Origin of the sequence: Streptomyces sp. CC228A, from assembly GCF_021390935.1 — a bacterium.
Taxonomy (GTDB): Bacteria; Actinomycetota; Actinomycetes; order Streptomycetales; family Streptomycetaceae; genus Streptomyces.
Genome location: NZ_JAJPUI010000001.1, coordinates 968,972 through 1,026,642 on the forward strand (window position 1 = coordinate 968,972; position 57,671 = coordinate 1,026,642).

Annotated in this window: 43 protein-coding genes and 8 pseudogenes (2 of these 51 running past the window's edge); 22 read left to right on the top strand and 29 right to left on the bottom strand. The window is 73.8% G+C overall.

The features are described from left to right. The 3 genes and pseudogenes from L6E17_RS04295 to L6E17_RS04305 all read right to left on the bottom strand — a co-directional run. Positions 1–1,817, bottom strand: the 5' portion of a protein-coding gene (locus L6E17_RS04295; protein WP_236239390.1) for a glycoside hydrolase family 65 protein. Its footprint begins 616 nt before the window's first position; only the first 1,817 of its 2,433 coding nucleotides appear in the window; it begins with the start codon at positions 1,815–1,817; its stop codon lies beyond the left edge, outside the window. A gap of 293 nt (positions 1,818–2,110) precedes the next feature. Continuing rightward, positions 2,111–2,841 (bottom strand): annotated as a pseudogene (locus L6E17_RS04300) (HAD family hydrolase); the annotation flags it as partial. Positions 2,842–3,108: 267 nt separating this feature from the next. Further along, positions 3,109–4,005: a S41 family peptidase gene (locus tag L6E17_RS04305; RefSeq protein ID WP_236239391.1), complete on the bottom strand. Its 897-nt coding sequence runs from the start codon at positions 4,003–4,005 to the stop codon at positions 3,109–3,111. 141 nt (positions 4,006–4,146) lie between these two features. Here L6E17_RS04305 and L6E17_RS04310 point away from each other — a divergent pair, with 141 nt between their 5' ends. Then, the gene (locus L6E17_RS04310) at positions 4,147–5,679 is read left to right on the top strand and encodes a sodium-dependent transporter (protein ID WP_236239392.1); all 1,533 of its coding nucleotides are present in this window, start codon (positions 4,147–4,149) and stop codon (positions 5,677–5,679) included. Further along, complete coding sequence (locus L6E17_RS04315; protein WP_236239393.1) at positions 5,679–5,816, top strand: methionine/alanine import family NSS transporter small subunit; 138 nt, start codon at positions 5,679–5,681, stop codon at positions 5,814–5,816. The genes L6E17_RS04310 and L6E17_RS04315 overlap by 1 nt, the downstream gene beginning before the upstream one ends. Positions 5,817–5,874: 58 nt before the next feature. Here the strand turns inward: L6E17_RS04315 and bla are convergent. The 6 genes and pseudogenes from bla to L6E17_RS04345 form a co-directional block, all read right to left on the bottom strand. Continuing rightward, positions 5,875–6,851: pseudogene (bla, locus tag L6E17_RS04320) on the bottom strand (class A beta-lactamase). A 33-nt stretch (positions 6,852–6,884) separates the two neighbouring features. Then, positions 6,885–7,875 (bottom strand): annotated as a pseudogene (locus tag L6E17_RS04325) (ABC transporter ATP-binding protein). Next, a pseudogene (locus L6E17_RS04330) lies at positions 7,872–8,881 on the bottom strand (ABC transporter ATP-binding protein). The pseudogenes L6E17_RS04325 and L6E17_RS04330 overlap by 4 nt, the downstream one beginning before the upstream one ends. Continuing rightward, positions 8,881–9,867, bottom strand: coding sequence for an ABC transporter permease (locus L6E17_RS04335; RefSeq protein ID WP_236239394.1), 987 nt, complete (start codon positions 9,865–9,867; stop codon positions 8,881–8,883). The pseudogene L6E17_RS04330 and the gene L6E17_RS04335 overlap by 1 nt, the downstream one beginning before the upstream one ends. Beyond that, entirely contained in the window at positions 9,864–10,871 is a 1,008-nt protein-coding gene (locus tag L6E17_RS04340) for an ABC transporter permease (protein ID WP_374108984.1), read from the bottom strand. Before L6E17_RS04340 ends, L6E17_RS04335 begins: the two co-directional genes overlap by 4 nt. A gap of 383 nt (positions 10,872–11,254) precedes the next feature. Beyond that, positions 11,255–13,015, bottom strand: a complete 1,761-nt coding sequence (locus L6E17_RS04345; RefSeq protein WP_236239395.1) for an ABC transporter substrate-binding protein — start codon at positions 13,013–13,015, stop codon at positions 11,255–11,257. A gap of 177 nt (positions 13,016–13,192) precedes the next feature. Here L6E17_RS04345 and L6E17_RS04350 point away from each other — a divergent pair, with 177 nt between their 5' ends. Further along, positions 13,193–14,458: an alpha/beta fold hydrolase gene (locus L6E17_RS04350; RefSeq protein ID WP_236239396.1), complete on the top strand. Its 1,266-nt coding sequence runs from the start codon at positions 13,193–13,195 to the stop codon at positions 14,456–14,458. A gap of 480 nt (positions 14,459–14,938) precedes the next feature. On the opposite strand, the gene argG is transcribed toward L6E17_RS04350, so the two are convergent. From argG to L6E17_RS04365, 3 genes and pseudogenes are all read right to left on the bottom strand, one after another. Continuing rightward, the gene (gene argG, locus L6E17_RS04355; protein ID WP_236239397.1) at positions 14,939–16,384 is read right to left on the bottom strand and encodes an argininosuccinate synthase; all 1,446 of its coding nucleotides are present in this window, start codon (positions 16,382–16,384) and stop codon (positions 14,939–14,941) included. 117 nt (positions 16,385–16,501) lie between these two features. After that, positions 16,502–17,329 (bottom strand): AfsR/SARP family transcriptional regulator, encoded by an 828-nt coding sequence (locus L6E17_RS04360; RefSeq protein WP_236239398.1) that lies wholly within the window; start codon positions 17,327–17,329, stop codon positions 16,502–16,504. A gap of 618 nt (positions 17,330–17,947) precedes the next feature. After that, positions 17,948–18,836: pseudogene (locus tag L6E17_RS04365) on the bottom strand (response regulator transcription factor). A gap of 234 nt (positions 18,837–19,070) precedes the next feature. Between L6E17_RS04365 and L6E17_RS04370 the strand changes: the two are divergent. Next, complete coding sequence (locus L6E17_RS04370; protein ID WP_236239399.1) at positions 19,071–20,744, top strand: AMP-binding protein; 1,674 nt, start codon at positions 19,071–19,073, stop codon at positions 20,742–20,744. A 44-nt stretch (positions 20,745–20,788) separates the two neighbouring features. Further along, complete coding sequence (locus L6E17_RS04375; protein ID WP_236239654.1) at positions 20,789–22,459, top strand: AMP-binding protein; 1,671 nt, start codon at positions 20,789–20,791, stop codon at positions 22,457–22,459. A 298-nt stretch (positions 22,460–22,757) separates the two neighbouring features. Here the strand turns inward: L6E17_RS04375 and L6E17_RS04380 are convergent, their stop codons facing one another. Together L6E17_RS04380 and L6E17_RS04385 are read right to left on the bottom strand one after the other, a co-directional pair. Next, a complete protein-coding gene (locus L6E17_RS04380; protein WP_236239655.1) occupies positions 22,758–23,276 on the bottom strand; it encodes a GNAT family N-acetyltransferase in 519 nt (172 codons plus the stop codon). 14 nt (positions 23,277–23,290) lie between these two features. Continuing rightward, positions 23,291–24,064 carry a hypothetical protein gene (locus tag L6E17_RS04385; RefSeq protein WP_236239400.1) on the bottom strand — a complete coding sequence of 258 codons (774 nt, stop codon included), beginning with the start codon at positions 24,062–24,064 and terminating at the stop codon, positions 23,291–23,293. A gap of 355 nt (positions 24,065–24,419) precedes the next feature. On the opposite strand from L6E17_RS04385, the gene gcl reads away from it, so the two are divergent. From gcl to L6E17_RS04405, 3 genes are all read left to right on the top strand, one after another. Then, complete coding sequence (gene gcl / locus L6E17_RS04390; RefSeq protein WP_236239401.1) at positions 24,420–26,204, top strand: glyoxylate carboligase; 1,785 nt, start codon at positions 24,420–24,422, stop codon at positions 26,202–26,204. A 168-nt stretch (positions 26,205–26,372) separates the two neighbouring features. After that, on the top strand, positions 26,373–26,543 hold the full coding sequence (locus tag L6E17_RS04395) for a hypothetical protein (protein WP_236239402.1): 171 nt from the start codon (positions 26,373–26,375) through the stop codon (positions 26,541–26,543). Positions 26,544–26,959: 416 nt separating this feature from the next. Then, positions 26,960–27,982, top strand: a complete 1,023-nt coding sequence (locus tag L6E17_RS04405; RefSeq protein ID WP_236239403.1) for a hypothetical protein — start codon at positions 26,960–26,962, stop codon at positions 27,980–27,982. 100 nt (positions 27,983–28,082) lie between these two features. On the opposite strand, the gene L6E17_RS04410 is transcribed toward L6E17_RS04405, so the two are convergent. The 7 genes from L6E17_RS04410 to L6E17_RS04440 form a co-directional block, all read right to left on the bottom strand. Then, a complete protein-coding gene (locus L6E17_RS04410) occupies positions 28,083–28,274 on the bottom strand; it encodes a hypothetical protein (RefSeq protein WP_236239404.1) in 192 nt (63 codons plus the stop codon). Between the two features lie 207 nt (positions 28,275–28,481). Beyond that, positions 28,482–28,697, bottom strand: coding sequence for a hypothetical protein (locus tag L6E17_RS04415; protein WP_236239405.1), 216 nt, complete (start codon positions 28,695–28,697; stop codon positions 28,482–28,484). Then, the gene (locus tag L6E17_RS04420) at positions 28,694–28,858 is read right to left on the bottom strand and encodes a hypothetical protein (protein ID WP_236239406.1); all 165 of its coding nucleotides are present in this window, start codon (positions 28,856–28,858) and stop codon (positions 28,694–28,696) included. The genes L6E17_RS04415 and L6E17_RS04420 overlap by 4 nt, the downstream gene beginning before the upstream one ends. Positions 28,859–28,968: 110 nt before the next feature. Then, positions 28,969–30,219 (bottom strand): helix-turn-helix domain-containing protein, encoded by a 1,251-nt coding sequence (locus L6E17_RS04425; protein WP_236239407.1) that lies wholly within the window; start codon positions 30,217–30,219, stop codon positions 28,969–28,971. A 728-nt stretch (positions 30,220–30,947) separates the two neighbouring features. After that, on the bottom strand, positions 30,948–32,405 hold the full coding sequence (locus L6E17_RS04430; protein WP_236239408.1) for a catalase: 1,458 nt from the start codon (positions 32,403–32,405) through the stop codon (positions 30,948–30,950). A 260-nt stretch (positions 32,406–32,665) separates the two neighbouring features. Further along, entirely contained in the window at positions 32,666–33,562 is an 897-nt protein-coding gene (locus L6E17_RS04435) for a 2-hydroxy-3-oxopropionate reductase (RefSeq protein ID WP_236239409.1), read from the bottom strand. 35 nt (positions 33,563–33,597) lie between these two features. Continuing rightward, positions 33,598–34,455 (bottom strand): TIM barrel protein, encoded by an 858-nt coding sequence (locus tag L6E17_RS04440; RefSeq protein WP_236239410.1) that lies wholly within the window; start codon positions 34,453–34,455, stop codon positions 33,598–33,600. 129 nt (positions 34,456–34,584) lie between these two features. On the opposite strand from L6E17_RS04440, the gene L6E17_RS04445 reads away from it, so the two are divergent. The 7 genes from L6E17_RS04445 to L6E17_RS04475 all read left to right on the top strand — a co-directional run bounded on the left by L6E17_RS04445 (position 34,585) and on the right by L6E17_RS04475 (position 40,681). Then, positions 34,585–34,839, top strand: coding sequence for a hypothetical protein (locus tag L6E17_RS04445; protein ID WP_236239411.1), 255 nt, complete (start codon positions 34,585–34,587; stop codon positions 34,837–34,839). After that, complete coding sequence (locus L6E17_RS04450) at positions 34,836–35,225, top strand: helix-turn-helix domain-containing protein (RefSeq protein ID WP_236239412.1); 390 nt, start codon at positions 34,836–34,838, stop codon at positions 35,223–35,225. Before L6E17_RS04445 ends, L6E17_RS04450 begins: the two co-directional genes overlap by 4 nt. A gap of 318 nt (positions 35,226–35,543) precedes the next feature. After that, the gene (uraD, locus tag L6E17_RS04455; RefSeq protein ID WP_236239413.1) at positions 35,544–36,065 is read left to right on the top strand and encodes a 2-oxo-4-hydroxy-4-carboxy-5-ureidoimidazoline decarboxylase; all 522 of its coding nucleotides are present in this window, start codon (positions 35,544–35,546) and stop codon (positions 36,063–36,065) included. Then, on the top strand, positions 36,062–36,451 hold the full coding sequence (gene uraH / locus L6E17_RS04460; RefSeq protein ID WP_236239414.1) for a hydroxyisourate hydrolase: 390 nt from the start codon (positions 36,062–36,064) through the stop codon (positions 36,449–36,451). The genes uraD and uraH overlap by 4 nt, the downstream gene beginning before the upstream one ends. A gap of 8 nt (positions 36,452–36,459) precedes the next feature. Then, the gene (pucL, locus tag L6E17_RS04465; protein ID WP_236239415.1) at positions 36,460–37,383 is read left to right on the top strand and encodes a factor-independent urate hydroxylase; all 924 of its coding nucleotides are present in this window, start codon (positions 36,460–36,462) and stop codon (positions 37,381–37,383) included. A 210-nt stretch (positions 37,384–37,593) separates the two neighbouring features. Further along, on the top strand, positions 37,594–38,982 hold the full coding sequence (locus tag L6E17_RS04470) for an 8-oxoguanine deaminase (RefSeq protein WP_236239416.1): 1,389 nt from the start codon (positions 37,594–37,596) through the stop codon (positions 38,980–38,982). Positions 38,983–39,358: 376 nt separating this feature from the next. Next, complete coding sequence (locus tag L6E17_RS04475) at positions 39,359–40,681, top strand: nucleobase:cation symporter-2 family protein (protein ID WP_236239656.1); 1,323 nt, start codon at positions 39,359–39,361, stop codon at positions 40,679–40,681. Positions 40,682–40,744: 63 nt separating this feature from the next. On the opposite strand, the gene L6E17_RS04480 is transcribed toward L6E17_RS04475, so the two are convergent. The 4 genes from L6E17_RS04480 to L6E17_RS04495 form a co-directional block, all read right to left on the bottom strand. After that, complete coding sequence (locus L6E17_RS04480) at positions 40,745–41,335, bottom strand: 3'-5' exoribonuclease domain-containing protein (RefSeq protein ID WP_236239417.1); 591 nt, start codon at positions 41,333–41,335, stop codon at positions 40,745–40,747. 232 nt (positions 41,336–41,567) lie between these two features. After that, positions 41,568–42,116: a hypothetical protein gene (locus tag L6E17_RS04485; RefSeq protein ID WP_236239418.1), complete on the bottom strand. Its 549-nt coding sequence runs from the start codon at positions 42,114–42,116 to the stop codon at positions 41,568–41,570. Between the two features lie 260 nt (positions 42,117–42,376). After that, complete coding sequence (gene aceB / locus L6E17_RS04490; protein ID WP_236239419.1) at positions 42,377–43,999, bottom strand: malate synthase A; 1,623 nt, start codon at positions 43,997–43,999, stop codon at positions 42,377–42,379. 248 nt (positions 44,000–44,247) lie between these two features. Beyond that, entirely contained in the window at positions 44,248–44,829 is a 582-nt protein-coding gene (locus tag L6E17_RS04495; protein WP_236239657.1) for an NTP transferase domain-containing protein, read from the bottom strand. 716 nt (positions 44,830–45,545) lie between these two features. On the opposite strand from L6E17_RS04495, the pseudogene L6E17_RS04500 reads away from it, so the two are divergent. Beyond that, positions 45,546–47,533 (top strand): annotated as a pseudogene (locus L6E17_RS04500) (serine/threonine-protein kinase). Between the two features lie 491 nt (positions 47,534–48,024). On the opposite strand, the gene L6E17_RS04505 reads toward L6E17_RS04500, so the two are convergent. Further along, positions 48,025–48,672 carry a response regulator transcription factor gene (locus L6E17_RS04505; protein WP_236239420.1) on the bottom strand — a complete coding sequence of 216 codons (648 nt, stop codon included), beginning with the start codon at positions 48,670–48,672 and terminating at the stop codon, positions 48,025–48,027. After that, positions 48,669–49,880, bottom strand: coding sequence for a sensor histidine kinase (locus tag L6E17_RS04510; RefSeq protein WP_236239421.1), 1,212 nt, complete (start codon positions 49,878–49,880; stop codon positions 48,669–48,671). Before L6E17_RS04510 ends, L6E17_RS04505 begins: the two co-directional genes overlap by 4 nt. A gap of 111 nt (positions 49,881–49,991) precedes the next feature. Here L6E17_RS04510 and L6E17_RS04515 point away from each other — a divergent pair. Continuing rightward, positions 49,992–51,094, top strand: a pseudogene (locus L6E17_RS04515) (ABC transporter permease). Then, positions 51,091–51,765, top strand: a complete 675-nt coding sequence (locus L6E17_RS04520) for an ABC transporter ATP-binding protein (protein ID WP_236239422.1) — start codon at positions 51,091–51,093, stop codon at positions 51,763–51,765. The pseudogene L6E17_RS04515 and the gene L6E17_RS04520 overlap by 4 nt, the downstream one beginning before the upstream one ends. Positions 51,766–52,493: 728 nt before the next feature. Here the strand turns inward: L6E17_RS04520 and L6E17_RS04525 are convergent. After that, the gene (locus tag L6E17_RS04525; RefSeq protein WP_236239423.1) at positions 52,494–53,300 is read right to left on the bottom strand and encodes an IclR family transcriptional regulator; all 807 of its coding nucleotides are present in this window, start codon (positions 53,298–53,300) and stop codon (positions 52,494–52,496) included. 338 nt (positions 53,301–53,638) lie between these two features. Here L6E17_RS04525 and allB point away from each other — a divergent pair, with 338 nt between their 5' ends. From allB to L6E17_RS04540, 3 genes are all read left to right on the top strand, one after another. Beyond that, on the top strand, positions 53,639–54,979 hold the full coding sequence (gene allB, locus L6E17_RS04530) for an allantoinase AllB (protein WP_236239658.1): 1,341 nt from the start codon (positions 53,639–53,641) through the stop codon (positions 54,977–54,979). 5 nt (positions 54,980–54,984) lie between these two features. Continuing rightward, complete coding sequence (alc, locus tag L6E17_RS04535; RefSeq protein ID WP_236239424.1) at positions 54,985–56,109, top strand: allantoicase; 1,125 nt, start codon at positions 54,985–54,987, stop codon at positions 56,107–56,109. Between the two features lie 559 nt (positions 56,110–56,668). Beyond that, entirely contained in the window at positions 56,669–57,292 is a 624-nt protein-coding gene (locus tag L6E17_RS04540; protein ID WP_236239425.1) for a dihydrofolate reductase family protein, read from the top strand. Between the two features lie 2 nt (positions 57,293–57,294). Here L6E17_RS04540 and L6E17_RS04545 read toward each other — a convergent pair whose 3' ends face one another. After that, a complete protein-coding gene (locus L6E17_RS04545; protein ID WP_236239426.1) occupies positions 57,295–57,522 on the bottom strand; it encodes a hypothetical protein in 228 nt (75 codons plus the stop codon). A gap of 145 nt (positions 57,523–57,667) precedes the next feature. On the opposite strand from L6E17_RS04545, the pseudogene L6E17_RS04550 reads away from it, so the two are divergent. Continuing rightward, positions 57,668–57,671 (top strand): annotated as a pseudogene (locus L6E17_RS04550) (sensor histidine kinase); it runs 1,291 nt beyond the window's last position.

A 57,671-nucleotide genomic window follows, 5' to 3' on the forward strand; every position in this document is an offset into this window, starting at 1 on the left:
CGCCGGATGTCGCCGTACTTCCGCCGCAGCGCGTCCCAGTCCAGCTCCGCCAGCTCGCCGTAGCCGTGGAACTGGCTGATCACCCCCGAGTGGAACGGCACGTACAGCCCGCGTGACACGTCCTCCCACAGGGCCAGCTCGCCGTCGCGCAGCCCGATCCGCTCCACCAGCTCTCGGCGCCGCGGCTCCGGCAGCCCTTCCAGCAGCTCCAGGGCCCGCGCCAGCACCCAGGCCGCCGTCACGTTCGTGTAGGCGTTGTCGTCCAGCCCCGGGCGCTGCGCCCCCGGGTAGGCGTCGTGGTACTCGTCGGGGCCCATCACGCCCCGGATCCGGTACCGGTCGAAGACCTCGTCGTACGCCGCGGAGTCCGCCCAGAACCGGGCGATCTCCAGCAGCATCTCCGCGCCCTTGGTGTGCAGGAACTCGTCGTCCCCCGACGCCTCCCAGTAGCGCCACACGTTGTACGCGATGGCCGAGTTCACGTGGTGCTGGAGGTGCGAGTGGTCCGGCAGCCAGCGCCCCGACCTCGGGTTCAGATGCAGCTGCTGGGTCTCCTCCCGCCCGTCGCTGCCGCTCTGCCACGGGTACAGCGCCCCCGCCCGGCCCGCGTCCTGCGCCGAGAACCGCGCCCGCTCCAGCCGCCGGTGGCGGTAGGTCAGCAGCGCCCGGGACACCTCGGGGAAGTGCAGGTTCAGGTACGGCAGCACGAAGAGCTCGTCCCAGAACACGTGCCCCCGGTACGCCTCCCCGTGCAGGCCCCGCGCCGGTACGCCCACGTCCAGGTCCGCGGTGTTCGGCGACAGGGTCTGCAGCACGTGGAACAGGTGCAGCCGCAGGATGCGGCCCGCCTCGTCCGGCACCTCCAGCTCGGCACGGCGCCACAACTGCTGCCAGCGCGCCCGGTGCGAGGCCAGCAGTCCGTCGAACCCCGCCGCACGGCCGACCCGGTCCACCGCCGCGTGCAGCGGATCCGAGATCGCCGGGTCCCGGGAGGTGTGCAGCGCCACGACCTTGTCGACGGTGACGGTGGCCCCCGGCAGCATCCGCAGCCGGAACCGCTGCGTCACCCGCCGGTCGCCGTGGCGCACCGCCCGCTCCGACAGCTCGACGGCCGCCTCCTCCTGCACGGTGGTGCGGGCCGCCATCCCGATCCGGATCCCGGACGCCGACGTACGGCACCCCAGCCACACCCGGTGCCCGGCCGCCTCACCGGTCTCCACGTGCTCCAGGTGCCGCGAGGACAGCTGCCGGTAGCGGGCCACGCCCGTGTTGGCGACCGAGCCGTCCAGTTCCGCCTCCACCTCCAGCACGCCGGCCCAGTTCTCCGCCGTGAACTCGGTCCGCAGCGCCGCCAGGTGCATGTCCCCCATATGGACCAGTCGCTGCTGGCGCACCGCCAGCCGCCGCCCGCCGTCGTCCTCGTACCGGGTGCGCCGCTCCAGGGTGCCGCCGCGCAGGTCCAGGGAGAGCGCGTGGTCGGTCAGGAAGTCGTGCGCGGGCGTCAGCCACGGCCCCGGCTCCGGCCACCCGCCCCCGGCGGCCCCGGGTTCGTGCCCGTCGACCACCCGGTAGCGCACCGGCAGCCAGTTGGGCAGGTTCACCATGTCCTCGTTCTCGACCCGGCGGCCCGCCACCTCCGACACCAGCCGGTTGTAGCAGCCCGCCGCGTAGGTGCCCGGGTAGTGGACGCCGTCGGCCGCGCACTCCGGGATCGCGCCGCGCGTCGCGAAGTAGCCGTTTCCGAGCGTGCACAGCGACTCCCGCAGGCTCTCCCACTCGCCCGCGTAGCCCTCGAACTCCCACGTCCAGCCGTTCATCCGGCCCACCCCTCACCCGTTCGGCCGACCCCGTCCGCGCGCGCCCCGGCCCACCCCTCACCCGTTCGGCCGACCCCGTCGGCGCGCGCCCCGGCCCACCCCTCACCCGTTCGGCCGACCCCGTCGGCGCGCGCCCCGGCCGCCCCCGCCCGCCCGGCCCCTGCCCCGCTCCCGCACCCCTCCGCGGCAGCGGCCGCGTCTCCGCCCGCGCCCCCGTCCTCGCCCGCGCCCCCGGTCTCGTCCCCGGTCTCGTCCCCGGTCTCGTCCTCGGCTTCGTCCTCGGCCTCGTCGTCCAGCAGCTCCGCCAGGTCCCGTACGACCACGTCCGCGCCGTGCCGGGCGAGCGCGGCCGCCGTGCCGGGCCCGGCCGCCCGGTCCACACCCACCACCAGGCCGAACCCCCCGCGCCGCCCTGCCTCCACCCCCGCCAGGGCGTCCTCGACCACCGCGCACCGCCCCGGCGGCTCGCCCAGCCGGCGGGCCGCCTCCAGGAACAGCGCAGGGTCCGGCTTGCCGGGCAGCCCCAGCCGCGCCGCCTCCGCCCCGTCCACGACCGTGTCGAAGAGGTCCCGTACACCTGCCCGTTCCAGCAGCTCCCGGGCGTGCCGCGACGCGGACGCGGCCGCCAGCGGCACCCCGGCGCCCCGCAGCGCGCGCAGCAGCCGCACCGTGCCCGGGTAGGCGTCGACGCCGTCCTCCCGCAGCCGCCGGGTGAACCGCTCCTCCTTGTCGGCCGCCACCGCCGCCACGGCCGGCCCGTCCGCGTCCAGCCCCGCGCCGCGAGGAACGCCGCAGCCCCGTCCAGCCGCGACCGGCCGTCCACATGGCGCAGGTAGTCGCCGACCGGGTCGAACGGAGGCTGCGGGGCGCCCGGCAGCCCCGCCAGATAGGCGTCGAACGCCTCCTGCCACGCCGCGGCGTGCAGCCGCGTCGAGTCCGTGACGACACCGTCCGTGTCGCACACGACGGCACGCACGGCCCGCAGCACGGGAACCACCGGGCTGCGAGCCGTGCGTGCCGTCATGGGGCGTCTCCTCCCGTCGTCCGCCGTGCGCGGCCCGGCGGACCGGGCGGCTCCACAGCGGCGTACGCAACGCGTGCACCGTCCATCATGGCGGCGGCGCGCCTCCGCCGCCGCCCGGGAGCCCGCCGCGCGGGCAGGGCCCCCGTCCAGTGAAGCAGCGTCCGCCGCGCCCCGCGCGGGCCGTTCGGCCCCCTCCCGCCCCCGCGCGGGAGGAAGACCCCGGCGCCCCGCCGGGCGCGGTCCCGGCCGGCGCGCCGGCACCGCGGCTCAGCCCGCGGCGACCCGCTCCCGGGCTGCCGCGAGGGCCGTGTCGAGGGCCCGGTCCGCCGCCGTCTCCACATCGGGCGCCACGCCCGTGCCCTCCCAGTTCGTGCCGGTCACCGTGCTCACCGTCCGGGCCCTGGGCACCGTCACCGTGATGTGGGCGGTCACCGGGTGACGCACCGTGGGGTGGGCGCCCCCGCGGGTCCGCTCGCCCACCACGACCGCCCGCCCGTGCGCCTGCAGGGTGTACGCCACGTCCTCGCCGCCCGAGAAGGTGGTCCCGCTGGTCAGCACGTACACCGGCCGGTCCAGGTAGCGCGGCCCCGGCAGGTGCGCCGCGGTCCAGTACTGGCGGGTCGCGCCCGTCGGGCGGTCGTGGATGTCGTTCAGGTGCACCTGGTCGTCCGGGAAGAAGTAGCTGCACCACGTCGCCGCGCCCTCCGGGGAGCCGCCCCGGCACTGCCGCAGGTCCAGCACCAGGGCGCGGGTGCCCGACGCCAGCGTCATGGCCGCCCCGATGTGCGCGGCGCCCTCTCCGGCGTCGGCGATCCGCGTGACCGTCACCACGCCGACGTTCCCCTCCAGATGGGCGAACCCCCGCACCCCCTGGTTCTCGCCGCGGGTGACCGCGAGGAAGGCGGCCCGGCCCTCGTCCTCGTCGGCCGGCGCCGTCGACTGCGGCGCGTCGCTCCACAGCAGCCGCAGGTGCCGGTCCGGGCAGGCCTTCTGCAGGTCGGCGGTGACGGCCTCGCAGAACTCCGGCCCGTCCAGCCCCTCGTAGGCCCCGGAGGCCAGGCCGCCCTTCAGGGCGGCGGTGATTCCGGGGACGCGGTCGGGGAAGACGTATCCCGACGAGATCCGCTCCAGCGCCGCTTCGATGATCGTTCGGTAGTCAGACACGACCGTCGATCCTATGTTCGGCCCGCTGCGCGGTGCCACGGCTTTCCCGCCGTGCCGGCGGGGCCGTCCCGGGTTACCGTGCCGTCAGGTCAGTTCCGCGGCGTACCCGCACCCGGCGTACCCGACCCCAAGGACACCCCCATGACCCAGCAGCCACGCGAGCAGTGGGCCTCGCGCACCGGATTCCTGCTGGCCGCGATCGGCTCGGCCATCGGACTCGGCAACATCTGGCGCTTCCCCGCCGTCGCCTACGAGAACGGCGGCGGCGCCTTCCTCCTGCCGTACCTGGTCGCACTCCTCACCGCCGGCATCCCGCTGCTGATCATGGAGTACGCGATCGGCCGCAAGTACCGCATGTCCCCGCCGGCGGCGCTGCGCGCCATGGCCCGCCCCGCCGAAGTGCTCGGCTGGTGGCAGGTCGCGGTGAGCTTCGTGATCGCCACCTACTACGCGCTCATCCTCGCCTGGGCCGTCCGGTACGTGGGGTTCTCCGTCGGCCGCCAGTGGGGCGCCGACCCCGAGGACTTCCTCTTCGGCTCCTTCCTCCAGGTGGCCGCAGCGCCGGGCGCCCCCTCCGGCTACGTCCCCGGCGTGCTGTGGCCGCTCATCGCCGTGTGGGCCGTGGTCCTCGTCATCCTCGCCTTCGGCATCCGGCGCGGCATCGAACGGGCCAACAAGGTCTTCATCCCCCTGCTCGTCGTCTTCTTCGCCGCCCTCGTGGTCCGCTCCCTGACGCTCGACGGCGCGAGCCGGGGCCTCGACGCGCTGTTCTCCCCCGACTGGTCCCAGCTCGGCAGCGGCACCGTGTGGGTCGCCGCGTACGGACAGATCTTCTTCTCGCTGTCCATCGGCTTCGGCATCATGGTCACCTACGCCTCGTACCTGCGCCGCCGCGCCGACCTCACCGGCTCCGCGATGGTCGCCGGCTTCGCCAACAGCTCCTTCGAGATCCTCGCCGGCATCGGGGTCTTCGCGACCCTGGGATTCATGGCCGCCAACGCCGGAGTCCCCGTCGGCGAGGTCGCCAGCTCCGGCCTCGGCCTCGCGTTCGTCGCCTTCCCGGCCGTCATCAACGAGATGCCGCTCGGCAGCCTCTTCGGCGTCGTCTTCTTCGTGTCGCTGGTGATCGCCGGCCTGTCGTCGCTGATCTCGATCGTGCAGGTCGTCGTCTCCGCCGTGCAGGACCGCACCGGGCTGGGCCGCATGCCCGCCGTGTTCGGCGTCGGCGGCCTCGTCGCCCTCGTGTCGATCCTGCTGTACCCGACCGACAGCGGGCTCTACCTGCTCGACTCCGCCGACCACTTCATCAACCAGTACGGCATCGCCCTCGCCGCACTGATCTCCCTCATCGTCATCGCCTGGGTGCTGCGCGCCCTGCCGATGCTCCAGGCGAACGCGGACGAGACCTCCGCCATCCGCCTCGGCCACTGGTGGCGGATCTGCCTCGGCGTCATCACGCCGCTGGTCCTCGGCTGGATGATGGTCGACAGCCTGCGCGCCGAGTTCGACGAGAACTACGAGGGCTACTCGACCGGGTTCCTGCTCGCCACGGGCTGGAGCGTCGCCGCCGGCGCCCTCGTCGTCGGGATCCTCCTCACCCTCGTCCACTGGAGGAAGGGCGGCGAGGACATCGACCTCGACATGGAAGCCACCGCCGACCGGAAGGAGACGTGATGTCCACAGGCGCCGTCATCATGATGATCGTGGCCATGGCGATCGTCTGGGGCGGTCTCGTCGCCGCCATCCTGCGGCTGCGGGCGCACCCCGACGAGCCGGAGCCGTGGCCGCAGGGCGTCGAGAAGGCGGAGTGACGCGGCCGGGCCGGCTCCCGCGGGGGAACCGGCCCGGCGTACGGCGGTCGCCACGGGCTCAGTCCAGCGCGGCCGCCACGATCCTGGCCGCCTCCGCGACCAGCGGGTCGTCGGGCCGCGCGGCCTGCTCCGGCTTCGTCGTCAGGACCGCCAGCACGACGGGCGGACGGCCGGGAGGCCAGGTGACCCCCGCGTCGTTGTTGGTGCCGTAGGCCCCGCCGCCCGTCTTGTCGCCCAGCACCCAGTCCGCCGGCAGGCCCTTGCGGAAGCGCTCGGTGCTGGTCGTGTTGCCGAGCAGCCACCCCGTCAGCCGCTCCCGGTCCCGCGGCTCCAGCAGCCCGCCGAGGACCAGCCGGCCGTACGTCCGGGCGATGGCGTACGGCGTGGTCGTGTCGGTCTCCCGCCACGGCTCGGCGGAGTTCAGCTCAGGCTCCCACCGGTCCAGCCGGGTCACCCCGTCACCCGCTGACCGGCAGAACCGCGTGACGGCGGTGGGCCCGCCCAGCTCCCGCAGCAGCAGGTTCGCCGCGGTGTTGTCGCTGTGGCGGATGGCGGCGTCGCACAGCTCCTCCACGGTCATCCCCGCACCGACGCGGTCCTTGGTGATCGGGGACCAGCCGGTCTCCAGGTCCTCCGCGCCGTAGGGGATCCGCCGGGCCAGGAACTCCCCGTCCCGGTCCAGGTCCCGCAGCACGGCGGCCGCGGCGAGCGGCTTGAACAGCGAGCACATCGGGAAGCGCTCGCCCTGCCGGTACGCCACCACCCGGCGCGTACCGGTGTCGTAGGCGAACACGCCCAGCCGCGCGCCGTGCTCCCGCTCCAGCCCCCGCAGCCGCCGACGGCGCGGGGCGCGCGGGCGGCGGCCTGCGCGGTGCCGGACGGGACCGCGGCGGCGGTCAGCGCGGCGGCGGCTCCCGCGGTCAGTAACGCGCGGCGGCCGGGACGTGCACGATCACGGACGAGATCCACGGTGTGTGCCTCTCTGTCGACGGGCGGACACCCGCCAAGACGTCCCAGCCGCCACGCTGGTTGCATCCTGCACCGGTGGTACCGGGGCGCGCTGTCGCCCTACTTCTCCTGTTCCGGGAAGTGGCAGGCGACCTGGCGCTGCTCGCCCGCCGCGAGGGCCCGCAGCGGCGGTGCCTCCGCCCGGCACAGCGGCTGCGCCTTCGGGCAGCGCGGGTGGAACGTGCAGCCCGGCGGGGAGCGGCCGGGCTCGGGGGTCGCCCGGCAGCGTGATCCGCCGCCGGGCCCTCTCCGCCGCCGGATCGGGCAGCGGCACGGCGGACAGCAGCGCCCGCGTGTACGGGTGCGCGGGCGCCCCGTACACCCGCTCCCTGGCGCCGATCTCCACGATGCGGCCCAGGTACATCACCGCGACCCGGTCGCAGACCCGCCGTACGACGGACAGGTCGTGCGCGATGAACAGGTACGCCAGTCCCAGTTCGCGCTGGAGCCGCTCCATCAGGTTGACGATCTGCGCCTGCACGGACACGTCCAGCGCGGACACCGGCTCGTCGGCCACCACGAGCCGGGGCCCGGTCGCCAGGGCCCGGGCGATGCCGATGCGCTGGGCCTGGCCCCCGGAGAACTCGTGCGGGTAGCGGTCGAGGTGCTCGGGGATCAGTCCCACCAGCTCCATCAGCTCCGCGGCCCGCGCCCGCGCCGCGGCGGCGGAAGCGCCCTGCACCAGCAGCGGGTCGGAGATGATCCCGGCCACCGTCTGGCGGGGGTTCAGGGAGGAGTGCGGGTCCTGGAACACCATCTGGAGGTCCTTGCGCAGCGGCTTCAGCTCCCGCTGCGACAGCCGCCCGATGTCCCGCCCGCGGAAGGTGACGGTGCCGCCGGTCGGCTCCAGCAGCCGCACGACCACCCGCCCGGTGGTCGACTTGCCGCACCCGGACTCGCCGACGAGCCCGAGCGTCTCCCCGGCGCCCAGCGTGAAGCTCACCCCGTCCACGGCCCGTACGGGCGCGGCCCGGCCGCGTCGCCCCCGGCCGGGGAACGCCACGGTCAAGTCCTCGACGGAGAGCAGCGGTTGCGACGTGTCGGTGGTCATGAGGCGACGCCTTCGTATGCGGGGAAGTGGCAGGCGGCCGGATGCCCGGCCGGGCCCGAGAGGACCGGCCGCAGCGTCGTGCAGCGCGCCCGGGGGCGTCCTCCGGGAGGGTGGCCGGCCGCGGGCAGCGCGGGGCGAACGCGCAGCCGGGGGACGGGTCGAGCAGGGACGGCGGACTGCCGGGGATGGCCCGCAGCGGCTCGTCGTCGGTGTCGTCGAGCCGGGGCAGCGAGTCCAGCAGGGCCCGGGTGTACGGGTGCGCGGGCGCCGCGAACAGCACGTCCACGGGCGCCTGCTCGACGGCCCGCCCGCCGTACATCACCAGCACGTCGTGCGCCACGCGGGCCACCACCCCCAGATCGTGCGTGATCATGACGACGGCCAGTCCGCGCTCCTCCTGGATCCGGGCCAGCAGCTCCAGGATCTGCGCCTGCACGGTGACGTCCAGCGCGGTGGTCGGCTCGTCCGCGATGAGCAGCTCCGGCTCGCAGGCGAGCGCCATGGCGATCATCACGCGCTGGCGCATGCCGCCGGAGAACTGGTGCGGATACTCCCCGGCCCGCCGCCGCGGCTCCGGGATGCCGACCTCCGCGAGCGCCTCCACGGCCCGCTCCCGCGCGGCGGCGCGCCGGGACCGGAAGTGCACCCGGTGGTGCTCGGCGATCTGCTCGCCGACGGTGTAGTACGGGTGGAGGCTCGACAGCGGGTCCTGGAAGACCATGGCCATGCGCCGCCCGCGCAGCCGGTTCAGCTCGCGCTCCGGCAGGCCGACCAGTTCCCGTCCGCCGAGCGCGACGGAGCCGCTCACCTCGGCGCCGGTGTGCAGGCCCATCACCGCCAGGGAGGTCACGGACTTCCCGGAGCCCGACTCGCCGACGATGCCGAGGGTGCGGCCCCTCGGCACGTCGAAGCTGAGGCCGTCCACGGCCCGCACGGGGCCCTGCCGGGTGGGGAAGGAGACGGAGAGGTCCCGCACGGACAGCAGCGGATCGAGGGTGGCGCCCATCAGTACCTCACTCGCGGGTCGACGACGGCGTACAGCAGGTCGACGGCCAGGTTGGCCACGACGATGAAGGCGGCGGCGAGCAGCGTCACCCCGAGGATGACGGGCTGGTCCCCGGTGGACAGGGCGCCGTAGAACAGCCGCCCCACGCCGGGCAGTCCGAAGATGGACTCGGTGATGACGGCTCCGGCGAGCAGTCCGCCCAGGTCCATGCCGAACAGGGTGAGGATCGGCGTCATCCCGGCCCGCAGCCCGTGCTTGACCACGACCGTCCGGTACGGCAGCCCCTTCGCGCGGGCCGTGCGGATGTACGGCTCCGCCATGGTCTCGATCATCGAACTGCGGCTCTGCCGGGCGTACATGGCGGCGTAGAGGACCGCCAGCGCCAGCCACGGCAGCAGCAGGCTCGACGCCCAGCCGGCCGGGTCGTCCGTCAGGGGCGCGTACTCCGGGTAGGGCAGCAGCCCCGTGACCCGGATCAGCCCGTAGATGAGCAGCACGGACGTGAAGTACACGGGCAGCGACGCCGCAGCCACCGCCCCGACCATCAGCGCCCGGTCGGTGAGGGTGTCCTTGCGCAGCGCCGCGGTGACCCCGGCGGACAGGCCGAGCAGCAGCCACAGCGCGGCGGCTCCCGCGGCCAGCGACGCGGAGACCGGCAGCCGGTCCGCCAGCAGGTCCCACACGGCCTCGCTGTTCTCGTACGAGTAGCCCAGGCAGGGGAACTCGCAGCGCAGCGCGTAGGCGCCGGAGCCCGTGGTGCGGCCGGTGAAGACACCGGTGACGAAGTCGGCGAACTGCCGCCAGAGCGGCTGGTCGAGGCCCATGTGGGCGCGGATCGCGGCGAGCCGCTCCGCGCTGCACGCCTTGCCGCAGGCGGCGGCGGCCGGGTCGGAGGGCAGCACGTAGAAGATGGTGAAGGTGACGGCGGCGATGGCGACGAGGACGCCGGCCACCGCGAGCAGCCGCCGCGCGAGGTAGGCGATCACTTGCCGGCTCCTCTCGGGTCCAGGACGTCCCGCAGCGCGTCGCCGAGCAGGGTGAAGGCGAGCACCGTCAGGAACAGGCACGTGCTCGGGATGGCGAAGTACATGGGGTCCGTGTCGTAGTAGGCGACGGCCTCGGCGATCATCTGCCCCCAGGAGGGGGTGGGCGGGCGCACGCCGACGCCCAGGTAGCTGAGGGCCGCCTCGGTGGCGATCATCCCGGGGATGACGAGGGTGGTGTACGCGATGACGGGCCCGGCGACGCCGGGGAGGATCTCCCGGGTGAGGATCCGCCAGGGGCCCGCCCCGCCCACCCGGGCCGCCGCGACGTACTCGCGGTGCTTGAGCGACAGGGTCTGCCCGCGCACGACGCGGGCGATGCCGGGCCAGCCGAACAGGCCGATGACGGCGGTCATCAGCAGGATCCGGTCGACGTCCCGCGCCACCGACATCATCGCGATCATGAAGATGAGGGACGGGAACGACATCGTCAGATCCATCAGCCGGGACAGCACGGCGTCGGTGCGGCCGCCGAAGTAGCCCGCCGCGATCCCGGCGGCGGTGCCGGCGGCCACGACGATGGCGGTGGCCGCGAAGGCGATCAGCAGCGACACGCGGGCACCGTGCACGACCCGGGCGAAGAGGTCGCGTCCGGTGACGGGTTCGACGCCGAGCCAGTGCTCGGCCGAGATGCCGCCGAGCGGCCCGATCGGCAGCCCGCCCAGGTACGGGTCGACGGCGGACTTGTCGAACTCGTCGGGGCCCCAGCCGCCCAGCGCGCTGAGCAGCGGGGCGGCGGCGGCCATGGCCGCGAAGAGCACGACGACGCCGAGGGAGACCTTCACGGAGGCGCGGCCGCGCAGTTCGGCCCGGGCCAGCTGCCAGGGGCTGCGGGCCCCCGGGGCCGCGGCGGTCGCGGCCGCCGCCGGGGGCACGGACGTCCCGGCTGTCCCGGGCGTCCGGGGCGCCGCGGACGGGTCGGATGCCCCGGACGTGGCGGGTGGCACGGGCGCGCCGGGAGCCCCTGGCACCTCGGGCGGCACGGGCGGGTCGGAAGCCCCGGATGTCCCGGCTGTCCCGGGCGTGCTGGGTGCCCCGGGTGTCTTGGGTATCCCGGTTGCCCCGGGCGTCCGGGGCGCCGCGGACGGGTCGGATGCCCCGGGCGTGGCGGGTGGCACGGGCGTGTCGGGAGCCCCTGGCACCTCGGGCGGCACGGGCGGGTCGGAAGCCCCGGATGTCCCGGCTGTCCCGGGCGTTCGGGGTGCCGTGAATGCCCCGGGCGTCTCGGGTGCCCCAGGTGCCCCAGGTGCCCCAGGTGTGTCGGGTGTCCTGGACGGTTCGGGTGCCCCGGGCGTTGCGGGGGAGGAGGTGGTCATGTCGGCCCGGTCCCTCAGCTGCCGCTCTTCGACGGGTCCTTGAGACCGACCGTCGCGTAGTCGATCTGACCGCCGAAGGACGTGTGGCCGAAGGCGCCCGCGACATTGGTGCCGACAAGCAGCGGCATGCGCTCGCTGACCGCCGGGACGACCGGGGCCTTCCGCAGGATCTCCCCGTCGAGCTCCTGCCACGCCTTGGCGGCCTGCTCGGCGTCGGTCAGCGCGGCGATCTCGTCCATCCGCTGCATGGTCGGCTCGTCCCGGAAGAGGGAGTGGTTGCCGGAGTTGCCCTTCTCCTTGACGTACCGGCCGTCGAAGACGAACGGCAGGAACGTCGACCCCGACGGGTAGTCGGGGCACCAGCCGGTGTACACGAGGTCGGTGCGGTTCTTCGTGTCGCCGATGGTGTCGTAGAACGCGGACGGGTCGACGGTCTCGATGGTGACCTTGATCCCGGCGCGCCCCAGGGACTGCTGGACGGCCTCGCCGACGGCCTTGTCCCCCGTGGACACCGTCACGCTGGTGGCGAACCCGTCGGCCCTGCCCGCCTCCTTGAGCAGCGCCTTGGCCTTCTGCGGGTCGCCGGTGGCCGGGATGCCGAGCACGTCGGGCTGCTTGCCGCCGTCGAAGAGCGAGCCGGGCATCGCCGCGGTGGCGACCTCGTTGAGGGCGGGGCCGCCGGCCGCGGTCAGCAGCGCCTCGCGGTCCAGGGCGTACTGCACGGCCCGGCGCACCCGCACGTCGTCGAAGGGCGCGCGGCCGGTGTGCATCTGGAGCATGTCGACGCAGTTGCTGGACTCGGCCAGCAGCCGCTTCAGCACCTCGGGTCTGGTGAGCACCTTCGGCGTGCTCTCGGGGCGCAGCCTGCTCCACGGCACGGCCGAGGCGTCGGCGCCGGAGGAGGCGATGAGGCGGTCGTCGACCTGACCGCCCTTCAGGCCCATGACGACCTCGATCCGGTCGGGGTACGCCTTGCGCACCTCGTCCGTGGCCGGGTCCCAGTGCGGGTTGCGGACCAGGACGAGCTTCTTGTCCCTGGCGTACGACTCGATCTTGTACGGGCCCGACGAGAAGGGCCGGTTGTCGTACTGCGGGCCCTTGTCCCGCGCCTTGGGGACGGGCGCGAAGGTGGGCAGCACCGTCGCGTAGGGGAACTCCGCGAAGGGCTTGCGCAGTTCGAAGACGATGGTCCGGTCGTCGGGTGTCCTGACGGAGTCCAGGTGCCTGCCTCCGGCGGGCCCCTGGTAGCCCTCGGCGCCGGCGAGGTAGCGGGCGGCGTAGTCGGGTCCGCCGGGCAGGTCCGGGGAGAAGGACCGCTCCACGTTGTACTTGACGTCCTGCGCGGTGACGGGGGTGCCGTCCTCGTACTTGAGCCCCTCCTTGAGCCGGAAGGTCCATGTCCTGGCCCCGTTGGAGGGCGTGCCGAGGTCCTCCGCCAGGTCGGGCACCAGCTCCCCGCCCCCGGCACCCGGCGCGGCCCGGTACGTGACGAGGGTGCGGTACAGGAGCCGTGTGCCGAAGTCCATGTCACCCATGACCCAGTTGCGGGCCGGGTCGAGGTGCGTGAAGTCCTGGTTGGACAGCACGGTGAGGGTCCCGCCCTTCTGCGGGGTGCCGCCGACGACCGCACCGGCGTTGGCCGTCGCGGGGTTGGCGGCGCCGCCCCTGCCGCGGTCGGCGCCGGACGGCGCGCCGCCGGTGCAGGCGGACGCGCCGGCGGTGAGGGACGCCGCGAGCGCGGCGGCGGCGAGGGCGGTACGGGTGCGGGTGCGCATCTGGGTCACTCCGTGGCAGTGGGAACAGCCGCACGGCGATGTACAACCGGGGCTGGAATGTGACCGGTAACATAGTAATGTGAAATTGCACTGACGGGACGTCGGACGACACCTGAGACAGACTGGCCGCCGACACACCCCACCGGAAGGGCTGCCGCGCCAGCCGAAAGGGACCCGATGAACCCGGCCTACGCCACCGCCGACCACACCTTCACCGTCCCCCTCGACCACGCCGACCCCGACGGCCCCGCCATCGAGGTCTTCGCCCGCGAGGTCGCCGACCCCGCCCGCGCCGGCGAGCGCCTCCCCTGGCTGCTGTTCCTCCAGGGCGGCCCGGGCGGCAAGTCCCCCCGGCCCAGCGCCGGTTCACCCGGCTGGCTGGCCCGCGCGGTGAAGACCCACCGGGTGCTCCTGCTCGACCAGCGCGGCACCGGCCGCTCCACCCCGGTCACCGCCCGGGCCGCGTCCCGCTTCCCCTCGGCCGCCGCGCTCGCCGCCCACCTGTCCCACTTCCGCGCCGACGCGATCGTCGACGACGCCGAGCTCATACGCCGCCGGCTCTGCGGCGACGAGCCGTGGGAGACGCTGGGTCAGAGCTACGGCGGCTTCCTCACCCTCACCTACCTCTCCCGGGCCCCGCAGGGACTGCGGGCCTGCTACGTCACCGGCGGCCTGCCGGGCCTCACCGCCACCGCCCAAGAGGTCTACGCCCGCACCTACCCCCGTGTGCGGGACCGCGTCCACGCCCACTACGCCCGCTACCCCGCCGACGCACCCCTCCTGCGGAAGATCGCCGACCTCCTGGACGCCGAGGACGTCCGCCTCCCCGACGGCGACCGCCTCACCACCCGCCGCCTGCGCACCCTCGGACTCGCCCTCGGCATGGGCGACGGCTTCGAACGCCTCCACTGGCTCCTGGACGAGGCGTTCGACCCCGCGGGCGGCCTCAGCGACACCTTCCTCCACCAGGTCGCGGCCCTCACCGGCTTCACCGGCAACCCCCTCTACGGCGTACTCCAGGAGTCCCTGTACGGCCAGGGGGCCGGCCCCACCGGCTGGGCGGCCCACCGCGCGCTCGCCGCGCACCCCGAGTTTGCGGAGGACGCCGATCCGCTGCTGCTCACCGGCGAGATGATGTACCCCTGGATGTTCCGTGACATCGCGGGCCTGCGCCCCTTCGCGGGCGCCGCCGACCTGCTGGCGGAGCGCGCCGACTGGCCGCCGCTGTACGACCCCGCCCGCCTGGCCGCGAACGAGGTCCCGCTGGCCGCGCTCGTCTACCACGACGACATGTACGTGGACGCCGGGCTCTCCCTCGCCACGGCCCGGTCCGTGGGGGCGGCGCGCGTCTGGGTCACCAACGAGTGGGAGCACGACGGTGTGCACGTCTCCGGCGGCCGGGTCCTGTCCCGGCTGATGGACATGGCGGTGGGGCGGGCGTAGCCCGGCGCTCCGGGCCGGGGCGGTCGCCGTCGCCGACGGGCCGGGCGGCCGGGACGCCCGGGCGCGCGGAAGGCGCCAGGGCCGGTGGTGGGTCCGGTGGACAGGGCCCGCCACCGGTGGCGGGCCAGGGCCCGCGTCCCGGGCCCTCGGCCCCAGCGCGGGACCCGAGCCCGAGCCCGTACGGGCCCCCGTGCGGTCAGGTGCCGTCAGTGCCGCGGGTCCGCCGCCGTGCCGGCCCCCACGCCGCGCGGGGCCGCGGGTCCCGGCCCGTACCTGCTCCGTGCCCGTACGGGCCAGCGGGTCCCGCCCCGTACCGGCCTCCGAGCCGTCGGTGCCGTCAGTGCCGCGGGTCCGCCCCCGTACCGGCCCCCGCGCCTCGCGGGCCGCGGGTCACGCCCGTGCCGCCCCTGCGCCTCGCGGGGCCGCGGGTCCGGCCGGGTGCCACCCCTGTGCCGTTCCGGTCCGCGCCCCGCCGGCGGCTCAGTCCGTGCCGAACTCCATGGCGGCGCGGTCCAGCAGCTCGTCCTCGTCCGACGCCTCGCCCCGGGATGCGATGGCCTCGGCGCCGCCCTCCGGCATGCTGCCGATCAGTCCGGTCGCGGCCGCCTGGGCGGCGCCGATCGCCGGGTTCGCGGTGCCGATCAGGCCCAGACCCGCGTACTGCTCCAGCTTGGCCCGCGAGTCGGCGATGTCGAGATTGCGCATCGTGAGCTGGCCGATCCGGTCCGACGGGCCGAACGCGGAGTCCTCGGTGCGCTCCATCGACAGCTTGTCGGGGTGGTAGCTGAACGCGGGGCCCGTGGTGTCGAGGATCGAGTAGTCCTCACCGCGCCGCAGCCGCAGCGTCACCTCACCGGTGACGGCCGCGCCGACCCAGCGCTGCAGCGACTCGCGCACCATCAGCGCCTGCGGGTCCAGCCACCGGCCCTCGTACATGAGCCGGCCGAGGCGGCGCCCCTCGTTGTGGTACTGCGCGAGGGTGTCCTCGTTGTGGATCGCGTTGACCAGCCGCTCGTAGGCCGCGTGCAGCAGGGCCATGCCGGGCGCCTCGTAGATGCCGCGGCTCTTGGCCTCGATGATCCGGTTCTCGATCTGGTCCGACATGCCCAGGCCGTGCCGGCCGCCGATGGCGTTGGCCTCCATCACCAGGTCGACGGCGGAGCCGAACTCCTTGCCGTTGATCGTCACCGGGCGGCCCTGGTCGAAGCCGATCGTGACGTCCTCGGGGGCGATCTCGACCTCCGGGTCCCAGAACCGCACGCCCATGATCGGCTCCACGGTCTCCACGCCGGTGTCCAGGTGCTCCAGGGTCTTCGCCTCGTGGGTGGCGCCCCAGATGTTGGCGTCGGTGGAGTACGCCTTCTCCGTGCTGTCCCGGTAGGGGAGGCCGTGGGCGAGGAGCCACTCCGACATCTCCTTGCGGCCCCCCAGCTCGGTCACGAAGTCCGCGTCCAGCCACGGCTTGTAGATCCGCAGGTGCGGGTTGGCGAGCAGCCCGTACCGGTAGAACCGCTCGATGTCGTTGCCCTTGAAGGTCGAGCCGTCGCCCCAGATCTGCACGTCGTCCTCAAGCATCGCCCGGACCAGCAGGGTGCCCGTGACGGCGCGGCCGAGCGGCGTGGTGTTGAAGTACGCCCGCCCGCCCGAACGGATGTGGAACGCACCGCACGCGAGCGCGGCCAGGCCCTCCTCGACCAGCGCGGCCCGGCAGTCGACCAGGCGCGCGACCTCGGCGCCGTAGGTCTTCGCGCGGCCGGGCACCGAGGCGATGTCGGGTTCGTCGTACTGGCCGATGTCGGCGGTGTACGTGCAGGGGACGGCGCCCTTGTCGCGCATCCACGCGACGGCGACCGAGGTGTCGAGGCCGCCGGAGAAGGCGATGCCGACGCGCTCGCCGGCGGGCAGGGAGGTGAGGACCTTGGACATGTGAAAAGTATGCATGCTGCAGCATGTCTATGCAAAGAGGGGTGGTCGGAGGGCCGGGCGGCGGGGCCGCGGGGGGCTCGGAGCCGTGTCGCCCCGCCCGCGGCCGGGCCGCCCGGCTCAGGCGCTCGCCTTCAGCCCGACCAGCGTCCGCTGCGGCACCCGCGGGGACGACCACGGGGAGTCCTCCGCGGGCTCCGGGCTGAGCAGCCGCACCTGGAGCTCCTTCAGCTCCCTCGACGGTTCGAGGCCCAGCTCGTCGGCCAGCAGCCGCCGCAGGTTCTGGTACGCCTGGAGGGCCTCCGCCCGCCGGCCCGAGGAGCCGAGAGCCGAGATCAGCCGACTGTGGAACCACTCGTTGAGGGGGTAGTCGGTGATCAGCCGGCGCAGCTCCGGAATGGACTCCCGGTGCAGCCCCAGCCGGTCCGCCGCCTCGATGCGGATCTCGTACGCCCGCAGCCGCAGCTCCTCCAGGTGCACGATGTGCCCGCTGAGCACGTCACCCGCCGGGAAGTTCGACAGCGCGGGCCCGCGCCACAGGCCCAGCGCCTGCCGGGCCGTCCGCAGGGCCGCCACGGCGTCCCCGTCGGCCAGCTCGTCGCGCGCCTGCGCCACCAGCCGCTCGAAGACCCTGATGTCGACCTCGTCGTCGTCCACCTGGATGGAGTAGCCCGGCGGGCTGGTGACGATCAGCGAGCGGCCGGGCGCCGCGAGCTCCTCGTTCACGAACATCCGGCGCGCGTGGTACACGTACGTCTGCAGCGTCGTGACCGCGCTGCGCGGCGGACGCTCCCCCCACAGCTCCTGGATGAGGCTGTCCGCCGTGACGATCTCGTTCGGCCGGGTCAGCAGCAGAGCCAGCGTCTGGCAGACCTTCGGGGTGGCGGGACGGTACGTCCTGCCGTCCTCGGTGGCGATCTCGAACGGGCCCATGAGTTTGAAGTACATGCGGAATCGACTCCTCTTCAGAACGGCAGACCGGTCGCGCGGCGCGTCCGTCACGGTCCCGATGAGTCCCTCGTCCACGACCCGGCCCCCCTTCGTGTCTCTCCGGTGGGGCGCCTTACGGGAAAGGCGCCTCACCGGACCCCGCCGTCCAGCCTCCCCGGGCACCCGGTGCGGATCAACGCCCCGGAGTTCAGGGTTCGATCAGATTCCACAGGTGCCGGTCCGCTCCGTCCCAGGCGCGTCAAGTCGGCGTCAAGCGCGCTTCAAGCGGCCTTTGGTAACCGGTCCCTCCCGTCCGTTCTACCGCCGCGCGCCACGTGGCCCACTGGAGTCGGAGTCGTGCCCCTCGCGGACAGGATCCGTCCGCGCCGACCAGTAGCGTGCGCGCATGGCCGGCAACAGCCGCTCCGGCGCCCTGCCCGTGCTCTCCCCGCCCGCCCTCAACCGCGCCACCCTCGCCCGCCGGCTCCTGCTGCACCGCACCCCCATGGCAGCCGCGTCGTCCGGTCCGCGTACCGCAACCGCCCCTGGAAGGGGAACCAGTCGCTGCGGCCTTCCTCGTCGACGGCTTCCTGCCGGCACCTGGCATCCACCCGGCAGCCCGCCGGTGCGTACGGCCTACGGCAGCAGCCCCTCCCGGCGGGCCGCCACCACCGCCTCCCCCCGCGTGTGCGCGCCCAGCTTCCGCATGGCCGAGCGCAGATACGCCTTCACCGTCTCCGTGCGCACCCCCAGCCGCACCGCGGCATCCGCGTTCGTGGCGCCCGTCGCCACCGCCGCCAGGACGTCCAGCTCCCGGGGCGCCAGCACCACCCGGGGCGGGCCGCCCGCCGCGGGCCGCGCGGCCGCCGCGAGCCGGCCGCAGACCGCCAGCAGCTCCGCCCGCAGGGCCGGGTCGGTGATGCGCGGCGCCAGCGCCCGCAGCTCCCCGTGCGCCGACCGCACCGCCTCCCAGGCCCCGCCGCCCCGGCGGCCCCGATGGGCAGCCCGCCGCCCGCGAGCCCGCCGCCCGCGAGGCCGCCGTCCTCGGCCGGACCCGCATCCACCGGCCCACCCGGCGGCGCCGCCCACCGCGCCGCCGCCGCACGCAGCCGCCCCGCCTCGTCCCGCACCACCAGCGCCTGCTCCAGGTCCCGGGCCGCCGCCACCGCGGCGTCCAGCACCCGGTCGCCCAGCGGCTCCGGCCGCCGCAGCGCCCCGTACAGCACCGCCCGCACCCGGCGCCGCACCACCACCGGCACGGCGAGCACCGACCTCAGGCCCTCCGCCGCCACCGGCGCGTCGTACTCGTGGCTGATGTGCCGCGCCTCCGGGTAGTCCGTCACCGCGCACGGCCGGGCCAGCGCGACCGACCGGCCGCCCAGGCCGCCGCCGGGGCGGATCGCCAGCCCGCGCAGCGCCTCCGACGACGTACCGCTCAGCTCCGCGATGCGCAGCAGGGCCCGGGCCGGTCCGCCGTCGCCCAGCAGCCCCCGAAGGCCACCGGCAGCCCCGTGGCCCGGCGCATCCGCAGCAGGGCGGCCCGCAGCTCCGCCGCCTCGCCCGACGGCCCCGCGCCCTGCCCGCCCACTCCGTACCGGTCCGCCACGTCCGCCGCTCCCCGCTCCCGCCCCTCGAACGCCCTCGTCCGCCACACCGGCGCCCGGCGCGCCACCCCCGTCCGGGGGTAGTGAGATCTGCGTCACTGATTACACGATGGCGCGAGCACGTCCCGCAACGAGCGCGCACAAGGAGGACGCAGATGTCGGAACGCGGTACGACCGCGCGGTTCCGGGCCGCCCGGGACTTCCTGCTGCGGCACCGGGAGGACTACGACGCGGCGTACCGGGGCTTCTCCTGGCCGCGGTTCACGCACTTCAACTGGGCCGAGGACTGGTTCGACGCCCTCGCCGCTGGCAACGGCGCCACCGCGCTGCACCTCGTCGAGGAGGACGGCCGCGAGACCCGCGTCTCCTTCGACGCGATGGCAGCCCGCTCCCGGCGCGTCGCCACCTGGCTGCGCGACCAGGGGGTACGGGCCGGCGACCGGATGATCGTGATGCTCGGCAACCAGCCCGAGCTGTGGGAGACCGCACTCGCCGCGATGCGGCTGCGCGCCGTCGTCATCCCCGCCACCCCGCTGCTCGGCCCCGCCGACCTGCGGGACCGCGTCGAGCGCGGCCGGGCCCGGCACGTCGTCGTCCGCGCCGCCGACACCGCCAAGTTCGACGGCGTCCCCGGCGACTACACCCGCATCGCCGTCGGCGGGGCGCAGGCCCCCTGGCGCCCCTACGAGGAGGCGTACGGCGCCGACGACCGGTTCGTCCCCGACGGACCCACCCGCGCCGACGACCCGCTCCTGCTCTACTTCACCTCCGGGACCACCGCCCGCCCCAAACTCGTGGAGCACACCCACACCTCGTACCCCGTCGGCCACCTGGCCACCATGTACTGGACCGGCCTCAGGCCCGGCGACGTCCACCTCAACATCTCCTCGCCCGGCTGGGCCAAGCACGCCTGGTCGAACCTCTTCGCGCCCTGGAACGCCGAGGCCACCGTCTTCGTCCACTCCTACACGCGCTTCGACCCCGCCCGCCTCATGGCCGAGATGGACCGGCACGGCGTCACGAGCTTCTGCGCCCCGCCCACCGTCTGGCGCATGCTCATCCAGGCCGACCTGACCGCGCTGCGCACCCCGCCCCGCGAGGTCCTCGCGGCCGGCGAGCCCCTCAACCCCGAGGTCATCGCCGCCGTGCGGCGCGCCTGGGGCGTCACCATCCGGGACGGCTTCGGCCAGACCGAGACGGCCGTCCAGATCGCCAACACGCCCGGACAGCCCCTGAAACCCGGCTCCATGGGCCGCCCGAGCCCCGGGTTCCGCGTGGAGCTGCTCGACCCGGTGACCGGGCGGCCCGGTGCGGAGGAGGGCGAGATCGCCCTCGACCTGTCGGCCCGCCCGGTGGGCGTGATGACCGGCTACCACGGCGACCCGGAGCGCACCGCCGTGTCGATGGCGGACGGCTACTACCGGACCGGCGACATCGGCCGCCGGGACGACGAGGGATACGTCTTCTTCGTCGGCCGGAACGACGACGTCTTCAAAGCCAGCGACTACAAGATCAGCCCGTTCGAGCTGGAAAGCGCCCTCCTGGAGCACGAGGCGGTCGCCGAGGCCGCCGTCGTGCCCGCGCCCGACCCCGTGCGGCTGTCCGTGCCCAAGGCGTACGTCGTCCTCGCCGACGGCTGGGAGCCGGGCCCCGGCACCGCCAAGGCGCTGTTCGCGCACGCGCGGGCGGTCCTCGCGCCGTACCAGCGGATCCGCCGCATCGAGTTCGCCGACCTGCCCAAGACCGTCTCCGGCAAGATCCGCCGCGTCGAGCTGCGCGAGCGGACCGCCGCCGGATCGTCCGCCGAGTACCGCGAGGAGGAGCTGTGACCGGTCAGCTGCCGTACGCCCACGGACACCGCGAGGACGCAGCGGTGGCCGGGCAGCCGTCGGGCGGCCACGAGTACTGCGAGGAGGCAGCGGCGGCCGGGCAGCTGTCGTACGCCCACGGGACGGGTGGCACGCCCCTGCTCGGCGACACCGTCGGCGCGGACCTCGCCCGCACCGTGGCGCGGTTCCCCGACCGGGAGGCCCTCGTCGACGTGCCGTCCGGCCGCCGCTGGACGTACGCCGCGTTCGGCGCCGCCGTGGACGAGCTGGCCCGCGCCCTGCTGGCCTCCGGCATCGCCAAAGGCGACCGGGTCGGCATCTGGGCGGTCAACTGCCCGGAGTGGGTGCTGCTCCAGTACGCCACGGCCCGCGTCGGCGCCGTCCTGGTGAACGTCAACCCGGCCTACCGCGCACACGAGTTGGCGTACGTCCTCGACCAGGCGGGCGTCTCGCTGCTCGTCGCGTCCCTGGCCCACAAGTCCACCGACTACCGGGCTCTCGTGGAGCAGGTGCGCGGGGAGTGCCCGGCGCTGCGGGAGGTGTTCCACATCGGCGACGGGAGCTGGGGCGCGCTCACCGCCCGGGCGGCGGACGCCACCGCGGAGGACCTGGCCGCGCGGGAGGCGGAGCTGTCCTGCGACGACCCCGTCAACATCCAGTACACCTCCGGCACCACCGGCTTCCCGAAGGGCGCCACCCTCTCCCACCACAACATCCTCAACAACGGCTATTTCGTGGGGGAGACCCTCGGCTACGGCCCGGACGACCGGATCTGCCTGCCGGTGCCCTTCTACCACTGCTTCGGCATGGTCATGGGAAACCTCGCCGCCACCTCGCACGGCGCCTGCGTCGTGCTCCCCGCCCCGTCCTTCGACCCGGCCGCGACGCTGCGCGCCGTCGAGCAGGAGCGCTGCACCTCCCTGTACGGGGTGCCGACGATGTTCATCGCCGAACTGAACCTGCCGGACTTCGGCTCGTACGACCTGACGTCCCTGCGCACCGGGATCATGGCGGGCTCGTCGTGCCCGGTGGAGGTGATGAAGCGGGTGGTCGCCGAGATGCACATGGCGGAGGTGTCCATCTGCTACGGCATGACGGAGACCTCCCCCGTCTCCACCCAGACCCGCCGCGGAGACGACCTGGAACGCCGCACCGGGACCGTCGGCCGCGTCCTGCCGCACGTCGAGGTCAAGGTCGTGGACCCGGTGCGCGGGACGACGCTGCCGCGCGGGGAGGCGGGCGAGCTGTGCACCCGCGGCTACGGCGTGATGCTGGGCTACTGGAACGAGCCGGAGCGGACGGCGGAGGCCGTCGACGCGGGCCGGTGGATGCACACCGGGGACCTGGCGGTGATGCGGGAGGACGGGTACGTCCAGATCGTCGGACGGATCAAGGACATGATCATCCGGGGTGGCGAGAACGTGTACCCCCGGGAGATCGAGGAGTTCCTCCACGGCCACCCGAAGATCGCGGACGTGCAGGTCGTCGGGGTGCCGGACGAGCGGTACGGCGAGGAGGTGCTGGCCTGCGTCGTCCCGCGCGACCCGGCCGACCCGCCGACGCGCGAGGAACTGGCGGACTTCTGCCGCGGCAGGCTGGCGCACTACAAGGTCCCGCGCCGCGTCGAGGTCATGGACGCCTTCCCGATGACGGTCAGCGGAAAGGTGCGGAAGGTGGAGCTGCGCGAGCGGTACGGCACGCCGCGGACGGCATAGCGGCCGGTGCGCTCCCGCTCTCCGAGCCGCCTCCGAGCAGCGGCGGGGCGTACCGCCACGACCGGACGGCGGCAAGCGGCCGACGCGGCCCGGGGCGGCCGGGCGCGGTGGGGGTCTCATGCGGCGCGCCGGCGAGGAAGCGGCCGGGCGCCCCTGCCGCGGCGACCGGCCGGGCGGAGGCGGGGGTGCGGCGCCTCGCCCGGGCTTGCGGGCCCGGCGCACCGCGGAGGAGCGGTCACGGGGGCGGCGGCCGCGCCGGTCGCGCGCCGCGGCGGCCGGGCGGGCCGCGTGGGGCGCCTCACCGGGCCTGCGGCAGGGGGCGTCGCATGCAGACGCGGGGCCAGTGGTCCAGGCCGTGCGCCGCCTCCGCCCGTCGGATGGCCCGCAGCCCCGCGGTGAGCTCCGTGTCGTCGAGGGCGCGGAAGCCGAGCCGGACGTAGTACGGGGCGTTCCACGGCACGTCCCGGAACGTCGTCAGGGTCAGGGCCGGGAGGCGCAGCGCGGCGGCGCGCTCCGCGAGGTCCTCGATGAGGGCGCGCCCCAGGCCGCGGCGGGCCGCGTCCGGGTGGACGGACACCTGCTCGATGTGGGCGGCGCCGTCCACCTCGTCCCACACGAGGTACGCGACGGGGCGCCCGTCCCGGCCCGCCGCGACCCGCGCCCGGCCGGCGGCGCGGTAGCGCTCCAGGTCCTCCGGCGGGGGCGGGTCGTCGTCCGCGACGGCGGCCATGCCGAGCGCGCGGAACGGCTCCCCGGCCGCCCGTTCGAGGTCCTGGAGGCGCGGCAGGTCCTCCGGCAGGGCCGGGCGGATGCGGATGTCCACGGCAGGCCTCATGCCCCGAGCGCGACGAGCTCGCGGCCCGGGGTGTTCACCGGCTGCGGCGCGCCCGCGAGGTCCATCACGAAAAGAGGCAGGCCGACGCTTTCTGCCCGGGCCCGGGCCTGCGCCTCGTAGCCGGCGAGGGAGAAGCAGACCGCCGTCGACGCGGCGGCGAGGCCCTCCAGCCACAGGCACTCCACGGCCCGCAGGGCGACCGGCCGGGTCGTCGGGTCGACCTGGGCCATCAGCCCCGGCGCGCGCAGTTCCACGGCGGGCGCCGGCAGGGAGGGGCGGCGCTCCTCGGGTTGCGCCACGTCCCGGAAGCCGAGCCACCGCAGGTACAGCGCGGCCGCCGTCACCACGTCGCGTGCCGTGCGGATGGTGACGGGGTGGAACGGCGGGCGCTCGGCGGCGGGCTGCGGGGGCGGCGCGGCGGCACGCACCGGGGACGTGCCGGTGGCGGAGGCGGTCGTCGACTCGGGGGCCGGAGCGGAACGGGCGCGAGGCGGCGCCGTCGCCGCCGTGACGGGCCGCACAGGGATGCGCAGCACGGTCCCGCAGGGGCAGCCCAGCTCGGGCTGCGGCCACTGGGTCTGCTGCCCGCAGGCCGCGCAGCGGACCGTCACCCACTCGTCGTTCCAGGTCCGGTGGGTGATCGGCTCGGCGGGCGCGCCCCGCATGAGGGGCGGGGTGACGGGGGCTCCGCAGGCGCAGGGGTAGTGGGTCGGTGTGTACGGGTGCGTGCGGCGGCAGACCGGGCAGCGCACCGGCACGTTGTCTCCCACGTCGGATCGGCCTCTCTCTCGGCTGTCCCTGACCACGGGCCCCCGGATCCGCGGAAGGCCCCGGCTCCTCGCACGCGGCCGCCCGGTCGGCGGCCCCTCCCGTGCCCTGCACGGGCCGTGTCGGGGCCCGCTGCCGGTTCCCGTTCCCCGGCGTGATCCATCGTCCCCCACCGGCCGGGGGCGGGGGGAGGCATTCGGCCGCATTCGGCCATCCCTTGACGGGCTCCGGGACCCGCCCCTACATTGCTTCCGTATAACAGAAACAGACTTCCGTATAGCGGAAGTGACACACGGATCGCAGCTCTCAGGTCGGCGCGACAGAGCCCGCATCCGCCAGGCCGAAGCAGGAGCATCCATGCCTCGAATGACCGCCGCCCGAGCGGCAGTTGAGATCCTCAAGCGCGAAGGCGTCACCAACGCGTTCGGTGTGCCGGGCGCGGCGATCAACCCCTTCTACAAGGCCCTCAAGGAGGGCGGCGGCATCGCCCACACCCTCGCCCGCCACGTCGAGGGCGCCTCGCACATGGCCGAGGGCTACACCCGCGCCAAGGCGGGGAACATCGGCGTGTGCATCGGCACCTCCGGCCCCGCCGGCACGGACATGATCACCGGTCTGTACTCCGCCATCGCCGACTCGATCCCGATCCTCTGCATCACCGGCCAGGCGCCGGTCTCGAAGCTCCACAAGGAGGACTTCCAGGCCGTCGACATCGCCTCCATCGCGGGACCGGTCACCAAGGCGGCCACGACCGTCCTGGAGGCCGCCCAGGTCCCCGGCGTCTTCCAGCAGGCCTTCCACCTGATGCGCTCCGGCCGCCCCGGCCCGGTCCTCATCGACCTGCCGATCGACGTGCAGCAGACCGAGATCGAGTTCGACCCGGAGACCTACGAGCCGCTGCCGGCCTACAAGCCGCAGGCGACCCGCGCCCAGGCCGAGAAGGCCATCGGGCTGCTGCTGGAGTCCGAGCGCCCGCTGATCGTCGCCGGCGGCGGCATCATCAACGCCGACGCCTCGGACCTGCTCGTCGAGTTCGCCGAGCTCACCGGCGTCCCGGTCATCTCCACCCTGATGGGCTGGGGCACCATCCCCGACGACCACGAGCTGAGCGCGGGCATGGTCGGCGTCCAGACCTCGCACCGCTACGGCAACGCGACCTTCCTGGAGTCCGACTTCGTCCTCGGCATCGGCAACCGCTGGGCGAACCGCCACACCGGCTACAACCTGGACGCCTACACCAAGGGCCGGAAGTTCGTCCACGTCGACATCGAGCCCACCCAGCTCGGCAAGATCTTCGCCCCGGACTACGGCATCGCCTCCGACGCCCGGGCCGCGCTGGAACTCTTCATCGAGGTCGCCAAGGAGCTCAAGGCGGCGGGACGGCTGCCCGACTTCGGCGCGTGGGCCGCCTCCGCCCAGGAGCGCAAGGCCACGCTGCAGCGGCGCACGCACTTCGACAACATCCCGATCAAGCCGCAGCGCGTCTACGAGGAGATGAACAGGGCGTTCGGCCCGGAGACCCGCTACGTCACCACGATCGGCCTCTCCCAGATCGCCGCCGCCCAGTTCCTCCACGTCTACCGGCCGCGCCACTGGGTCAACTGTGGCCAGGCCGGGCCGCTCGGCTGGACGATCCCGGCCGCCATCGGCGCCGCCACCGCGGACCCGGACACCCCCGTCGTCGCGCTGTCCGGCGACTACGACTTCCAGTTCATGATCGAGGAGCTGGCGGTCGCCGCCCAGCACAAGGTCCCCTACGTCCACGTCCTGGTGAACAACGCGTACCTCGGACTGATCCGCCAGGCGCAGATCGGCCTGGACATCAACTTCCAGGTCAACCTGGAGTTCGAGAACATCAACACCCCGGAGCTGGGCGTCTACGGCGTCGACCACGTCAAGGTCGCCGAGGGCCTCGGCGTCAAGGCGATCCGCGTCGAGGACCCGGAGAAGCTGGGCGAGGCCTTCGAGGAGGCCAAGAAGCTGGCCCAGGAGTTCCAGGTCCCGGTCGTCGTCGAGGCGATCCTGGAGCGCGTCACCAACATCTCCATGAGCAAGACGGTCGACATGAGCGACGTCACCGAGTTCGAGGAGCTCGCCACCGAGCCGGGCCACGCCCCCACGGCGATCCGCCCGCTCGCCTGATCCACCCGCAGGGGAGCAGCAGCGGCCCCCGCCCCGGACACCACCGGGGCGGGGGCCGCTGCGCGTCCCCGGACCCGCGGACGGCCGCACGGCGGAGGACCCGGAGGCCCGGTCATGCGCGTGCCCGCGGGCGGTCATGCGCGGCGGCTGGGCGGGTAGCCGTCAGGTATGGCAGACATCGTCGACGCGGGAGAGCTGCTGCGCCGCCTGAGGGTCGCCCGGGACTGGGCCCAGGCCGAGGAGGAGCACGCTTCGGACGAGGTGGCGGAGACGGCTTTCCGTGCCATCCGGATGGTCCTGGACAAGCTCGTCGACCCGACGCGGCCGGTCAGCCACTGAGTCTTCCCCCACCTGCTTCGGTAGTCGTAGTGGGGGACAGCGTGGCGAAGCCCCTGGTAGATGGGTTTTCGACCAAGAGAACCCGCGCCACCAGAGGCTCCACGTGCTTGTCCCCCCGTCGGGCGCCGACGTGTCCGGCTCCGCACTCCGCTTCCTCACGCAGCAGCTGCGGCGCGACCGCCGCGCGATCGGCTCCCGGTGGCGGAGCCTCAGCCGTATGCCACCGACTGCGCACGAGAGAATGCAGTGCTGAGCTGCGTAGATTGCCTGACCCTGGCAATGATCTTCAGCGTGAGCTCATGCCACGATGCCTCCCGACGTGACGGAAAGCGGCCGGTCGCGGCCCGGGAGCAGGGGGCATGGGGATGACGGAACGGACACCAGGGGCGGCCCGCGCGGGGAGACCTCAGCTGCTCGTGGTGTTCGGTCTCCTGCTCGTGCTGGTCGCGGGCGTGCTGTTCGTCGTCGTATCGGACGTGCTGGCAGACCAGCGCGCATACGTCGCTGCGCCCGCTTGTCCGGGCGGCACGCGCGGGGACTCGTGCACAACGACGGTTCCGGCGACCGTTGTCGGCAGGGAAGACGTGTCCAGCGGCAGGAGAGTCCACCGCTGGCTCCGGCTGACCGAGCAGGGCTCGCACGTCGTGCAGCGGGTGCGGATGGCCGGACGCTCGCCGGTGTACGGCGCAGTGAGCGCCGGTGACGAGGTGGAGGTGACCTACTGGCGGGGTGAGATCCACACCGTGCGGTTCGGCGCCGCTGCCCAGGTGTCCTGGGCGTCGCCGGCCAACGCATGGCGATTTCCGATGGGCTTCGCTCTCATGCTGCTGCCCTGGGGGCTCAGCATGCTCTGGGCCGGCTGGTGGTTCCCCCGCCGCTCCGCCGCCGCAGCGTCCATGGCTCCCTGGCAGGTCTCCGTGGGGTTCGCGGGAGGTGCCACCCTGGGCTGTGTCGGCTTTGTAGCGAGCATGACCGCAGGCGGCGCACCGGACGCGCTCTTGGTCACGGCAGTCGGCATGGTGCCGTCCGCGATCGTGGGCGGCCTGTTCGCGTGGTGGCTGCTGCGGCGCGAGAAGCACGCGGCGGACACCAGCGGCATCCTTCCGGTTCTGCCCACGGAGAGACGGTGCGTGGACGCGGCCGTATACGGAGACGTCTCCTACAGCGTGGACGGCTTCGACCACCTGGTGGTGGGAGACGGGCCGTTGTCGGCCACACCTGACCCCGCCGGGCGCGTCGCCCGGAGGGCACTGCCGGAGACGCTGACCGTGCAACGCCTCCGATCCCTGCGGCCCCAGGACCCAGCCGGCTGGTACAGCGTCTACGGACACGACGGTGTCGTCATCGAATGCCGGGACGGAGACCACACAGTCCTCATCGCGACCAGGCGGCGTCACGCACCGGTGATCCTCGGCGCCCTGCACGCGGCGTGCCGGTAGGCGTCCGGTCGCGCGCCAGAGGCGGAGAAGCCGGGGACGACCACCGGTTCGCCCTGGATCGGCCGGTCGCAGTGCACGCAGTACGGCCTCCCGCCCGGGGTCATGCCTGTGCCCCTCTGTGGCAGGAGCAGGTGCAGCGGATCGAGAACAGCGGCCGCTCACCCGGGCGCGGCCGGTCGGTGGCGTACACGTCCTGCGGGTGGCACTGGCCGTGCTCGCCGAGCTCGCACTCACCGGTCCGGCCGGCCCGCTCGGCGTCCACCCGCACCTGCTCCAGCGTCCGCGCGGTCACCGGCTGCTCCTGGCGGTGCGGCAGTCGCGGCAGGCGCGGGGTGCCCACACGACCCGGACGCCGGGCGCGGCCCGGTGGCGGTGCCGCCGAGGGACACCGCGGTCCCTGGTCGGAGTTCCGTGCCGCAGAACGCGCAGTCCAGGCCGTACCGCTGGAGGCCGGTGAGCGTCTCATAGGCGGGGAGCGGCACGGCGGCCGTGGGGGCGGTCATCCGCCGTACCTCGCGGTGTGGCAGCGCACGCAGACCCGCAGCGGGAACCGGCGCGGCAGCGGCCGTGCGGTGGCAGCGGTCAGTTCCACGGCGCAGTCGGCGCACTGCCGACCGCGGCGCTGCCGTTCGGTCAGCGGGGTCTGCGGTGGCCCGGCCAGGGCCGGCGCGGCGAGCCACGTGGCGGGCGGGCCCGAGGGCGGCGGCACGGTCATCGGGCCGCCGCCTTCCGCATGCGGCGGCAGGTCGGGCAGGCGCACGGCGGGAACGCGCTGCCGAAGGGCGGCAGCCGCTCCTCGTCCCCGCGGATCTCGCGCTTCTTCCGGATCAGGGTGGTGGTGCCGTCGGGCTGCACCCGGTACACCGTCATCGTCATCACGGGCCACCCCCCCCGTCAGTGTCAGTACGTGGTGGGTCTGATATAGACGGTAGGAGCGGCCCGTGCGGGCAGAGGGTAGGAATCCGTACCCCTGCCCTGAGGCGGCGTCAGGCCGCGAGCATGCCCACCTTCACCGCCAGATCCGACGCACGACGGCGCCGGGCAGCAACCCGGGACTCCGCTTCCTCCAGGATGATGCGCCGGGCATAGCCGTTGTAGCGGATCGTCTCCGGCGCCGCCTCGTGCGCCTGGGCCAGCGTCGCGATCGCCACGTCCGGCTGACCGTCGAGCTGGTACCCGCGCGCCTCCTCGATCCGGTGCCGCGCCCGCCGCGGACGGGACGGGATCGTCGCGGCGTCCGCCCGTGCCGCCTGCCGCACGGACTCCGGGCCCGCGTGCAGCTCGACCGCCACCGTCACCGCGTGCGCGCCCATGACGGCCCGGGAGAACGACGTCACCGGGTGGAAGTAGTCGTCGGGGAGCCGCTCGGCCATCTCCCGCGCGGTGTCCCAGTACCGCCAGGCCGTGCCGGTCTCGCCCCGCCGCGCCGCTGTGTACCCCGCCTCGAACCGGAGGGCCCCGGCGATGGCCAGTACGTCGTCGGTGGCGTCGGGCAGCAGCGGTTCCAGGAAGGCCAGGGTGTCCCGGTTCACGGCGTCGGCGGCGTCGAGGTGGCTCGCCCCGGAGTCCCGGTGCGCCTGCGTCATGAGCCACGCGGACACGCCGATCGTGTGGGGGTCCTCGGACTGCTGTGCGGCGACCATGCTGCGCTCGGCCACCCGCCACAGGAGGCTGCTGTCGGGCTGGTACGCCACGAAGAACTGGCAGAGGCTGTACACCTCCGCGAGGACGGACTGCGCCGCCCGCCAGCCCGCGGGGTGCTCGGCCTGCCGTACGGCGAGCTGCGCGTCGCGGATCAGGTCCGGCAGGAGCGCGCCGATCACCTCTCGGTGGTGCGCTGCGGAGTGCCGGGCCGCCCACGCGCGGGACAGCCGGGCACGTAGGTGCTCGGTCGGCGGGGCCTGGTGGGTCGTCGTCAGCGGGTAGGCGTCGACGGCTGCGCGCACGGCAGCCAGCCGCGGATGGCCGGGGCCGATGAAGAGGTCGACGTGCATGTCGGGGCGGCCCGTCAGGTCGGCGAGATCGCGGACGCGCAGGGCCTCCGCGACGCGCAGGACGGTGTCGATGCCGGGGGCGTGGATCTGGCCCTTCTCGACCTTCTTCACCCACTCGGGGGAGCGGCCGAGCAGGCCGGCGAGCACGACCCTGCTCATGCCGCGGCGTTCGCGGAGGATCTGCATCCTCTGCCCGAAGGCCATCGGGTCGGTGTACGGGTCCGGGGTGGCATCAGATGACACGGCCTTGCCCTTCTCTGTGCAGCTCGTCGCTCACAGGGTAGGGGGCAAGGCCGTGTCGCCGTAGTGCTCTTGGGCATGACGAAACCGCCCCCGACACCCCCGCGAAGGGGAAGGCAGAGGGCGGCGAGTCGTACCGGTCAGCGTCCGGCCGATGCGTACGGCGCCGGCCCCGGCGCCGCCGTACCCGTCGCCGCAGCGAGCGACGGCAGCGGCCACCGGCAAGGCTTCGGCGTCGGCATCCGGGGCCTGGCGGTGCCGTCCTTCCGAGGGCGGTCCGCGGAGGGGCGGCAGGGCAGAGCTGCGGCACCGCGTTCCCGCCGTGTTCCCGCGTAGGGGCCGGGCGGCGCACACCGCCCGGACAGCAGAGCGCGGAGTCCGGACCGTAAACGGACTCCGCGCTCTGGCTCTGTGCGGAGGGGAAGCCTCCGCGGGAGCGGGGTGAGTGGAAGCCGTCCGGCGGTGCGAGGCTGGCGCGACAGGACGTTCGCGCCGCCGGACGGGGTCATGGGGGGAGGTGGACGAGTGGGGGACCGCGGCGGTGACGCGGGGTTCCGGTGTCCTCCTTCGGGTCTGGAGGGCTGCCGGTGCCCCTTCACCACCGCACTGGCGCGTACACCGCCGCGGTTCCCGGCTGTCCGTACCCGCGGCCACCCCTCATCCGGGCCACGGGTCGGACCGCGTACGGCGGCCGACCTCCCGTCAACCGCCGCACGCCGTCTGGTGAGGCGTCAGTCCTCGCGCAGGGCGCGGACCGCCTCCTCCACGCGCTTGCCGTACTCGGGGTCGGCGGCGTGGAAGTGGGCGAGGTTCTTCTCGATGACGTCCTCGCGGGACACCTGCGCCAGGCTGCCCGCGATGTTGGCCACCAGGCGGCCGCGCTCCTCCGCCGACATCAGCCGGTAGAGCTCGCCGGCCTGGAAGAAGTCGTCGTCCTTGACGTGCTCCGGGGTGGCGTGGGTGCCGGTGTAGCCGGAGACGGCGAGGGCGGCGGACAGCGCCTGGTCCGTCTGGGACGGGCCCGCGTACGAGTTCGGCTCGTAGTTCTTGTCGTGGCGGGAGCCGTTGCGGGTGGCCATGAAGCCGTCGCGGCCGTAGTTGTCGGCCGCGGTCGCCTTCGGGGCGTTCACCGGCAGCTGGGTGTGGTTGACGCCCAGGCGGTAGCGGTGGGCGTCGGCGTAGGCGAACAGGCGGCCCTGGAGCATCTTGTCCGGCGACGGGCCGATGCCCGGCACGAAGTTGTTCGGGGAGAACGCGGCCTGCTCGACCTCCGCGAACACGTTGTCCGGGTTGCGGTCCAGGACCAGCCGGCCGACCCGCTGCAGCGGGTAGTCCGCGTGCGGCCACACCTTGGTCAGGTCGAACGGGTTGAAGCGGTAGTCCGCCGCCTCCGCCGCCGGCATGATCTGCACGTACAGCGTCCACGACGGGTTCACGCCCCGCTCGATGGCCTGGAGCAGGTCCGTCTGGTGCGAGTTGGCGTCCGTGCCGACGACCTCGGCGGCCTGCTCGGAGGACAGGCAGCGGATGCCCTGGTTCGTCTTGAAGTGGTACTTGACGAAGAAGCCCTCGCCGTCGGCGTTCGTCCACAGGTAGGTGTGGGAGCCGTAGCCGTTCATGTGGCGGTACGAGGCGGGGATGCCGCGGTCGCCGAACAGCCAGGTGATCTGGTGGGTGGCCTCCGGGGCGTGCGCCCAGAAGTCCCAGACGTTGTCCGGCTCCTGCTTGCCCGTGAAGGGGTCGCGCTTCTGCGAGTGGATGAAGTCGGGGAACTTCAGCGGGTCCTTGATGAAGAACACCGGGGTGTTGTTGCCGACGAGGTCGTAGTTGCCCTCCTCGGTGTAGAACTTCACCGCGAAGCCGCGCGGGTCGCGGACCGCGTCCGCGCCGCCGAGGGAGTCCGCGACGGTGGAGAAGCGCAGGAACAGCTCGGTGCGCTTGCCGACCTCGGAGAGGAACGCCGCCTTCGTGTACGCGGTGACGTCGTCCGTCACCTCGAAGTAGCCGTAGGCGCCGGAGCCGCGGGCGTGGACGACGCGCTCGGGGATGCGCTCCCGGTTGAAGCGGGCCAGCTTCTCGATCAGGTGCTGGTCCTGGATGAGGAGCGGGCCACCGACACCGGCGGTGGCGGAGTTCTGGTTGTCGGCGACCGGTGCGCCTGACTCGGTCGTAAGCACGCGCTTCGACATCGTGACCTGGTGACCTTCCGTGCGGGAGCTGCTGGCGGTGCTGGGAGCGTAAGGACGCCCCGAAGGCGACGTCAACAGTTTGTTGAAAGTGGAGGTGGGGATTCCGGACGGCGCCGGCGCCTGGGCGCGACAGGACAGGTGTCAGCGCCGACGCCGCCGGAAGCCCGGCCCGAGCCGGGCCCGCGTCAGGTGCGGGGGACCGGATCGGGAGCAGAGGGGGCCGGGGCCGGGCCCCGAGGGGCCCGGGGCGGGCCCGGGGGTCAGACCTGGGCGCCGGAGAGGCGCTCGACGGCCCGCAGCAGGGCGGAGTGGTCCAGGCCGCCGTCGCCCTGGGCGCGCAGGGAGGCGACCAGCTGGGCGACCACGGAGCCGACCGGCAGGGCCGCGCCGACGTTGCGGGCGGCGTCGGTGACGATGCCCATGTCCTTGTGGTGCAGGTCGATGCGGAAGCCCGGCGCGAAGTCGCGGGCCAGGAAGTTGTCCTTCTTGCGGGTCAGCACGGTGGAGCCGGCCAGGCCGCCGTTCAGCACGTCCAGGGCAGCCTTCAGGTCCACGCCGGACTTCTCCAGGAAGACCACGGCTTCGGCGCAGGCCTGGATGTTGACCGCCACGATCAGCTGGTTGGCGGCCTTGACGGTCTGGCCGGAGCCGTGCGGACCGCACAGCACGATGGTCTTGCCGAGCACCTCGAAGATCGGCTTCGCCTCGTCGAAGTCGGCCTGCCCGCCGCCGACCATGATGGACAGCACGGCCTCGATGGCGCCGGCCTCGCCGCCGGACACGGGGGCGTCCAGCACTCGGACGCCCTTCTCGGCGGCGGCCTTCGCCAGGTCCACCGAGGTCTGCGGGGTGATCGACGACATGTCGATGAGCAGGGCGCCCTGCCGGACGTTCTCCAGGATGCCGTCGGGGCCGTACGCGATGGCCTCGACCTGCGGGGACGCGGGCACCATCGTGATGACGACGTCGGCGTCGCGGACCGCCTCGGCGATCGAGGAGGCGGCGGTGCCGCCGGCCTTGGCGAGCCGGTCCAGCTTCTCCTGCTCCAGCGTGTAGCCGGTGACCGCGTAGCCGGCCTTGAGCAGGTTCTCGGACATGGGGGAGCCCATGATGCCGAGACCGATCCAGGCGACCTTGGGCAGGGGGGTGGTGCTCATGAGGGTTACCTCTTTCGAAAAGCTCGCGGGGTGAGTCAGTGGGCGGCGCGCAGCTCGCGCGGCAGCCAGTCGAAGCTCTCGGCGCTCGGGCGGTCGCCGGCCTTGTACTCCAGGCCGGTCCAGCCGTCGTAGCCGCGCTCGCGCAGCCGCAGCAGCAGGGCCGAGAGGTCGAGGTCGCCGGTGCCCGGCGCACCGCGGCCCGGGTTGTCGGCGATCTGGACGTGCCCGGTCTTCTCCGCGTACGCGTCGATCACGGCTTCCAGGTCCTCGCCGTTCATCGCCAGGTGGTAGAGGTCCAGCAGGAACCGGGCGTTGCCGAGGCCCGTGGCCTCGTTGACCCGGTCGACGACCTGGACCGCGGCCGGGGCGCTGACCAGCGGGTAGTGCGGCGACTCCGGCGCGTTGAGCGCCTCCACCAGCAGGATCGCCCCGATCCGGTCGGCGGCGCGGGCCGCCAGGACCAGGTTCTCCAGGGCGAGCGCGTCCTGCTCGGCCGGGTCGGCGCCGTCCACGCGGTTGCCGTACAGCGCGTTCAGTGCCTTGCAGCCGACCGAGGCGGCGAAGTCGGCCGCCACGTCGATGTTGGCGCGGAAGCGCTCCGACTCCTCACCGGGCACGGAGAGGGCGCCGCGGTCCGGCCCTGGCAGCCGGCCGGCGTAGAAGTTCAGCCCCACCAGCTGCGTACCGGCGTCGTCCAGCGCCTTCTTCAGGGCGTCGAGCTCGCTCCGGGCGGGCGTGGGCGTCTCGATCCAGGGCCACCACAGCTCCACCGCGGTGAAGCCGGCCGCCGCGGCGGCGGCGGGGCGCTCCAGCAGCGGAAGCTCGGTGAAGAGGATCGACAGGTTCACATCGAAGCGCTGGGCCTTGCCTGCGTCTTCCGAAAAGCGGGCCATGAGGGGCGGCGCTCCTTCCGTATTGCGGAAGTTCATTTCTGCGTGATGGAAGAGTGCAAGTGAAGCGGGTCCCTTGTCAAGGCCCACCCGAGGGGTGGACGGCCTCGCGCGCGGAGATACCGTGAGCTCATGGAACGATTGAGGGTCGAGTTCACGACAGAACCGTTCGACCTCGACGAGGCACCGGCCCACGCCGTCGTGGCCCGCGAGGTCATCCAGGGCGCCGCACTGGACGCCGTCGACGTCGGACCGTTCGGCAACACGGCGGAAGGCGGCGCCGACGCGGTGCTCGCCGCCGTCGACACCCTGCTGCGCCGCGCCCTGGAGGCCGGGGCGACCCGGGTCTCGCTCCAGGTCAACGTGATCGGGGAGGCCCGCCCATGAGCGCCGCCGACCACGTGTCCGCCGACCACCCGCTGGTCGCCGCGGTGAAGCCGCTGGTCGACGCCATGGGCGGGCGGATGCTGCTGCCCGGGCAGGCCGGCCCCGACGACGTGGTGCTCGCGTGGGAGGGCGAGGACGTCCTCGCCGTACGCCTGCCGCAGCTCGCCGACTCCCTGGACCACATCCTCGCCGCCCTGGAGCGGCGCCACGGCATGCCGCTGTCGGACCTGGACCGCAAGAGCAAGCAGGAGATCGTGCGGAGCCTGGAGGCCCGCGGCGCCTTCTCGGTGCGGCACGGCGTGGAGACCGTGGCCGGCGCCCTCGGCGTCAGTCGGTTCACCGTCTACAACTACCTGAACAGGGAGAACGCGGCGAAGGGCACGTAGGGGCTCAAGGGAGCCTCCAGCGCGGTCGGCGAGACTGCTCCGCGCGGGTGCCCGGCCGCCGTCCGGCCGGTGCCGGGCCGGGTGCCCGGGTGGTCCCGGGCCGGGTCACGGGTTGCCCGGAGCCGGGATTCCCAGCCGGTCCCCGACCGGTTCCCGGGTGGTCCGCGACCGGTGTGCGGACGGTTTCCTGGCGGTGTCCGAGAGGCAACGTACGTGTCACACAGATTTTTCAACAAAGTGTTGACGTACTTCGCCGCAGGGCGTTAGCTATCCGCAGCCCGTCCGAAGCACAGCGAAAAACAGCCACGGAGGCTCCCCGTGACTTCGAGTACCTCACCGGGCATCGCCCGGTTCAACACCTCCGCGGACAGCGACGCGCTCGCCGCCCTGCACGAGGTGTGCGCCAGCTCGGCATGGGGGAGCAGGCTGCTCGCCCAGCGCCCGTACGCCACCGCCGACGACCTCCTGCGCGCCAGCGACGCCGCCATGGCGGAGCTCACCGCCGAGGACCTCGCCGAGGCGATGGCCGGGCACCCGCCGATCGGCCGCCCGAAGCCCGGCGACCCGACCTCGGCCCGCGAGCAGAGCGGGATGGCCGGCGCCTCCGAGGACCTCAAGGCGGAGATGCTCGAACTGAACCTGGCGTACCAGGAGAGGTTCGGCCACGTCTTCCTCATCTGCGCCACCGGCAGGACCGGCGAGCAGATGCGCGACGCCGTACGCGAGCGGATCGGCAACACGCCCGAGCAGGAGCGCGAGATCGTCCGCACCGAACTGGGCAGGATCAACCGTATCCGCCTGACCCGGCTCGTGGAGCGACTGGAGGAAGAACCCGCATGAGTACAGCAAGCACCGCCTCGGTGTCCACGCACATCCTGGACACCAGCCGCGGCCGCCCCGCCGAGGGCGTCGCCGTCTCGCTCGCGGCCCGTGCCGGCCGCGACGCGCAGTGGGTGGCGCTCGGCGGCTCGGCGACCGACGCGGACGGGCGCTGCAAGGACCTCCCGGCCCTGCCGGAAGGCACGACCCACGTACGTCTCGACTTCGACACCGAGACGTACTTCGTCAAGAAGCAAGCCGAGGCACAGCAGGACGCCCCCGCGACACGGGACAGCGGCGTGTTCTTCCCCGAGGTGGCGATCACCTTCGCCGTCATGGCGGGCGAGCACTACCACGTACCGCTGCTGCTCAACCCGTTCGGCTACTCCGTTTACCGAGGGAGCTAGCGAAGACCATGCCCACGATTCTCGGCCAGAACCAGTACGGCAAGTCTGAGAACCGCGTCGTGAAGATCACGCGGGACGGCGCCACCCACCACATCAAGGACCTCAACGTCTCCGTCGCCCTCTCCGGCGACATGGACGACGTCCACTACTCCGGCTCGAACGCCAACGTCCTCCCCACCGACACCACCAAGAACACGGTGTACGCGTTCGCCAAGGAGTACGGCATCGAGTCCGCCGAGCAGTTCGGCATCCACCTCGCCCGGCACTTCGTGACCAGCCAGGAGCCCATCCACCAGGCCCGCATCCGCATCGAGGAGTACGCCTGGGAGCGCATCGCCACGTCCGACGCCAACTCCAAGTTCATCGGCGCCGACGAGGTCAAGCACTCCTTCGTACGCAAGGGCCAGGAGACCCGCGTCACCGAGATCACCTACGACGGTGAGAAGTGGCAGGTCATATCCGGCCTCAAGGACCTCGTCGTCATGAACTCCACCAACTCGGAGTTCTGGGGCTACGTGAAGGACAAGTACACCACCCTCCAGGAGGCGTACGACCGGATCCTCGCCACCCAGGTCTCCGGCCGCTGGCGGTTCAACTGGACCGACGACGAGCAGCGCATGCCCCACTGGGAGAAGTCCTACGAGCAGGTCAAGAAGCACATGCTCCAGGCCTTCGCGGAGACCTACTCCCTGTCGCTCCAGCAGACGCTGTACCAGATGGGCGCGCGGATCATCAACAACCGCTCGGAGATCGACGAGGTCCGCTTCTCGCTCCCGAACAAGCACCACTTCCTCGTGGACCTGGAGCCCTTCGGCCTCAAGAACGACAACGAGGTCTACTTCGCCGCCGACCGCCCCTACGGGCTCATCGAGGCGACGATCCTCCGGGACGGCGCCGAGGCGCACATCCCGGTGGACATGACCAACCTGTGACCGAGGCCCCCTGACCCGGTCGGCCGTCCGCGCCGCCTCGGCGGGTCGGGGCGGACGGCCGACCGCCCCTTGACAACATTCTCTCGGCACCCGCAGCCACCCGGCCGCGGCACTCAACAACCCCAGGGTCCTGCCGTGCCCTCACCTCCCCCGCCTCCCGGCCCCGGCCGGGCGGGGGACCCCCCGGTTCGACAAGAAGGACGCACCGCCATGGCACCTTCGGCAGCAGCCCAGCGCATCGTGATCGAGAACTGCGCGATCGCGACCGTCGACGCCCAGGACACCGAGTACGCCTCGGGCCACGTCGTCATCGCGGACAACAGGATCGAGTCGGTCGGCGCGGGCCGGGCCCCCGCGGGCCTCGAGAACGTGGTCCGGCGCATCGACGCCTCCGGCCACCTCGCCACCCCGGGCCTGATCAACACGCACCACCACTTCTACCAGTGGATCACCCGCGGCCTCGCCACCGACCACAACCTCTTCAACTGGCTCGTCGCCCTCTACCCCACCTGGGCGCGGATCGACGAGGAGATGGTCCACGCGGCCGCCCAGGGCTCCCTCGCGATGATGGCCCGCGGCGGCGTGACCACCGCCATGGACCACCACTACGTCTTCCCGCACGGCTCCGGCGACCTCTCCGGCGCCATCATCCGGGCCGCCCGCGACATGGGTGTCCGCTTCACCCTGGCCCGCGGCTCCATGGACCGCAGCGCCAAGGACGGCGGCCTGCCGCCGGACTTCGCCGTCGAGACCCTCGAAGGCGCCCTCGCCGCCACCGAGGAGACCGTCAGGAAGCACCACGACGCCTCCTTCGACGCGATGACCCAGGTCGCCGTGGCGCCCTGCTCGCCCTTCTCCGTCTCCACCGAACTCCTCAGGCAGGGCGCGGAACTCGCCCGCCGCCTCGGCGTGCGCATGCACACCCACGGCTCGGAGACCGTGGAGGAGGAGAAGTTCTGCCACGAACTCTTCGGCATGGGCCCCACCGACTACTTCGAGTCCACCGGCTGGCTCGGCGAGGACGTGTGGATGGCGCACTGCGTCCACATGAACGACTCCGACATCGAGGCGTTCGCCCGTACCAGGACCGGTGTCGCCCACTGCCCGTCGTCCAACGCCCGCCTCGCCGCCGGCATCGCCCGCGTCCCCGACATGCTCGCCGCCGGCGTGCCCGTCGGCCTCGGCGTCGACGGCACCGCCTCCAACGAGTCCGGTGAGCTCCACACCGAGCTGCGCAACGCCCTGCTGATCAACCGGCTCGGCGCCCACCGCGAAGCCGCCCTCAACGCCCGCCAGGCCCTGCGCCTCGGCACGTACGGCGGTGCCCAGGTCCTCGGCCGCGCCGACCAGACCGGTTCGCTGGAGCCCGGCAAGCTCGCCGACCTCGTGCTGTGGAAGCTGGACACCCTCGCCCACGCCTCCATCGCCGACCCGGTCACCGCACTCGTCTTCGGCGCGGCCGCCCCGGTCACCGCGTCGTTCGTCGACGGCCGCCAGATCGTCGAGGACGGCAGGCTGCTGACCGCCGACGAGGACGCCATCGCCCGCTCCACCCGCGACGAGGCGCAGCGCCTCGCCCGTATCGCCGCCCAGGGCTGAGCCCGGAAGCGATCCGCAGCAGACCAGCCGAGGGGGACGGCCCTCGGCCGGTCCGCCGCTGCCCCGGACAGGGGCCGCGGCACGCCGGACCGGGGGGTGTCCGTACCGAGAGGTACGGCCACCCCCCGGAACGGTAAGGGGCCCGCACGCACCCCGCCCTCCGCGCCCCCTCTCCCGCACCCGCGGACCCCTCGCACCCCCCCACCGACCTCCCGCATCACCAGCAGCACCTCCCTGAAACCCGCGTCGCCGCCGACGCGTTTAACCGACCGGAGGAACCGCCGTGGCCGCCACGCCAAGGTCCGACAACGATGCAGGCACCCCACCCGCCACCGACCGCAGACACCCGGTCGACGAGAAGCTGCCGCCCCTGAAGATGCTCACCAGCGGCCTGCAGCACGTGGCCGCCATGTACGCGGGGGTGGTGGCGCCGCCCCTGATCGTCGGAGCGGCCGTCGGGCTCTCCGCGGCCGAACTCACCTTCCTCACCGGCGCCAGCCTCTTCACCGCCGGTCTCGCCACCTTCCTCCAGACGCTGGGCGTGTGGAAGATCGGCGCCCGGCTGCCGTTCGTCAACGGCGTCACGTTCGCCGGAGTGGCCCCCATGCTGGCCATCGTCGACACGACGGAGGACAAGGCCGACGCGCTCCCCGTCATCTTCGGCGCCATCATCGTCGCGGGCCTGCTCGGCTTCGTCGCGGCACCCTGGTTCAGCCGGCTGGTGCGCTTCTTCCCGCCCGTCGTCACCGGCACCGTCATCACCCTCATCGGCGTCTCGCTCCTGCCGGTCGCCTTCGGATGGGCCCAGGGCCCGAACCCGGCGGCCGACGACTACGGCTCGACCACCTACCTCGCCCTCGCCGCGGCGACCCTGCTGATCGTCCTCCTCCTGCGCCGCTTCACCCGCGGCTTCGTCAAGCAGATCGCGGTCCTCATCGGACTGGTCCTCGGCACCCTCCTGGCGATCCCCTTCGGTGCCGCGGACTTCACCGCCGTGGCCGAGGCCCCCCTCGTCGGCTTCCCGACCCCGTTCCACTTCGGCGCCCCGCAGTTCGCGGCCGCCGCGATCATCTCCATGTGCGTGGTCATGGTCGTCTCCATGACGGAGTCGACCGCCGACATGCTCGCCCTCGGCGAGATCGTCGACAAGCCCGCCGACGAGAAGACCATCGCCGCCGGCCTGCGCGCCGACACCCTGGGCTCCGCCCTCAGCCCCCTCTTCAACGGCTTCATGTGCAGCGCCTTCGCCCAGAACGTCGGGCTCGTCGCCATGACCCGGATCCGCAGCCGCTTCGTGGTGGCGGCCGGCGGCGGGCTGCTGGTCCTGATGGGCCTCTGCCCGGTCGCCGCCGCCCTCATCGCGGTCGTCCCCCGCCCCGTGCTGGGCGGCGCCGGCGTCGTGCTCTTCGGCTCGGTGGCCGCCAGCGGCATCCAGACGCTCGTCAAGGCCGGCCTCGACAAGGACAACAACGTCCTGATCGTCGCCGTCTCCCTCGCCGTCGGCATCATCCCCATCACGGCGCCGGAGTTCTACCACGCCTTCCCGGAGACCGCGAAGATCATCCTGGACTCCGGCATCTCCACCGGCTGCGTCGCCGCCGTCCTGCTCAACCTCGTCTTCAACCACCTCGGCGGCGCCCGCAGCCGCGAGGCCGCCGACGTCACCTCGCCCATGGAACCGACCGCCACCGTCCACTGAAGCACCCCGCCCCCAGGGGCACACCGCCTACCGAAGCGACCGCGCCGGCCCGGGGAGTGGCTTTCACACCCCGGGCCACGCCATGAGGTTGCCGAACAGCTCGGCCTGCTCCACGGCGTCGTCCAGGGCGTGGTGGGTGTGCCGCCGGGACGGCAGCAGCTCCCTCGGCATCGTCCGCTTCGCGACCGCCCGCAGCGGCTGCCGGGCCTTGGCCGCGTACAGCGTCTTCATGTCCAGGCAGCCCGCGTGCTCGAACGGGCTGCTCCCGGTGAAACGCATCAGGTACCAGTACAGGAACATCCAGTCGTACGCCGCGGGGTAGCCGCACATCACCGGCTGCGCGCCCCGGCTCACCTCCCCCACCCACTGCGCGAACTCCCGCAGCGCAGCCGCCGGTTCGGCGCCCTCGGCACACAGCCGCTCCCGGTCCAGCCCGCTCACCGCCAGCGCTTCCGCGACGTACTCCCCGCTGATGGGGCGCAGCTCCCGGTAGAACGTGTCCGCCTCCGGGTCGGCCGGCGTGTACCCGTCGGCGTCCTGCCGTCCGGCGACGGCGGCACCGAGGCTGAGCATCGAGTACGGCCCCGGGATCGGCCCGTCGACCTCGATGTCGACGGAGATGTACAGACTGGGGCGGGAGCGATACGCGGCCATGGCCCGGAGCATGCCACGCCGCCGCTGCGTCCTCCCACCGGATTACCGGCGCCACGGCGCGGCCCCGTTCCCCTGTTGCCGGAGCCGGAGCCGGAGCCGGAGCCGGAGCCGGAGCCGGAGCCGGAGGCGGAGGCGTCGTGGGGCCGGGGTGGGGCCGGAGCCGCGGTGGGGCTTCGGCGCCGCCCCCGGTTCACCGCCCCCGGTTCACCGCCCCCGGCTCGCCGCCCCCGGCTCACCGCCGGCCGCCGGGGTCCCGGAGCCGCCTGGCGCATTCCTCCGCCAGCCAGGGGTACGCCTGCGCGATGGCCCGGTACACCCGGTGCCGCAGCAGCCGCTCCGCCTCCGCCCGCCCGGTCGCCGCGCCGAGCCCGTCCAGCAGTGCGTCGTACGACCGCAGGGCCTGCCGCAGGTACCTCACCTGCCACCGCACGAGCCCGCCGGCGCCCTGCTCGGCCTCCCCGGCCACCTGCCGCCGGTAGAGCACCGCCCGCCGCTCCAACTCCGCGCGCGGCAGCATCGGCACCCGGATGGGCTGCACGCGGAGCGTCGCCAGCACCGCCTGCCGCCGCCGCTGAGCCGTCAACCGGGGAGCCGTCGACGCCCGCACCCGCTCCGCCGCCTCCACCCGGGCGAGTTGGTACAGCAGCACCGGGACCCGCGACGCCTGCCGCAGTCCCCACCCCCGCACGTCCGGCCCACCGAGCAGCTCCCGCACCATCCCGTCGCTCCACCCCCGCCGCCGCAAACCCTCCAACGACACGAACACCGCACGATCCGTCACAGCGACTCCCCTTCTCGCTACAGAGAGTGACGAATCCAGTGAAGCGCACCCCACTGACAACCACCTCGCGGAGCGCGACACGCTGCGGACCTCGCGCCCGCGGCGTTGCCTGAGCACTGCCGCTGCCGCTGCCGCTGCCGCTGCGGATGACGCCGCCATGCCGCGGTGGCGGGCACGGCAGCGCTCCCCGGCGCCGGTGCGGCGCCGGGGAGCGGGCGGTCGTCAGCGGGCTCGGCTGCTGTGCGGTCAGCCGGGCCGGGTCAGTCGCGCAGCTGCTCGTACGCGGGCAGCGTGAGGAAGTCCTCGTAGTCCTCGTCCAGGGCCACCTTCAGCAGCAGGTCGTGCGCCTCCTGCCACCTGCCGGCCGTGAAGGCCTCGTCGCCGAGTTCGGCGCGGATCGCGGCGAGTTCCTCCGCGGCGACCCTGCGGGCGAGGTCGGGTGTGGCCCGTTCGCCGTTCTCGAAGACGACGCCCGCGTTGATCCACTGCCAGATCTGGGAGCGGGAGATCTCCGCCGTGGCGGCGTCCTCCATGAGGTTGAAGATGGCGACCGCCCCGAGGCCGCGCAGCCATGCCTCGATGTAGCGGATGCCGACCTGGACGGCGTTGACCAGGCCCTCGTACGTCGGCTTCGCGGCGAGGGAGTCGATCGCGATCAGGTCGCCCGGGGCCACGGACACGTCCTCGCGCAGGCGGTCCTTCTGGTTCGGCCGGTCGCCGAGGACCGCGTCGAAGGACGCCTTCGCGATCGGGACCAGGTCGGGGTGGGCCACCCAGGAGCCGTCGAAGCCGTCGGCGGCCTCGCGGTCCTTGTCCGCCTTGACCTTCTCGAAGGCGGTCCTGTTGACCTCGGGGTCCTTGCGGGACGGGATGAAGGCCGCCATGCCGCCGATGGCGTGCGCGCCGCGCTTGTGGCAGGTGCGGACGAGGAGTTCGGTGTACGCGCGCATGAACGGGGCCGTCATCGTCACCGCGTTGCGGTCCGGGAGGACGAACTTGGCGCCGCCGTCGCGGAAGTTCTTCACGATGGAGAAGAGGTAGTCCCAGCGGCCCGCGTTGAGCCCGGAGGCGTGGTCGCGGAGTTCGTAGAGGATCTCCTCCATCTCGTAGGCCGCTGTGATCGTCTCGATGAGGACCGTGGCGCGGACGGTGCCCTGCGGGATGCCGACGTAGTCCTGCGCGAAGACGAAGACGTCGTTCCAGAGGCGCGCCTCAAGGTGCGACTCCGTCTTCGGGAGGTAGAAGTACGGGCCCTTGCCGAGGTCGAGCAGGCGCTTCGCGTTGTGGAAGAAGTACAGGCCGAAGTCGACCAGTGCGCCGGGGACGGGGCGGCCGTCGAAGGTGAGGTGGCGCTCCTCCAGGTGCCAGCCGCGGGGGCGCATCACGACCGTCGCCAGCTCGGCGGCGGGCTTGAGGGCGTACGACTTGCCGGTGCGGGCGTCGGTGAAGTCGATCCGGCGCTCGTACGCGTCGATCAGGTTGAGCTGGCCGAGGACGACGTTGTGCCAGGTCGGCGCGGACGCGTCCTCGAAGTCGGCGAGCCAGACCTTCGCGCCCGAGTTCAGGGCGTTGATGGTCATCTTGCGGTCGGTGGGGCCGGTGATCTCCACGCGGCGGTCGTCCAGCGCGGGCGGCGCCGGGGCGACCCGCCAGCTGTCGTCCTCGCGGATCCCAGCGGTCTCCGGGAGGAAGTCGAGCGTGCTGGTGCGGGCGATCTCGGCGCGGCGCTCGGCGCGGCGGGCCAGGAGCTCGTCACGCCGGGGCGTGAACCGCCGGTGCAGCTCCGCCACGAAGGCCAGGGCGGCGTCGGTGAGGACCTCCTCCTGCCGGGGCAGGGGCTCTGCTTCGACGATGGCCAGCGGAGACGGCGCTGGTGCGGACATGAGCGGTCACTTCCTTCAGCGGGCTTGCGGTGGCGTGGTGCCTTCGGCCTCCGGACCCACGGGGATGGCACTGAGTGCCGCATGGGTCCGGAACGCGGCGAGGGGCGTCCGGGACGATCCAATGCTTCTGAGCAGTGGATAGTAGTTTCCTTATGGTGGAAGTTCAATGGTTTGTTGATGTCGAGATTCTTCGACTCGACACAACGTGGCTCTCGGTGCCGTGCCCTTCACCGCCCGTTCCCGACCCGTCACTCCAGCAGCCCCAGGTCCGCTTCCGTGTCGATGTCGTACGGCCGGGCCACATCGCCGCACGGCACGAGGTCGATCTCGTGCTCGTGCGCCCGCAGATACGTCCGCGCCCCCCGGTCGCCCTGCGCGCCCGCCGCCACCTCCGCCCACCGGTCCGACCCGAGCAGCACGGGGTGGCCCCGCTCCCCGGCGTACGAGGCCGCCGCCAGGGAATCCGCGCCCCGGTACGCCGCCGCCACCCGCGCGATCGCCGCCGCGCCGATGCCGGGCTGGTCCACCAGCGACACCAGCGCCGCGCCGGCCCCGGTCCCCGCCAGCGACTCCAGTCCCGCCCGCAGCGACGAACCCATGCCCTGCTCCCATGCGGGGTTGTCCACGAGCACGCAACCGGGCAGCGCGGCCCGTTCCCGTACGGTGTCCGCCGCGGCGCCCAGCACCACGTGGACCACCCCGCAGCCCGCCTCCCGCAGCGCCGCCACCGCGTGCTCCACCAGGAGCCGGCCGCGATGCTCCAGCAGCGCCTTCGGACGGCCGCCCAGCCGCCGCCCGCCGCCCGCCGCGAGGAGCAGGCCGGCGATCAGCGGGGCCTCCCCGGCGGCGGCAGGGCTGCCTGCGGCGGCCGCGGCCGCGGCGACGGGGTCTGTCGGGTCGGCGGGGTCGGCGGCGGTGGAGCGGGCGGCAGGGTGAGTGGTGGTGCCGACGGGACGAGCGGGGCGGGTGCGGCCGCCGGAGCCGGTGTGTGTGCCGCTGCCAGGGGTGGGGGGTGCGTCGTCCGGGACCGACATGGCGGGGGTGTCGCGCGTGCTGCCGGCGCAGGGGGTGAGGGATGCCCCGCCCGCGCCACCCGTTTCCGAAGTGGCGGACATGCCGCGCGTGTCGCCCGTGGCTGAAGTGGCGGAGGCGCCGTGCGTGTCACCGATGCCTGGAGTGGCGGAGGTGCTGTGCGTGCCGTGCGTGCCGTGCGTGACGGAGGTGCTGTGCGTGCCGTGCGTGCCGTGCGTGGCTGAAGCGGGCGTCGCGGCCTGCGCGTCGCCCGTGCCGCCGGTGCGGGCACCTGCGGTGCCGGGTGCGGCCGCCGTACCGGAAGTGCTGCCCGTGCCGGAAGTCTCCGCCGTTCCCGGCGCCCCCGCCGTGTCGGCCGTGCCGGTTGTTCTCGGATGGTCCATGAGGAGTGCATACCGCACACGTAGGCGCATGGAGGGCGACCACCACCCATGGATAGGGTGCGGATCCGGCACCGTGGTGCCGTCGGCGTACGCCCTGTACGCGTCAAGTCATCTTCAGGAGACATGGATTGATGAGTGGTGGACCACACCATGGGGGAACCGTCTTCCAGCCGCTGGAGGAGGATGACCCGCGTTCCGTCGCCGGCTACCGGCTGGCCGCCAGGCTCGGTGCCGGTGGTATGGGCAAGGTCTATCTGTCCTACACCCCCGGCGGCCGCCCCGTCGCCATCAAGGTGATCCGGCCGGACTTCGCCCAGGACGCCGAGTTCCGGCGCCGCTTCGCCCGCGAGGTCCAGGCCGCACAGCGCGTCCAGGGCCTCTACACCGCCCCGGTGATCGACGCGGACACCGACGCCCGCGAGCCGTGGCTCGCCACCGCCTACGTGCCCGGGCCCTCGCTCGCCGACGCCGTCCACAAGCACGGGCCGCTGCCCGTCGACACCGTCCTGCTGCTGGTCGCCGGGATCGCCGAGGCCCTCCAGGTCATCCACAGCGCCGGGATCGTCCACCGCGACCTCAAGCCGGGCAACGTGCTGCTCGCGTCCGACGGGCCCCGCGTCATCGACTTCGGCATCGCCCGCGCCGCCGACGCCACCTCGCTCACCAGCAGCGGTGTCACCATCGGCACGCCGTCCTTCATGGCGCCCGAGCAGGCCGCAGGCAGCACGGTCACCGCCGCGACGGACATCTTCGCGCTGGGCCAGGTCGCCGCGTTCGCCGCGACGGCCAGCCCCGCCTTCGGTGAGGGCACGTCACATGGCGTGCTGTACCGGATCGTCCACGAGGAGCCCCAGCTCGAAGGACTGCCCGAGCAGTTGCGGGACCTGGTGACCCGCTGCCTCGCCAAGGCGCCGGAGGAGCGCCCCTCGGTGGCCGAGGTGTTGACCCTGTGCCAGAGCGCGAGCGACCTGACCGCGCTGCGGCGGCCCGAGGAGTGGCTGCCCGGTGCCGTCGCCGCGGACATCACGACCCGCGCGGCAGCGCCGCACCCGCCGCGTCCACGACGCCGCCGCCTCCGGCCCAGCCCCCGGCGGGCGCGGCGCCCGCGGCACCGTCCACCGCGCCGGAGACGCCGACCCCTCCCGCCGCCCCGCCGGCCTCACCCGGCACTCCGCCCCCTGGCCAGGGCCCCGCCCCGGCCGCGCCCACCCATCCCGCGACCGCCCACGCGGCGCCTTCCACGCCGCCGCCGGGATTCGGCCCGCCGCCCGCGGCCGGGTACGCGCCGACCCCGCCGCCCACCGCCGGGTACGCCCCGACCCCGCCGCCGGGCCACGTCCAGCAGCAGGCCGCCGCGCCGCACCCGTACACCCACCCCGTCGTCGGGGGCGCGGGCTTCGGGCAGCCGGGACCCGCCGCGCCCGCGCCCGCACCGGCGCCGAAGCGGAAGTCCCGGGCCGGGCTCATCGCGGTGGCGGCGATCGTGGCCTTCGCCGTGGCGGGTGGCGTGACCGCGTACTACTTCCTCGGCCAGCAGAAGGACAAGGGCAGCCAGTCCCAAGGCGACACCGCGAAGCGCGGGGCAGCCAGTAGCCCGTCCCCGGCGGAGACCGGAGGCGCATCCGGCAGTGACGCCCCGAAGAACGTCGAGGCAGGTGGCGACGAGCCCGGTGGCGACGAGCCCGGTGGTGCGACGCCCTCGCGGAGCACCGGCGGCGGCCCGGTGACGCCGCCGACCCCTGTCGACTACCGGGGCATCGACCTCACCAGGGGGTACGAGATCGCTCTCGCCGACGACCCGGTGAAGCCCAAGGGCGACGGTGGCGACCTTGAGTACACCCTCTCCGGTCTCACCGTCGAGAGCACCGGGGGACGGCTCATCCTCCTGCGCAACGGCCAGCCGGGCACCTTGGAGACATGTGTGAACGAGACCCGGTACGCCACTCTGATCGAGAGGGCCCAGATGAGCAAGGGAACCCGGGTCTGCTTCCAGAACGGTGCCGGGGACGTCTCCCTCATCACCGTGAAGGCGTTCTCGCCCGCCAGCGACCCCAGCGAGTACATCTCGTTCGACCTGACGGTGTGGCGGGGCGGCATGGACGTCGAGCAGTCGAACTGACGGGGATGGCGGGTCGCGGTGCGGAGCCGCGGGGGTGTGCGCCTGGGCGCCGCGCTCCCGCGGCTGCGTCGCGAACGCGCCGGGTCGCGGACCGAGTCGGCCCACCGGGCCGACCCACCGAGCCGACCCACCGGGCCGTCGCGTCGGAGGAGCGGGGCGCGCTCGCCGCGATGGCTGCGGACGGGCCGCCGCCGGAGGCGCGGCGGTTGCGGGGGCGCTGCTGGTGGCGGCGGGGGCCATCGGGCCGGTGAGTGCGTTGTGCGTGTGGGGGCTCGGGGAAGTGCGGCAGCGATCGACCGGTTCCGCACCCCGAGTCCCTGAGGCACCGAGGCCCTCAGGCCGCCCAGGGCCCGAGGCCCTGAGGCCGCCCAGGCCCCGAAGCCCCGAGGCCGCCCAGGGCCCGAGTCCCCGAGGCCCCGAGGCCGCTGGGACCCCTGAGGCCGGCCAGGGCCCCGAGCTCCGCGTAACGGCCCCGGCACGGGCTGCCTGGCTCAGCGGCGGATGAGGTGGTGGGCTCGGGCCTTCGCCACCGCGGCCGTGCGCGACTCGACGCCGAGCTTGGCGAAGACGTGCACCAGGTGGGACTTCACCGTGGCCTGGCTGAGGAACAGCCGCTTGCTGATCTGCTGGTTGGACAGGCCCTCGCCCACCAGTTCCAGGACCTCCAGCTCCCGCTTGGTCAGCGTCTCGCCGGGCGTGCGCATGCGGTGCATCAACCGGTGTGCGACGGCGGGCGCCAGCGCCGACCGGCCAGCCGCCGCGGTGCGCACCGCCGCCGCCAGCTCCTCCGGCGGCGCGTCCTTCAGCAGGTAGCCGCTCGCCCCCGCCTCCACCGCCGCCAGGATGTCCGCGTCCGTGTCGTACGTCGTGAGCACGAGGACCCTCGGCGCCCCGGGCCCCCGCGCCGCGATCGCGGCCGTCGCCTCCGAGCCGTGCATGCTCCCGCCCGCACCGAACTGCAGGTCCATCAGCACCACGTCCACGCCGCCGGCGGCGGCCCGTTCCACCGCGGCCTCCGCGGTCGCGGCCTCCGCCACCACCGTGAAGTCGTGTTCCGTGTCGAGCACGGCACGCAGCCCGGCCCGTACGACGGGGTGGTCGTCGGCGAGGAGCAGCCGGATGGACGGTGCCGTCGTCATGCGGCGACCTCCGCAGAAGGCAGTGGCAGGGTGACGGCCACGGCGGTGCCCTGGCCCGGCGCCGACTCGACGGCGAACGTACCGCCCAGCGACTCGGCGCGGGCCCGCATCGCCGGCAGTCCGAAGCCGCCGCCGTCGGCCGACAGGCCGGGGGAGGGGCCGCCGGGCGGCGGGACGAAGCCCGTACCGTCGTCGACCACGTCGAGCGTGACCGAGTCGTCCATGAACGTCAGCGTGATCTCGGCGCGGCCCGCCGCCGCGTGCCGCACCGTGTTCGCCAGGGCGGACTGCGCGATGCGGAGCAGGGCCACCTCGTACGGGGTGGGCAGCGGCACCGGCGTACCGGAGACAGTGCAGCGCACGGACGGGCCGTGGACGCCGGTCGACTGCTCGGACAGCCTCCTGAGCGCCGCCGCCAGCGACCCGTGCTGCTCCAGGTCCGGCGGTGTCAGGGCGCGGACGAAGCGCCGGGCCTCCGCGAGGTTGTCCTGCGCCGCCCGCCGGGCGTGCTCGATGTGCCCCGCGGCCGGCGAGTCCTGCGGCAGGGCGCGCTGCGCCGCCCGCAGCAGCAGCTGGATCGACGACAGGCCCTGCGCCAGCGTGTCGTGGATCTCCCGGGCCAGCCGCTCCCGCTCCGCCAGCGTCCCCGCGTGCCGCTCCGCCGCGGCCAGCTCCGCGCGCGTCGAGATCAGCTCCTCGATCAGCCGGCGCCGCCGCTCGCTCTCCCGGTACAGCGCCTGGTAGCCCAGCACCGTCGCCACCGCCACCGCGGCCCCCAGGAGCGGACCCATCACCACCCCCGGGTTGAGGCGCGCCCCGTGCCCGACGTACGCGGCGATGGCCGCGCCCGCCGTCGACGCCACCGCCGGCAGCGCCCACCGCACCGGCAGCAGATGCAGCTGCAGGAAGTACAGCGGGAAGGCCACCCAGAGCGCGTCCGGGGTCAGCGCCAGCAGCACCAGCCACGCCGCGCACAGGGCCCCCAGCCACACCGCGGCCGCCGCGGGCGACCGCCGTACGGTACGGATCATCGGGCCCGCCGCGTACACCCCGCCCGTCAGGGCGGCCGCCGCCGTCACGGCGGTCGCGTGCGCCGCAGGCCCCTCCGCCAGGGCCCGCAGCGCCGCCTGCGCGAGCAGGCCCGCCATCAGCAGATGGAGGCAGACGCGCAGCACGCGCAGGGCGGGGGTGAGGGCACGTGGATCCATGGCCCGTCCAGCGTAGGCGGACGGCGGGGCTCCGCCCTCAACCGAAAGTTCGATGCCGCGCCCATCCGTGGCGCGATGCCGCACGGGCGGCGGGCCACCAGGCTGGTCGGCATGTTCGTGGCATGGAGAGATCTGCGATTCGCCAAGGGGCGGTTCGCGCTGATGGGCACGGTGATCGTGTTGATCACGCTGCTCGTGGGGTTGCTGTCGGGGCTGACGGCCGGGCTGGCGCGGGAGAACATCTCCGCGATCACCGGGCTGCCCGCCGACCGGCTGGCGTTCGCGGCGCCCCCTTCGGGGCGGGAGGTGTCGTTCGGTTCGTCGACGGTGCCGGAAGCCGCCTGGCGCACATGGGCCCGGCAGCCCGGGGTCACGACTGCGGAACCGGTCGGCGTCACCACCCTGAACGCCGCGGCGGCCGCCCCCGGGGGCCGTACGGCCGCCGTGTCCGTCTTCGGCACCCGGCCCGGCGCCGGGATCGCACCCGACAGCGCGCGGTTCGGCCCGGGGCGGGTCGTCGTGTCGCACTCGGCGGCCGAGGAACTCGGGGTGGCCGCGGGGACCGGGTTCGGCTCGGCACCGCCGGCCGGGAGGCGTCGGTGGCGGCGGTCGCGGGCGACGCGTCATACGCCCACACCCCGGTGGTGTGGGCCGCCCTGGAGGACTGGCAGGCGCTCGCCCGCACCGGGGCGGCGCCGGCGGGGCCGCAGGCCACCGTCGTCGTCCTGCGCGGCGGCGAGGGCGTCGACTACGCGGACGGCGACCGGGCCGCGGGCACGGAGAGCCGCACCGTGGACGGGGCGCTGGAGGCCATAGCGTCGTACCAGGCGGAGAACGGCTCGCTGCAGCTGATGCGCGGCTTCCTGTTCGTGATCTCGGCCCTGGTCACCGGCGCGTTCTTCACCGTGTGGACGATCCAGCGGAGCGGCGACGTGGCGGTGCTGAAGGCGCTGGGCGCCTCCACGCCGTACCTGCTGAAGGACGCGCTCGGGCAGGCCGTGGTGATGCTGGCGGCGGGCACCCTGCTCGGCACGGGCCTGGCCGCCGGTATCGGGGCCCTCGTCAGCGACGGCAGCGTGCCGTTCGTGCTGGAGCCGCTGACCGTGCTCGGCCCGGCTGCCGTGATGATCGCTCTGGGTGCGGTCGGTGCGGCCCTGTCCATCCGGCGGATCACCGCCGTCGACCCCCTGACCGCGCTCGGGAGCGCCCGATGACCTTGCTGCTCGACGAGGTGACGCTGACGTACGCGGACGGGGACGGGCGGCTGACCGCGCTCGACGCGGTCGGCCTGGAGGTGCCGGCCGGGACCCTGACGGCGGTCGTCGGACCGTCGGGCTCGGGCAAGTCGAGCCTGCTGGCGGTGGCGGCGACCCTGGTGACACCGGACAGCGGCCGGGTCGTGGTCGACGGGGTCGACACCGGGCGGCTGGACCGGGCGGGCCGGGCGGCGCTGCGCCGCGACCGGGTCGGGATCGTCTTCCAGCAGCCGAACCTGCTGCCGTCGCTGACGGCCCTGGAACAGCTGCTGGTGATGGCCCACCTGGCGGGCGCCTCGCGCGGCACCCGGGTGCGCGCACGGGCCCGGGCGCTGGACCTGCTGGACGCGGTCGGCCTCGCCCCGCAGGCCGGACGGCGGCCGCACCAGCTGTCGGGCGGGCAGCGGCAGCGGGTCAACATCGCGCGGGCGTTGATGAACGACCCTGCCGTCCTGCTCGTCGACGAACCGACGAGCGCCCTGGACCACGAGCGGGGGGCGGCGGTGCTGGACCTGCTGGCGTCCCTGACCCGCAGCCGCGGCACGGCGACAGTGCTGGTCACCCACGACCGGACGCATCTGGACCACGCGGACCGGCTGGTCACCATCCGCGACGGCCGGGCCTGCTGAGCCCCGCGGGGCGGTGCGGTGCGGCCGACCCGCCGTCGCGTGCCCCGGCCCTGCGGCCCGGGGCGTAGCGGGTCCGGCGGCTCGCTGGGCGCGTGGTGCCAGCGGCGTGCCACGGGCGCCGCAGGCGGCGGCCCAGGGGCGCTGCGGTGTCGGCGGCCCGGTGGCGTCCCTGGGGCGGGGCTGCGGCGCCCCTCGTGCGGGGGCTGCGGGGTGTTCCGGGACAGAGAGGTCGGTTGTCCCGCCTCCGGCGCGGATCACCGCGCCCATGAGCGGGACATGCGCTTCGGCACGGCACGGAAGCCGGCCCGCGTCGGCCCGGCAGCGAGGGCGGCAGACCGGCCGGGCTCCTGGCCGGCCTGCCGCCGGACGGCGGATGCCGCCCGACGGGCCACAGGAGCGGCCAAGCGCTCCGGAGCCCCCGACTCCCCCGACTCCCGGCTTCCGGCTCCCGACTCACCCCGGCCGGGGGGCGCGGCAAGGGGCGGGCGCAGCACGGTCGAAGCGTGGCCGGGCCGAGGGAAGCCGGGGCCGGCGGTGCCTGACAGGCCGGAGGCCGGAGGCATGCGCGCCCGTACCGCTCCGGAAGGCCGGGGCGCACCCCGGCCGGTACCGTCACAGGTGTGGAGGCAGAGCCGGCTTCAGGGCTGCCGCGTCCGGGCCTACCGGATTCGGGGTCGCCGCGTGCGGGGCTGCCGGGTCCAGGGCTGCCGGGTTCGGGGCTGCCGGGTTCAGGGCTGCGGAGCCGCCGTGCTCGTGAGGGCCTGCGAGAGGTCCTGCGCCACCTCCTGGAGGATCGGCACGATCCGGTCGGTGGCGGCCTCGGTGACCCGCCCCGCGGGTCCGGAGATGGAGATCGCCGCCGGGGTGGGGGAGTCGGGGACCGACACGGCGAGGCAGCGGACCCCTATCTCCTGCTCGTTGTCGTCGACCGCGTAGCCCGTCGTGCGGACCTGCTCCAGCGCGGCCAGGAAGCCGTCGGGCGTGGTGATGGTCTTCTCGGTCGCCGCCGGCATGCCCGTACGGGCGAGCAGGGCCCGGACCTCCTCGGGAGAGGTGTGAGCCAGCAGCGCCTTGCCCACGCCCGTGGAGTGCGGCAGCACCCGCCGGCCGACCTCGGTGAACATGCGCATGGAGTGCTTCGACGGCACCTGGGCGACGTAGACGATCTCGTCGCCGTCGAGCAGCGCCATGTTCGCCGTCTCGCCGGTCTCCTCCACCAGGCGGGCCAGGTAGGGCCGGGCCCAGGTGCCGAGCAGCCGGGACGCGGACTCGCCGAGGCGGATCAGGCGCGGCCCGAGGGCGTAGCGCCGGTTCGCCTGCTGGCGGACGTAGCCGCATGCGACCAGGGTGCGCATCAGCCGGTGGATGGTGGGCAGCGGCAGGCCGCTGCTCGACGAGAGCTCGCTCAGCCCGACCTCGCCCCCGGCGTCGGCCATCCGCTCCAGGAGGTCGAAGGCACGCTCAAGGGACTGGACGCCGCCGCCTCCCGCAGCGGGCTTGGCGGCGTCGGTGGCGCTGGCGCTGGACGTCGGCACGTCAACGGTCCTTTCGAGGCGGATGGACAAGGCAGCAGCCTACCGGGCCCGCCGGGGCGGCACAGCGCCCGCGTCGGGGAATCGATGCCGGTCAGGGGCTGTTTGTCCGGGTGTCCCCCGTGATCCCGGGGCGGGCGTCGGCCCTCCCGCTGTGCGGAGCTACGTTCTTCATGTCGGAATTCTAATTCCACTTCGTGGAAACCTCCAAGCGGAGTCTCTCCTTTCGGGCGACCCTTGACGACGCGGGACACCCCGGTGAACACTCCTTCAACAGTTCGTTGAAGTCTGCTGGAACGGATGGGCATGACGGAGATTCGGGGAGTGGGGAGGGCATGAGCATGGACGTACAGGTGAACCTGGTGGTGCGCTCGACGCGCGTCGTGACACCGGAGGGGACGCGCGCCGCGTCCATCGCCGTGTCCGGCGAGGCCATCGCCGCGGTCCTGCCGTACGACGCGGAGGTCCCCGCGGGAGCCAGGGTCGAGGACGTCGGCGACGACGTCGTCCTCCCCGGCCTGGTGGACACCCACGTCCACGTGAACGACCCGGGCCGCACCGAGTGGGAGGGCTTCTGGACCGCCACCCGCGCCGCCGCGGCCGGCGGCATCACGACGCTGATCGACATGCCGCTCAACTCCCTGCCGCCCACCACCACGGTCGAGCACCTGCGGGTGAAGCAGGACGTCGCCCGCGGCAAGGCGCACATCGACGTCGGTTTCTGGGGCGGCGCCCTGCCCGACAACGTCAAGGACCTGCGGCCCCTGCACGACGCCGGCGTCTACGGCTTCAAGTGCTTCCTGTCGCCCTCCGGCGTGGACGAGTTCCCGCCGCTCGACCAGGAGCAGCTCGCCACCTCCCTCGCCGAGATCGCCGGCTTCGACGGGCTGATGATCGTCCACGCGGAGGACCCGCACCACCTCGCCGCCGCGCCGCAGAAGAGCTCGGCGAAGTACGCCGACTTCCTCGCCTCCCGGCCCCGCGACGCCGAGAACACCGCCATCGAGAACCTCATCGCGCAGGCGCGCCGCCTCGACGCCCGCGTCCACGTCCTGCACCTGTCCTCCAGCGACGCCCTGCCGCTCATCGCCGCGGCCCGCGCCGAGGGCGTCCGGGTCACGGCCGAGACCTGCCCGCACTTCCTGACCCTCACCGCGGAGGAAGTGCCCGACGGCGCCACCGAGTTCAAGTGCTGCCCGCCCATCCGCGAGGCCGCCAACCAGGACGCGCTGTGGCAGGGGCTCGCCGACGGCACGATCGACTGCATCGTCTCCGACCACTCCCCGTCCACCGCCGACCTGAAGACCCCCGACTTCTCCACCGCCTGGGGCGGCATCTCCTCCCTCCAGCTGGGGCTGCCCGCCATCTGGACGGAGGCGCGCCGCCGCGGCCACAGCCTGGACGACGTGGCCCGCTGGATGTCCACCGCCCCCGCCGCCCTCGCGGGGCTGCACAGCAAGGGCGCCATCGAAGCCGGCCGCGACGCCGACTTCGCCGTCCTCGCCCCCGACGAGACCTTCACCGTCGACCCGGCCGCGCTCCACCACCGCAACCGGGTCACCGCCTACGCGGGCCGCACCCTGTACGGCGTCGTCACCTCCACCTGGCTGCGCGGCGTACGCATCGCCGACCGCGGCATCCCCGCGGAGCGCAGCGGGCGACTGCTCGAAAGGAACAAGTGAATCCCGTGACCGACACGACCGGCATACCCAGCTTCACCGGTGACGCCAGCCCGTACGGCGGCGGTGACCCGTACGCCGACTACCGCACCGCCGACTTCCCCTTCACCGGGCTCGCCGACCTCGCCGACCGCCGCCTCGGCGCGGGCGTCGTCGCCGCCAACGACGAGTTCTTCGCCGAGCGCGAGAACCTCCTCAAGCCCGAGGCCGCCGAGTTCGACCCCGAGCACTTCGGCCACAAGGGCAAGGTCATGGACGGCTGGGAGACCCGGCGCCGCCGCGGCGTCTCCGCCGAGCAGCCCCACCCCGCCGCCGAGGACCACGACTGGGCCCTCGTCCGGCTCGGCGCCCCCGGAGTCATCCGCGGCATCGTCGTCGACACCGCCCACTTCCGCGGCAACTACCCGCAGGCCGTGTCCGTCGAAGGCGCCTCCGTGCCGGGCTCCCCGTCGCCCGAGGAACTCCTCGGCCCCGACGTGGAGTGGACCACCCTCGTGCCGCGCACCGCCATCGGCGGCCACGCGGCGAACGGCTTCGCCGTCGACGTGGAGCGGCGTTTCACGCACCTGCGCGTCAACCAGCACCCCGACGGCGGCATCGCCCGCCTCCGCGTGTACGGCGAGGTCGCCCCCGACCCGTCGTGGCTGGGCGCGCTCGGCACCTTCGACGTGGCCGCCCTGGAGAACGGCGGCAGCGTCGAGGACGCCTCCGACCGCTTCTACTCCCCGGCAACCAACACCATCCAGCCGGGCCGCTCCCGCAAGATGGACGACGGCTGGGAGACCCGGCGCCGCCGCGACCGCGGCAACGACTGGATCCGCTACCGGCTGGCCGAGCAGGCCGAGATCCGCGCCGTCGAGATCGACACCGCCTACCTCAAGGGCAACAGCGCCGGCTGGGCCGCGCTGTCCGTCCGCGACGGCGAGGACGGGGAGTGGACCGAGTTCCTGCCCCGTACGCGCCTCCAGCCCGACACCAACCACCGGTTCGTCCTCCCCGAACCGGCCGTCGGCACCCACGTCCGCATCGACATCTACCCCGACGGAGGCATCTCGCGCCTCCGCCTCTTCGGCTCCCTGACGGAGGAGGGCGCCAAGCGCCTCACCGCCCGCCACCAGGAGCTCGGGGGCTGACCGGCCCCCGCCATCCGGGCAGCACGACACCTGCCCGCCCCGCGGCGGGGCGCCCCGGCCCGACAGCACCGGAGCGCCCCGCCCCTGCCCCGCACCCGACCGGACGAGCCCGGCCCTGCGGCGGCGCAGCGAGCCCGCGCGTTGCGGCCAACGCCCCACCCCGCCAGGCTCCCACCGCATCCGGCCAGATGAGCCCGCCCCCGCACCCGGCCTGACGAGCCCGCCCCTGCGGTGGCGCAGCGAGCCCGCGCGTTGCGGCCAACGCCCCACCCCGCCAGGCTCCGCCCCGCGCCCCGCCAGACGCGTCCCGCCCCGCGTCCGGCCAGTGGAGCCCGCCCGGCATCCGGCCTGACGAGCCCGCCCGCACCCGGTCGGATCACGCGAGCCCGCCCCCGCGGCGGGACGCGTCGCCGAGCTGCCGTGCGCCGCAGGCCGTGCCGGGTGCCGCTGCTCCGGTGGGGGGACCGGGGCGCCGTGTCGGGGCGCACCGGTGAGTTTCCCCGGCCCGCGCGGTCTGAGGTGGTGGAGACCCTCACCGACGACCCGGAAGGCACCCGCCATGGCCGAGCTCACCCTCACCTCCTTCCTCACCCTCGACGGCGTCGTGCAGGCCCCCGGCGGCCCCGACGAGGACCGCAGCGGCGGCTTCGACCGCGGCGGCTGGCTGGCGCCCTTCGCCGACGAGGACATGGGCGACTTCCTGAACGAGCTGTTCGACCGCGCCGACGCCTTCCTCCTCGGCCGCCGCACCTACGAGATCTTCGCCTCGTACTGGCCCCACTTCACCGACCCGGACGACCCGATCGCGAGCCGCCTCAACAACCTGCCCAAGCACGTCGTCACGCGCACCCTGGACAGCGTCGACTGGCACAACTCGCGCATCCTCCCCGGAGAGGACCTGACCGACGCCGTCCGGCGGCTCAAGCAGGAGCCCGGCCGGGAGATCCAAGTGCACGGCAGCGGCCGGCTCGCCCGGCACCTGATCGCCCACGGGCTCGTCGACGCCTGCAACCTCCTCGTCGCCCCCGTCTTCCTCGGTGCGGGCCGCCGCCTCTTCCCCGAGGCCGGCACCCCCACCTCCTTCGCCCTCACCGGGCACCGCACCACCCGCTCCGGAGTGGCCATCCACACCTACCGCCCCACCGGCCCCGCCCGGTTCGGCACGGTGGGCGCCGACGCATGACGTCAGGCCCTCGCCCGGCCGTACCGGTCGCCGGCTATCGCCATCCCGAGCCCCATCGCCGCCACCACCACGTTCGCGGCGATCTCGTACCCCCGCAGGAAGGGCACGCCCTCCGTCAGGAAACGCGTCAGGGCGAGAAACCTGAACTCCCCGTCCGTCAGCTCCCGGACGACCCCGCACACCCCCGACAGCAGCAGCAGTGTGCCGAGGACCTCCACCAGCTTCTTCATGCACTGATCGTCCCTCCCGCCGGCCCCCGCCCGCTTCCGTCTTCCGGACAGGCACCCGGTCCGTAAGTATCGAGCCGGGCGACTTTGGTAGCGGGCCGCGCCGCAGAACCGTCAACCCCTCCCTGACCTGCGTAGATTGGGAGACATGA

Excerpts from the sequence above, each read along its gene's own strand:
- L6E17_RS04310 (WP_236239392.1), top strand. The coding sequence starts at position 4,147 with ATGACCCAGCAGCCACGCGAGCAGTGGGCCTCGCGCACCGGATTCCTG.
- L6E17_RS04315 (WP_236239393.1), top strand. The coding sequence starts at position 5,679 with ATGTCCACAGGCGCCGTCATCATGATGATCGTGGCCATGGCGATCGTC.
- L6E17_RS04345 (WP_236239395.1), bottom strand. The coding sequence starts at position 13,015 with ATGCGCACCCGCACCCGTACCGCCCTCGCCGCCGCCGCGCTCGCGGCG.
- L6E17_RS04350 (WP_236239396.1), top strand. The coding sequence starts at position 13,193 with ATGAACCCGGCCTACGCCACCGCCGACCACACCTTCACCGTCCCCCTC.
- argG (WP_236239397.1), bottom strand. The coding sequence starts at position 16,384 with ATGTCCAAGGTCCTCACCTCCCTGCCCGCCGGCGAGCGCGTCGGCATC.
- L6E17_RS04360 (WP_236239398.1), bottom strand. The coding sequence starts at position 17,329 with ATGTACTTCAAACTCATGGGCCCGTTCGAGATCGCCACCGAGGACGGC.
- L6E17_RS04370 (WP_236239399.1), top strand. The coding sequence starts at position 19,071 with ATGTCGGAACGCGGTACGACCGCGCGGTTCCGGGCCGCCCGGGACTTC.
- gcl (WP_236239401.1), top strand. The coding sequence starts at position 24,420 with ATGCCTCGAATGACCGCCGCCCGAGCGGCAGTTGAGATCCTCAAGCGC.
- L6E17_RS04395 (WP_236239402.1), top strand. The coding sequence starts at position 26,373 with ATGGCAGACATCGTCGACGCGGGAGAGCTGCTGCGCCGCCTGAGGGTC.
- L6E17_RS04415 (WP_236239405.1), bottom strand. The coding sequence starts at position 28,697 with ATGACCGTGCCGCCGCCCTCGGGCCCGCCCGCCACGTGGCTCGCCGCG.
- L6E17_RS04420 (WP_236239406.1), bottom strand. The coding sequence starts at position 28,858 with ATGACGATGACGGTGTACCGGGTGCAGCCCGACGGCACCACCACCCTG.
- L6E17_RS04430 (WP_236239408.1), bottom strand. The coding sequence starts at position 32,405 with ATGTCGAAGCGCGTGCTTACGACCGAGTCAGGCGCACCGGTCGCCGAC.
- L6E17_RS04435 (WP_236239409.1), bottom strand. The coding sequence starts at position 33,562 with ATGAGCACCACCCCCCTGCCCAAGGTCGCCTGGATCGGTCTCGGCATC.
- L6E17_RS04440 (WP_236239410.1), bottom strand. The coding sequence starts at position 34,455 with ATGGCCCGCTTTTCGGAAGACGCAGGCAAGGCCCAGCGCTTCGATGTG.
- L6E17_RS04445 (WP_236239411.1), top strand. The coding sequence starts at position 34,585 with ATGGAACGATTGAGGGTCGAGTTCACGACAGAACCGTTCGACCTCGAC.
- L6E17_RS04450 (WP_236239412.1), top strand. The coding sequence starts at position 34,836 with ATGAGCGCCGCCGACCACGTGTCCGCCGACCACCCGCTGGTCGCCGCG.
- uraH (WP_236239414.1), top strand. The coding sequence starts at position 36,062 with ATGAGTACAGCAAGCACCGCCTCGGTGTCCACGCACATCCTGGACACC.
- pucL (WP_236239415.1), top strand. The coding sequence starts at position 36,460 with ATGCCCACGATTCTCGGCCAGAACCAGTACGGCAAGTCTGAGAACCGC.
- L6E17_RS04470 (WP_236239416.1), top strand. The coding sequence starts at position 37,594 with ATGGCACCTTCGGCAGCAGCCCAGCGCATCGTGATCGAGAACTGCGCG.
- L6E17_RS04475 (WP_236239656.1), top strand. The coding sequence starts at position 39,359 with ATGCTCACCAGCGGCCTGCAGCACGTGGCCGCCATGTACGCGGGGGTG.
- L6E17_RS04480 (WP_236239417.1), bottom strand. The coding sequence starts at position 41,335 with ATGGCCGCGTATCGCTCCCGCCCCAGTCTGTACATCTCCGTCGACATC.
- aceB (WP_236239419.1), bottom strand. The coding sequence starts at position 43,999 with ATGTCCGCACCAGCGCCGTCTCCGCTGGCCATCGTCGAAGCAGAGCCC.
- L6E17_RS04505 (WP_236239420.1), bottom strand. The coding sequence starts at position 48,672 with ATGACGACGGCACCGTCCATCCGGCTGCTCCTCGCCGACGACCACCCC.
- L6E17_RS04510 (WP_236239421.1), bottom strand. The coding sequence starts at position 49,880 with ATGGATCCACGTGCCCTCACCCCCGCCCTGCGCGTGCTGCGCGTCTGC.
- L6E17_RS04520 (WP_236239422.1), top strand. The coding sequence starts at position 51,091 with ATGACCTTGCTGCTCGACGAGGTGACGCTGACGTACGCGGACGGGGAC.
- allB (WP_236239658.1), top strand. The coding sequence starts at position 53,639 with ATGGACGTACAGGTGAACCTGGTGGTGCGCTCGACGCGCGTCGTGACA.
- L6E17_RS04540 (WP_236239425.1), top strand. The coding sequence starts at position 56,669 with ATGGCCGAGCTCACCCTCACCTCCTTCCTCACCCTCGACGGCGTCGTG.
- L6E17_RS04545 (WP_236239426.1), bottom strand. The coding sequence starts at position 57,522 with ATGAAGAAGCTGGTGGAGGTCCTCGGCACACTGCTGCTGCTGTCGGGG.